The sequence below is a fragment of the Blattabacterium cuenoti genome (genome assembly GCF_014251255.1).
Classification (GTDB): domain Bacteria; phylum Bacteroidota; class Bacteroidia; order Flavobacteriales; family Blattabacteriaceae; genus Blattabacterium; species Blattabacterium cuenoti_W.
In genome coordinates, this window is the sequence record NZ_CP059182.1 from 57,672 (window position 1) to 115,342 (window position 57,671).

Genomic DNA, 57,671 nt, shown 5'->3' on the forward strand with positions numbered 1-57,671 from the left:
TTATATATCAATATTTATGAACCGTGATATAGAAAAAAATATAATTGTTTTTTCTAAAGAAGGAGGAATGGATATAGAAGAAGTGTATAAAAATCATCCCGATAAAATATACACAGAAGAAATAGATCCAGGGTTAGGAATACAGTTTTTTCAGATTAAACGAATTGGTTTTCTTTTCAATCTAAAAGGTTCATATTTGAATAATAAATTCAGAGATTTTGTAATTTCTCTTTACAAAGCTTATTTATATTATGATGCCTTACTTTTAGAAATTAATCCTTTAATTAAAACTTTGGATAATGAAATGATGGCCGTAGATACAAAAATTGTATTAGATAATAATGCTTTATTTCGTCATAAAAAATATTATGATGAAATGCGTCGTCAAAAAAAAGAAGATCCTATTGAAATAGAAGCTTTTGAAGCAAAACTTAATTTTTTAAAATTAAATGGGAATGTTGGGTGTATGGTTAATGGAGCGGGATTAGCTATGGCAACTATGGATATGATTAAATGTTGTGGAGGAAATCCAGCTAATTTCCTAGATATAGGTGGAGATGCAGATACAAATCGTGTAGAAAAAGCTTTTCGTATTATTTTAAATGATAAATCTGTCAAAGCAATATTAATTAATATTTTTGGAGGAATTGTTCGTTGTGATACAGTAGCAGAAGGAATTATTAATTCTTATCGTAAAAGAAACCATGAAATTGATATTAAAAAAATACCAATAGTTATTCGTTTACAAGGAACAAATGAAAATACGGCAAAAAAAATGCTTCAAACTAGTCAATTACCTATTTATTCTGCTGATTCTTTGGAAGAAGCAGCGAATAAAATAAAAGAAATTTTACTGTGAAAATGAAAGAGATGCTTTTTTATATTGTATTGACTAAAAAGTATAGACCACTAAAATGGAACGATGTTGTTGGACAAAAAGAAATAACAGTTTCTTTGAGAAGAGCAATTACAAAAAGTCGTTTATCTCAAATTTTGTTTTTTTTTGGTCCAAAAGGAGTTGGAAAAAATACATGTGCACGTCTTTTAGCTAAAGAATTAAACTCTTTTTCAGAATCAGAAGACCAATCCTTTAATTTATTTGAAATAAATGGTTTTTTGAAACATTCAATAGAAGATATTTATGAAATCGTCAGTCAGATTCGTTTTTATCCAAAAAAAGGAAAATATAAAATATTTATTATTAATAACACACAATTTTTTTCTCAAAAAATTTTCAACGTTTTTTTTAAATTTTTTGAGAAACTTCCTTCACATGTATTATTTATTTTCTGTGATACAAAAAAAAATAGAATACTAGATTCTTTTATTTCACGTTGTCAAGTTTATGAGTTTCAGTCTATTTCTTTAAAAGATATTTATTTATATTTGAAAATGATAGCTGAAAAAGAAGAAATAGAAATAGAAAAAGAAGCCTTATTTATTATTTCTCAATATGTCAATGGATCATTAAGTGATGCTATTGATATTTTTGATAAATTAATTTTTCATGAACATGAAGAAAAAAAAATAATATCTAAGGAATTTGTGATGGAAAAACTGGGAATTTTGGATCCTGATTATTATTTTCAAATCATTGATTCTCTCTTAGATGAAAAAACTTCTTACAAAGTATTAATTTTATTAGATCAAATTTTCAAAAAAAAGATTCATTATATCCATTTTATAAATGGATTTACCAAACATCTTAAAGATTTATTTTTATCTAAATATCCTGAAACAAGACTTCTTTTAAAATTAAGAAAAAAAACAACTATACAATCTTATATACAACAATCAGAAAAAATATCTTCCTTTTTTTTAAGAAGAGCTTTAATGATTTGTTGTAAAATGGAAAACGAATTAGAATTTAGTAAAAATCCAAGATTAATAATAGAAATATATTTAATACAGTTATCAAATTTTTTGAATAAAAATTTTTTTTGTGAGAAATTCAAAAATATTTTACAAGAAAATTGGGAAAATTTTCTGATAAAATTTTCTGATAAAATTAATCCCACTTATTTAAATCTTTTGACAAAAGAAATACAGTTTCACATATTGTCAAAAAATAAAATACTTCTAATAGCTCCTTCCAAATTAGGAACTACTCGTGAGTTTTTTTTCATACAAACATATTTTGTAAAATATTTTAGGAAAATATGGAAAAATCCATATTTAGAATTTAAAATCATGATCCAAGAATCAGAAAATTCTAAAAAAGAACAATACGATTTTCTATCAAAAAAAAATAAGTATGTAGAAAAATTGATTAAAAGATTAAATTTAAAAGTTTCATCTTCATAAAATTCTAAAATTCATAAAAAAAAGAAGAATCATAGGATGAGGATGAGTCTGTATGTATAAATGATTTTTTATTCATTTGTAGAAATAAAAGATATCATTTATCTTTTTTTATTAAGAAATATTTTTAATGATTTGAATTTATGATTCATTATTTTTCATATTTTTTTTTGAAAAAAAAACAAATATTTGTTCCTAACAATAGGAAAATAAATTTCTATTTTTCATCATCTTCAGATGAAGATATTGAAAATGATAGTTCCACTTCTTATGGATCCTCATCTGGAGAGAGGAGGAGTAGTAATAGTGGGGGGAGTAGTAGTGGTGATGGTGGTGGGAGAAGTACAGGATCTAGTAGTAGTAGCAGTTATTATGGAGGAGGAACTTCTTCAATAAGAAGTAAAACACCTGTTCTGGATAATTTTGGAAGAGATTTGAATGCTATAGCCATTGAAGGAAAATTAGATCCTGTAGTTGGGAGAGACAAAGAAGTTGAACGTGTTTCTCAAATTTTGAGTAGAAGAAAAAAGAATAATCCACTCCTTATAGGGGAACCTGGAGTTGGAAAATCCGCTATTGCAGAAGGATTAGCTTTACGCATTGTTCAAAAAAAAGTTTCTAGAGTTTTATATAATAAAAGAGTCGTCGTATTAGATTTAGCAAGTTTAGTAGCTGGAACTAAATATAGGGGACAATTTGAAGAAAGAATGAAAGCAATTATAAACGAATCAGAAAAAAATTCAGATTTAATTCTTTTCATAGATGAAATTCATACTATGATTGGAGCAGGAGGAACGACAGGTTCTTTAGATGCTTCTAATATATTTAAACCTGCTTTAGCTAAGGGAGATATTCAATGTATTGGAGCAACTACATTAAATGAATACAGACAATACATAGAAAAAGATGGAGCATTAGAACGTAGATTTCAAAAAATTATAGTTGAACCTTCTTCAGAAGAAGAAACTATTGATATTTTAAAAAAAATAAAAGGAAAATATGAAAGTCACCATAATGTCATTTATACAGAAAAAGCAATAAAAGCTTGTGTGAATCTTACTGGACGATATATTGTAGATCGTTATTTACCAGATAAAGCTATTGATGCATTAGATGAATCTGGATCTCGTGTCCATATTAAAAATATTAAAGTTCCACAAGAAATTATTCTTTTAGAGAAAGAATTGGAAAATATTCGTGAAGAAAAATCTAAAGTAGTTAAAAGTCAGAAATATGAAGAAGCAGCACAATTAAGAGATACAGAAAAAAAAATAGAAAAAAAATTGATAAAAGCTCAAAAAATATGGGAAGAATCTTCCAAAAAAAATAAAGAAATTGTTTCAGAAGAAAATGTAGAAGAAGTAGTCTCTATGATGAGCGGAATTCCTGTAAATAGAATTGCTCAATCAGAAATGAAAAAATTAAATAAAATGAGAAATATTCTGAAAAAAAGAATTATAGGACAAGATGAAGCAGTAGAAAAAATTGTAAAAGCAGTTCAAAGAAATAGGACAGGATTAAAAGATCCTAACAGGCCTATAGGATCTTTTATTTTTTTAGGACAAACAGGAGTAGGAAAAACTTATTTGGCAAAAATATTTTCGAAAGAATTATTTGATTCTTCAGAATCATTAATACGTATTGATATGAGTGAATATATGGAAAAGTTTTCTGTTTCTAGATTAATAGGAGCTCCTCCAGGTTATGTTGGATACGAAGAAGGAGGACAATTAACAGAAATTATACGCCGTCGTCCTTACAGTGTTATATTATTAGATGAAATTGAAAAAGCTCATCATGAAGTTTTTAATATTTTATTACAGATACTTGATTACGGAAGTGTCACAGATAGCCTTGGAAGAAAAATAAACTTTAAAAATACTGTCATCATTTGTACCTCAAATACAGGAACACAACAATTAAAAGAATTTGGAAAAGGAATTGGATTCGAGACTCAAGCAAGAAAATCGAATGACTATATAAAAAATATTTTAGAACATGCTTTAAAACGAACTTTTTCTCCAGAGTTTCTAAATAGAATAGATGATATTATTATTTTTAATTCTCTAAAAAAAGAAGATCTATCTAAAATAACTCATTTAGAATTAGAAAAAGTAAAAATTTACTTATCTAATTTAGGATATGAAGTTATTTTTCTTCCTGAAGTAAAAGATTTTATTAAAGAAAAAGGATTTGATAAAGAATATGGAGTTAGACCTTTAAAAAGAATCATAGAAAAATTTATAAAAAATACTATTTCAGAATGTATTATTAATGAAACTTTAAAAAAAGGAGATCAAATTACATTGAAAATGAATGAAAAAAAAGATGATATACAAGTTTTAATTCAAAAAAAATTATAATTTAATGTTCAATATTACTATTGAAAAAAAAGTAAAAATCATTATAGAAATTTTAAATTCTCTTTATCCTAATCCTGTCAGTTCATTATATTATGTCAATGAATTCACTTTGCTTATAGCTATTCTCCTTACTACGAGAAGTAAAGAGAATGAAGTTAACAAAATAACAAAACATTTGTTTAAAAAAATGAAAACACCTCAGGAAGTTATTCAACATTCTATTAATGATATTAAAAATTCAATAAGATATATTGGACTTTATAATAAAAAATCTAAAAATATTTATAATTTATCCATTTTTTTAATGAAAAAATACCATGGTATTATTCCAAAAAATCTTTCTATATTAGAATCTTTTCCAGGAGTAGGTCATAAAACGGCTTCTGTTTTTTTATCTTTTGTATCAAAAAAACGTGTTTTTCCTATAGATACTCATATTTATAGAATGATGATACGTTGGGGATTAACCAACGGAAAAAACATAAAACAAGCAGAAAAAGATGCTAAAAAAGTGTTCAAAAAAATGAATTGGAAAAAATTACATCTTCAAATTCTTTTTTACGGAAAAGAATATTCACCGTCTAAAAATTGGAATCTCAAAAAAGATATCATTTATCAAAAATTATTAAAATTAAAAATAAAAGATCATAAAATTTCAAAAAGGTAAATCATCAAAATCATCAGATGATAAAGATGGAGATATAGAAGATGTTTTTCTTGGATTTTCTTCTAAAGAATGTTGGGAAATTTCTTCTATTTTCCATCCTTGGATAGAATTAAAATATTTGGTGACTCCTTCTGGATTCGTCCATTCTCTTCCACGAATATTTATAAAAACTTTGATTTTATCTTCTGGTCTTACAGATCCTAATAGATCTACTTTATCTTGAATAAATTCAATTAATATATTTTGAGGATATGGTTCTTCAGTAGTAAGAACTATTTCTCTTTTTCTAAATCCACTTCCAAATTTTTGAGGATCAAATAATTTTTTAACTCTTCCTATTATTTCCATGTAATTTTATTTATTATTTTCTTGTATATGTGTCTTATGGTTAATGTCATTCTTTTTTCTATTAATAGATTCTCCAATCTTACTAGATATATTAAAAGATGTAATCATATTATTTAACATTTCACTAGCAGCTCCTGGAGAATTAGGTAACAAAATTAAATTAGTATTTGTTTTTTCACCCACAGATTGAAGAGTATCATAATGTTGAGTCACTACGATTAAAGCAGAAGCTTCTTGAGAATTTATTCCAACATTATTTAATACTTCTACAGATTCCAAAATTCCTCTAGCTATCTCTCTCCTTTGATCCGCTGTCCCTTTTCCCTGCAATTTTTTACTTTCCGCTTCAGCTTGAGCTTTAGCTACAATTTTAATTCTTTCCGCTTCAGCTTTATATTCTGCAGCGACTTTTTCTCTTTCTGCTGTATTAATACGATTCATAGCTTGTTTTACTTGTTCATCAGGATCAAGATCTGTTACTAATGCTTTAATAATAGAATATCCATAATCTAACATAGAACCTTCTAATTCTCTTTTTACAGCAAGAGCTATATCATCTTTTCTTTCAAAAACATCATCCAAACGCATTTTTGGAACTTCAGCTCTTACAACATCAAATATATAAGAAGTGATTTGAGAATTAGAATTATCTAATTTGTAAAAAGCTTCATAAACTTTATCTTGAATAACTTGAAATTGCACTGAAATTTTTACTTTTACAAAAACATTATCTTTAGTTTTTGTATCCACCAAAATATCTAATTGTTGAATTTTTAATGTAAGCTTTCCCACTATGTTATCTATGATAGGAATTTTAAAATGCAATCCAGCTTGACAAATACTATGAAATTTTCCTAGTCTTTCAACAATAGCAGCCGTTTGTTGATTTATTGTAAAAATAAAACTAGAAAAAAAAGATAGAACCAAAAGAACTAATAATCCATAAAATAAAAAACTAAAAATACTCATATTTATTAAATATTATCTTTGTATTTCTTCATTTTACATATCCAATTCTAAACGCGCTTCTTCACTCATAAACTCTCTATTCCAAGGAGGATCAAACGTTAAAACAATATCTACATTTGAAATTCCTTCTATGGATTGAACTCTTTCTTTTACTTCTATAGGTAAACTTTCAGCAACTGGACAATTTGGAGTTGTAAGTGTCATGATGATTTTTACCTCTTTTCCTCTAGAAATTTGTATATCATAAATCAATCCAAGTTCATAAATATCTACCGGTATCTCTGGATCAAATATACTTTTTAATACAGAAATAATACGGTCTTCTAAATCTAAAAATGACGAACAATCTTCATTCATAATTTTTCTTTGATAGGATTTATTCTCTTTAATTCTTTTCCAAATTTATCAAAAAAACGAATAGGATAACCTAATTTTTTTAGCCTAGGATAGACTTCATTCGCTTTTCCAATCACTAAAATTCTTCCATTTTTTACAGGAAAAATTTTTCTACTAGATTGAAAAATATTAGAAATAGTTACAGATTTTATACTATTCAAATAATTTTTGTAAAAATTATTTGTAAGATTATTTTTTAGTTCACTGATAAAAAGATCACTAATTCTATTTGGATCTTCCAAATCAAGAAGAAACTGACCGCTTATTTCTTTTTTTTTAATATTCAATTCCTCCAAAGAAACTTTATTTTTTGAAATTTTTAAAATTTCTTTCAAAATATCTTGAATCACTTTATCAGTAACTTCATTTCTTACTTGAGTATAGACAGAAAAAAATCCTACATATTTATCTGATTTTAAAATAGAATAAACTCCATATGTATAAGCATTTTTTTCTCTAAGATTTAGAAACAAACGGCTTTGAGGCCCTCCCCCTAAAATTCCGTTTGCTAAAATAGAAGAAAAATATATAGAATCACTTTTTTTTAAAAAAACAGGACCTCCAAAACAAATTGTAGATTGAGTAAGAGATGGAAGATCCACTATATCTATTTCTATTTTTTTAGATGGAACTCTAATTATCCTTAGATTTTTTCTTGATTTAAAAAAATTAATTTTCTTTTTTTTCCATTTATAAAGATAACGATTACACAATTTTTTTGTTTCTTGCAAAGAAACATCTCCTATAAAAGATAAATAGGAAATATTCGGAATATAATATTTATTATATAATCTTTTCAAATCATTAAGAGTAATATTTTTTATGGTATCATATGTTTCATATTCTCCATAAGGATGGTTTTTTCCAAAATATAAAACATTTCTGACTCTTTGTAAAAGAGCATCTGGATCTTTTTCTGAAAGATTCAGATCTATAATTCTTTGTTTAACTATTTTTTCTAATTCTTTAGAATTATCAAATTTACTATTGATTAGAATATCACTCATAATGTCGATAGATTTATCTAAATGCTCTTTCAAAGTAGAAAGAGAAATTCCTGAAAAAGAAGTGTACAAAGTTGTTCCAATATAGTCTATGGTTTCATCCAATTCTTCTTTAGAATAATTTTTTGTTCCAGAACGAAGCATTTGACCAAAAATTTTTCTGATTCCAGCTTTATCTTTTTCCAAAAAAGGAGGAAAATTCAATTCTAGTCCAACTCTAACTAAAGGAAGTTTATGGTTTTCTACCACTAAAACTTTTAACCCATTTTTCATTTGAAATGATTTAGGTTTTTCAATATTAATGAGAATCTTTCTTTTTAAAGATTTGGGTGGAATACTACGATCAATTGTTTGGGAAAACATAATAATACTACTATTACAAAAAAAAATCACAATCTGAATAAGAAGAATAATATTTTTTTTCAAAAGTTTAATTAGATGGAACATTATACAAACGGACTCTACAATTTTTATTGAAATACTTATTAGCAACTCTTTTAATATCTTCTACAGATATTTCACTATATTTTTCAATATCTGTATTGATTAAATCCGTATTTTTATAATATAAATAATAATGAGCTAAATTATCTGCTATTCCACTCATAGAATAATTTTTAAAAAGGAATTTTTTATAAAAATAATTTATCTGTTTTTCAAGTTCATACTGGGTAATTCCTTTTTCCTTTAAAATTTCAATTTCTTCATCTATAACTTTTGTTAATTGATCTAAAGAGATTCCAGGATTTATTACCCCATATATAGTAAAAGTTCCATAATCTTCCATAGAGTCTAAAAAAGATCCTGCATAAGAAGCCATTTGTTTTTGATTTACCACATTTTTCATAATACGAGAACTTTCTCCGGAAGATAAAACATGATCTATAATTTTTAATACATAAGAATCTTTCTCTATTATTTTTGGAACTCTATATGATAAAAAAATTCCTGGAACTTTAGTATTCTTATCTACATATTTAAAAAATATTTCTTGAGTTATAGGATCCTCTTCTATTTTTTTCATGTGAAAATTTATTTCTCCTTTGGGAATAGAATAAAAATATTTTTTAATTAGATTTCTTGCTTCATTCATCTCGAAATCTCCTGCTACGACCAAAGTAGCATTATTTGGAACGTAATAGGTTTTATAAAATTTCTTATAATCTTCTTCGTTTGCTCTATTTAAATCTTTTTCCAATCCAATAATTGGATATTTATAAGGATGTTTCTTAAACAATAAAGAAGGAATTATTTCTGAAATTGCTATTGCAAATGGTTGATTTTCAACTCTCATTTTTTTCTCCTCTTTTACAACTTCTCTTTGAATGTTAATACTTTCTTTATCTACTTTTGCATGGAACATTCTTTCAGATTCCAACCATAATGCTAAAGGAAGACGATCCGATGGTAAAATTTCATAATAACAAGTTTCATCATAATTTGTATAAGCATTGTTTTTTCCTCCATTAGAGGCTATATACTTAAAAAACTCTCCTCTTTTAACATTTTTAGATCCTTCAAACATAAGGTGTTCAAAAAAATGAGCAAATCCGGATTTTCCTGGAGATTCATTCTTTGTTCCTACATGATATAAAACAGAGACAGAAACCAAAGGATTAGTATTGTCTTGATGTAAAATAACATGTAATCCATTTGAAGAGAGTGTTTCTTCAAAAAATCTAACTTTAGATTCTGTTTTTTTAGCTTTCAAATTATTTGAATTAAACATTATTATTATTGCTATAATTGTTATTAAGAAATAAATTTTATTTCTATTCATGAATGAAAAATGAAATTTAAAAACAACAAAGTTAAAGATTAGAAAAAGAAAATAACGAATTTTTTTCTTTTATTTTTGTTGTCATAAAGACAAAATTATGAATTGATTTGTTAATATATGAGAAATTTTTTATTTATACTTCTATTTTTGTTTTCTTTTAAAATTGAAACAAAAAACATAGAAGGAAATGCTGAAAGAGGATTGGAATTGTTTAAAAAGAATTGTACAGCTTGTCATTCCATAGATTTAGAAAAAAAAATGATAGGGCCTCCTTTATCTGGAGTGATAGAAAAAAGAAGTAGAGAATGGTTACATAAATGGATTTTAGATAACAAATCTTTAAGACAAAGTGGAGATAAAGAAGCAATAGCTATTTATAAGGAATATGGAAATACAGAAATGAATTCATTTCCACAATTGTCAGAACAACAAATAGATGATATTCTATTTTTTATAAAAAATCCAATAAAAGAAAAGAAAGAAAACTCAGAAATACTAAAAGAGAACAATCATAATGATAATGAAAATATAAAAGAAGAATTTATACAATTTTTAATTAAAATTATTGTTTTTGGATTTAGCATTTTATCTATTATTCTTCTTTGGATTTTATACAGGATCAAAATATTAACCAAATTATTAAGTGAAAGTGACATCATTTTTCAACAAAAAAAGAAAAAGAATTTTTTGACAATCAGTTTCTTTTTTTTGTTTAACAAACTTTTGGAAAAAAAAAAGATCATCTTATGTTTTTTTCTTGTCTTTTTTTCCATATTGAGTGGATATGAAATTTGGAGTTTTTTAATGAAAATAGATGTAAATAAAGGATATAAACCAGAACAACCTATTTATTTTTCTCATAAAATTCATTCTGGAATCAATGGAATTGATTGTCAATATTGTCATTCTACTGCTAAATATAGCAAAGTTTCCGGAATTCCTTCAACAAACATTTGTATGAATTGCCATGTTACTATTAATGAATACAAAGGAGATTATATTGAAAAAGGAAAAAGCAGAGAGGAATATAATAAGGAAATACAAAAAATATATCATTTAGTAGGTTGGAATCCAGAAAAAAGAGAATACTCGGGAAAAACTCATCCCATTCAGTGGATTCGCATACACAATATGCCAGATTTTGTTCATTTTGATCATTCTCAACATATAATAACTGGAAAAAAAATGATCAAAAAATCAAAAAAAGTAGATTTAGTTTGTAATGCTTGTCATGGAGAAGTTCAAAATATGGATCAAGTAGAAATGTCTAATGATTTTACTATGGAATGGTGTATTTCCTGTCATAGAAAAACAGAAATAGATACTAACAATCAATACTATATTGAACATTTTCCAAATGTAATAAAAAAAGAAAAAAGAATAACTATAGATATGATTGGAGGAACAGAATGTGCAAAATGCCACTACTAACATAATGTGATTTTATTCTTAAAAGTCTATTGACTGAGTCGCAATCTCAGTTTTATTTTTATTTTAAAAATTTTATTATTCATGATGAAATCAAATAAAAAAGAAAATTCCGTTTGTTCGTGTTCGGATAATAATCATGTTGGAGAAATTCCAGTTAAAGTTCTTTTACAAAAGAAAACATCCAGACGTGATTTCCTAAAATGGATTGGATTTAGTACAGCTTCTGTAACTTTAGCTGCATGTAAAGGTCCAGTAATCAAATCTATTCCTTATGTAGTAAAACCAGATGTTGTTGTTCCAGGAATTCCTACCTATTATGCATCTACTATGATGGATTCTTTTGATATTGGAAGTGTTTTGGTGAAAACAAGAGAAGGACGTCCTATTAAAATAGAACCTAATTTGACATCAAAATATTTTAATACCACGTCGTCTAGAATCCAATCTTCTATTTTATCTCTTTATGATGAAGAAAAATTAAAAAACCCATTTATTAATGGAAAAAAATGTTCTTGGAATGAAATAGATAATTATGTCATTCAGCATTTAGAAAAAATATCCAAAGCAAAAAAAGATATTGTGATTCTTTCATCTTCTTTTCCAAGTTTTTCTACAAAAAAATTAATTCAATGTTTTTCAAAAAAGTATCCTACAACTAAATGGATTACCTATGATGCCATTTCATACTCTAAAGTTTTAGATGCTTCTGAAGAAATCCTTGGACATCGCGGATTTCCATTTTTTGATTTATCAAAAACAGAATTAATAGTGTCTTTTGATGCTGATTTTTTAGGAGATTGGTGTCCAGAAAATATGGGAAAAGCTTATGCAAAAAATAGAAATCCAGAAAAATCTATGATACAACATATTCAAATAGAGAGTAATATGTCATTATCAGGAGCAAATGCAGATATCCGTATTTCAAAAAAACCTTCTGATATAAAAAAAATGTTATTTGAGGTTTACCAGTATGTTTTTTTAGGAAGAGAATCCAAAGATCAAAATGTCAAAAATATAGCTTCTTTAATAAAAAAGAAAGGATCAAAAAGTGTCATTCTTGCAGATGGAGATAAAGAATCTTATATTCAATCTCTTTTGATTAATAAAAAAATTCACAGTAATGCTTTACAAGAAAAATTTTTTTTATCAAAAGAAAGTAATGATGAAAAATTAAAAACTTTTCTGGATAATAAAATAGAAAAAGAAAAAGTAGGAGCCCTATTCATTCATAATACAAATCCTATTTATAGTCTTCCATTTCCTTACAATAAAAAAATAAAAAAATTATTAAAAAGTATTCCCCTTACAATTTCCTTTTCTATGAAAAAAGATGAAACTAATGAAGTCATGAATGTTTTAGCACCTATACCTCATTGGCTTGAAAGTTGGGGGGATACTCATCCTGTGACAGGAATTTATACTCTAATTCAACCAACCATTCAATGTCTCTTCAATACAAGACAATTTCAAGAATCTTTAATAATTTGGGGAAAAATTAAAGAAAAAAATTATTACGATTTTTTAAAAAAAACTTGGGAAAAAGAAATCATTCCGAAATCAAATGTTTCATCGTTTAATGAAGCTTTGTTTCATGGAGTTGTAGAAAAAAAAGAAAATATAATATTTAGAAAAAAACATTCTAATAATAATGATTATGAAAAGAAATTACTCAATTATATCAATCATGAAAAAAAATTAGAATTAGAAAAATATTTTGAACTTAGATTATATACAAAAATAAGTATAGGAGATGGACATCAACATAATAATCCTTGGTTGCAAGAATTTCCAGATCCTATCACAAGAACGACCTGGGATAATTATTTAACTATCTCCTCTTACGATGCAAAAAAAATAGGATTAGAAAATTGGTATACAGGAAGTGGAGCTATGAATGGAAATTGTGTCGATTTAATTAAAAATAATAAAATACTGATTAAAGACCTTCCTATTTATATTCAACCTGGACAAGCTATAGGATCTGTAGGATTAGCTTTTGGTTATGGGAAAAAAAAATTCTCTAAAATATGCAATGGAAAAAATGCTTATGCAGTTTACGAAAATTTTGATTTAATACAAAAAAATATACAAATAAAAAAAGCAAATAAAATACATAAATTTGCTTGTGTCCAATTACAAAACACTGCAGTAGGAAGAAATTTAGCAAAAGAAACAGATTTAGAAACTTTTTTAAAAAAACCTATGGAATTTTGGAACGAACAAGAAAAAATTTCCACCCATAAAGGAATGTTATCCCCAAACCAAATTTCCATTTTTGAAAATAAAAATAAAGAAAATGAAAAAAAAGGACATCATTTTAACTTATCTATAGATTTAAATGCTTGTATTGGATGTGGAGCTTGTGTTATATCATGTCACTCGGAAAATAATGTTCCTGTAGTTGGAAAGGAAGAAATAAGAAAATCTAGAGATATGCATTGGATACGTGTTGATAGATATTATTCTGATAATAAAAAAAATCAAAAAGTATCTTTTCAACCAGTAATGTGTCAACATTGTGATTATGCTCCTTGCGAAACTGTATGTCCAGTAGGAGCAACAGTTCATGGAGAACAAGGTCAAAATATGATGGCCTATAATCGTTGTGTAGGAACACGTTATTGTGCAAATAATTGTCCTTATAAAGTAAGACGTTTTAATTGGTTTGACTATGTCAATAATCAAAAATTTGATTTTAACATGAATAATTCCCTAGGAAAAATGTCTATCAATCCAGATGTTGTTGTAAGAACCAGAGGTGTTATGGAAAAATGTTCTTTATGTATACAAAGAACACAATATACTATAAATATGGCAAAAAAAGAAAATAGAAAAATAAAAGATGAGGAATTTAAAACAGCTTGTAGCATTTCTTGTCCTACAGACGCAATTGTTTTTGGAGATGTTAATGATGAAAATAGTCAAATTTCAAAAAAAATAAAAGATTCAAGATCTTACAAATTACTGGAGTTTATAGGAATACGTCCAAATGTTTCCTATCAGTTAAAAATTAGAAATTTAAAATGAAAAAATTATGCAAAAATACTGTCTCTGTAAGAGATCCATTAATTATAGGAAAAAAAACATATCAAAACATCACAGATGATATTTTAAACCCTATAGAAAAAAAAGCTGGAAACTTATGGTGGATGGCTTTTTTCATCTCTATTTTAGCTTTTTTATGGGGATTAGGATGTATTATTTATACTTTAGGAACAGGAATAGGTGTATGGGGATTAAACAGAACCATTAATTGGGCTTGGGATATTACTAATTTTGTTTGGTGGGTTGGAATTGGTCATGCTGGAACTTTAATTTCCGCTGTTTTGTTGTTATTTAGACAAAAATGGCGTTTATCTATTAATAGATCTGCTGAAGCTATGACCATTTTTGCAGTTATCCAAGCTGGATTGTTCCCTATTATTCATATGGGAAGACCATGGAATGCCCATTGGGTATTACCTATTCCTAATCAATTTGGAAGTTTATGGCCAAATTTTAATTCTCCCCTTTTATGGGATGTATTTGCCATTAGTACTTATTTTTCTGTATCAACTGTTTTCTGGTTCATGGGATTAATTCCAGATTTTGCTATGATACGAGATAAAGTTACAGATCCCACTAAAAAAAAAATATACAGTATTCTTAGTTTTGGATGGGGGGGGACATCTAAAGATTGGCAAAGATTTGAAGAAATTTCTTTAATTCTAGCTGGATTATGCACTCCGTTAGTTTTTTCAGTACATACAATTGTTTCTTTTGATTTTTCAACCTCTGTCATTAAAGGTTGGCATAGTACTATATTTCCTCCTTATTTTGTAGCCGGAGCGATATTTTCAGGATTTGCAATGGTACAAACTCTATTAGGAGTAGCACGAAAAGTTCTTTCTTTAGAAAGTTATATTACTAGAAATCATATTGAATATATGAATATGATTATTTTGTTAACAGGAGGAATCGTTTTGTTGGCTTATCTTTCTGAATTTATTCTTTCATGGTATTCCAGTAATCCTTTTGAAGAGTATACTTATTTTTCTATAAAAGCAGCAACAGGTCCATTTTGGTGGGCTTTTTGGGCTTTAATTATTTGTAATGTTATTATTCCGCAATTTTTATGGATAAAATCTGTAAGAAGAAGTTTTTTTTGGTCTTATATTATAGCAATTATTATAAATATTGGAATGTGGTTTGAAAGGTTTGACATTATTGTATTGAATTTAAGTCGTGATTATATTCCTTCTTCTTGGACTGGATTTATTCCATCATTTGTAGATGTTGGAATATTTATAGGAACTATTGGTTTTTTTTTCGTTCTTTATTTATTATATATACGTGTATTTCCAGTGATTTCTCAATCAGAACTGAAAACAATATTGAAATCTTCTACTACTAACAAAGACTTCTTAAATAAGAAAAAATGAAAAAATGTGTATTTAATATTTATGCATTATATGATAATGATGATTTAATGATAAACAGCATTAAAACTCTTAAAAAAAATGGAATCTATATACATGAAGTCTATTCTCCATTTCCAATTCATCATTTAAACCATGTTCTTGAATTGAAAGAAACTCATCTATCTTTTTTATCTTTCATATATGGATTGTTAGGATTCCTTGTAGGAAGTGTCCTTACTTGGTATACTATGATTTGGGATTGGCCACAAAATATTGGAGGAAAACCTTCTTTTTCTTGGATTATCAATATTCCTTCTTTTGTTCCTGTTATATTTGAACTATCAATTTTTTTCTCTGCACATTTTATGTGTATTACTTATCTCATTCAATGTAGATTATTTCCAGGAGCTATTCCAAAAAATCCTGACCCAAGAACTACTAATAATATGTTTTTAATAGAAATTCATACAAAAGATAATACTGAAAATAAGAAATTAATGAGTTTTTTAAAAAAAAGTGGTGCAATGGAAATCAACATAAAAGAAATTAATAATAATTAGAACTATGAAAAAATATTTTTTTTATGTTGTGATATTTTTTATAAATATGATAAATAATTCTTGTTGGTTGGATAAGTCTAAACCCAATAGAGTGTACATGCCAGATATGTATTATTCTGAAGCTTATGAACCTTATTCAGATCCATATCCTGATTATAAAAAATCTCCTAAAAAAGTTAAAATCCCTTTTTTCTTAGGAGGAAGAGGATCTTCACTTTTCCCAGTGAAAGGAACTATTCCAAGAAATCCATATGGATTTCTTTCTTACGATATTCCTAATACAAATAAAGGATATGATGATTCTAAAAAAATTGTGACATCTCCTTTACAAAAGGAGAAAAAAACAAGTAGAATAATTACTACAGAAGATGGAAAAAATATTTATCAAATTAACTGTTCCATTTGTCACGGAAATAATGGAGATGGACAAGGTCTTTTGGTGAAAAAAGAAAAAATATTAGGAATTCCTAGTTATAAAGATAGAGATATAACTATTGGAAGTGTTTATTATGTTGTTACATATGGAAAAAATAATATGAGTTCTTATGCTTCTCAATTAAATGAAGTTGATAGATGGAAAGTCGCAGAATATGTCATGTATTTAAAAAATAATAAATAGTAAAGAAATGTATTATCTATTTTCTAAAAAATTGAAAAAAATAATTCTTATTTTCATGTTAACAGGGATCTTTCTTCTTTTTATTGCCCTCACAAAGGGATATTTTTTCAATATTCATAATAGAGAAGAAAATCAGCCTTGGCTAAGTTTATATATAGGTTTTTTTTATTTTACTACTATTTCTCTAGGGTCATTATTTTTCTTGTGTATACAAAATATATCAAAATCAGGATGGTCTATTGTAATTCATCCTGTAATGGAGGTCATCTCTTCTTTTCTTCCATATGGAGGATTAATGATTTTAATAATTTTATTATTAAATGCTATGGGAATGATTCATTTATTTCATTGGATGGATTTTTACAATAATCCTACTTCATTAAAGTATGATAAAATTATTGCTAATAAAAAATTATTTCTCAATATTCCTTTTTTTTTAATAAGAAGTATTATTTATGTAACAGGATGGAGTTTTTTTTATTTTAGGATAAAAAAAATATCTCACATATTAAATGTGACACGTTCTTTAATGTTTTACAAAAAATTAAACAGAATATCTGTTCTTTTTATTATTTTCTTTTCCATAACATCTATTATCATGGGATGGGATTGGATTATGTCCTTAAATCCTCATTGGTTTAGCACTTTATTTAGCTGGTATATTTTAAGTACTTATATAGTCACAGGAATTGGAATTCTTACAATAATATCTCTTTATCTCAAAAAAAAAGGATGTTTTTCATTTTTTAATGAAAATCATTTGCATGATTTAAGCAAATATCTTTTTTCTACTAGTTTATTGTGGACCTATTTTTGGTTTTCACAATTTTTACTATATTGGTACGGAAATATTCCAGAAGAAATTTCTTATTTTATAAAGAGAAAAGAAATATACCATTCTATTCATTTATGGATACTGATTCCAAATTTCTTAGTTCCTTTCTTTGGGTTGATGAGTAGTAAAAATAAAAAAAACCCAAAAGTAGTTTTTGCAGTAACTTGTATTTTGCTTATTGGACATTATATAGACATATACAATTTGATAGTACCTGATGTAAAAAAATTATTTGATTCAAAATTTGGATTATATGAAATTGGATCTTTATTATTAACAGGATCTCTTTTTAGTTATATTTTATTTTTAAATTTAAACAAAAAGGAATTAAATTTCATTGGAAATCCTTTTTTTAAAGAAAGTGAAAATTACAAATATCCTTATATGTGAAGATTAGAATCTTTTACAAAATTCATTATAGATTTATTGGATCCAAAAAGAGTTAAAATATCTCCTTTTTTCAAAATAGTATCTCCCGTAACTAATCCTATCACTTTTCTTGTAGAATTTTTCTTGGAAGACATAGGATTTTTCAAATCTCTTATGATAGTAATTAAAGAAACAGAATATTTTTGTGTTAAATTAAGGCTTTTCACAGATTTTCCACTAAAAGAGTATGGAGAAAAAACTTCTGCAATAGAATGTTTATTATCTACTCTAAAATAATCTAAAGCATAATTAAAAGAAATTTGTTTAGTTAATCGAAAAGCAGCATCTTGTTCTGGATGAACAACATTATTAATTCCCATTGCTTCTAATATTGTATCATGTATTTTGGATAATGATCGACTCACTATTCTAAGATGTTTATATTTTTTCAGTATAGCCGTTGTTACGATAGAAGATCCTTCATTTTCTCCAATAGCAACAATTCCTAAATCAGCTTGTTGTATCGGTAAAACTTTATATGCTGATTCATTATTTGCATCCATGCAGACTACATTAGCTATATGATCTTTTAATAAATCAACTTTTTCCATTTTATGATCTACACCGAAAACCTCATGTCCATTATCTGTCAAATTGAGAGCTAAAGATCTTCCAAAATTTCCTAGTCCAATGATTATAATTTTCATTTTATGAACTTAACTTTTTTGAGTAAAACAATATAATATTAATTATATAACTCTTATTTCTTCTCATTCTCAATTCTCAACTAATGAGGATATATCCTTTAGGATATCTATAATAATCATCATGAGCATTCATTCTATTTTTTTTTAATAATCCTAACATAATATTGAAAACTCCTATTCTTCCTAATAACATTAAGATGATTAAAACGAATTTACTTCCAATACATAAATGGGGAGTAATTCCTAAAGATAATCCTGCTGTTGAAAATGCAGAAAAAACTTCAAAAGAAATAGATAGAAGATCCAGTTTTGGATCTAAACAAAGAATAGTCAAAATTCCAATATATATCACAAAAATAGATAACATTATAATTGAAAAAGCGAGTTTAATAGACTCTGAAGAAATTTCTTTTCTTTGAATTTCTAATCTAGCTTTTCCTCTAGATAAAGAAATAATATTCATTAATGCCAATGCAAAAGTACTTGTTTTTATTCCACCACCTGTAGAAGCTGGAGAAGCTCCAATCCACATTAAAAAAATAGTAAATAAAATAGTGATTTTTGCTAATTTTTTCATATCTAATACTTGAAATCCTGCGGTTCTAGATGTTGCAGAAGAAAAAAATGAAACAACCCATTTTCCTACAAAAGTAGGATGTTCTGAAAGGGAACAATGGTATTCACTCATATAATAAAAAATAGTTCCTATTATAAGTAAAAAACATGTTGTGAATACAACAATTTTTGTATTTAAAGTGACAATATGTGCAGGATATCTAAAAAATTCATCTTTAAAAATTTTATAAAAAAATTTTTTAAATGTTAACCATATATATGTAAAAAAGTTAAATAAAATATCAAATCCTATTCCTCCCAATATTAATAAACATGCAAGAATAAACTGTAATAAATAATTAAACCTCACATATTCTGAATAAAGTCCCTGACTTAGGGTAGAAAAACCACTATTACAAAAAGCGGATACAGAATGGAAAATAGAAAAAAACAATGGATTTTCCAATTTCATTTTATCTCTATTAATGGAAAAATAAATTAATAAAGTTCCTATTATTTCTACGATTAGAGTAAACATAACCACTTTCACCGCTAGGCTAAGAACATTATTTGTAGTTTTTTTATTCAAAAAATTACTAATATAAATTCCTTCTCTAAAAGAAAATCCATCTCTAAAAAAATAACTAAAAAAAGAAGTAATAGTTAAAATTCCTAACCCTCCAAGTTCCACTAAAACAAGTAGAATGATTTTTCCTAAAAAAGTAAAATCCTTTGCTGTATCTAGTACTACTAATCCAGTGACACAAACAGCACTTGTAGAAGTAAACAAAGCATCTACAAATGATATTCCTTTTACTGTAGATGCTGGAAGCATTAGTAATACAGATCCCAAAAAAGACAAAAGAACAAAACTCGTAATAAAAATAAAAGCAGGATTATGTATTTTAACGTAAACAATAATCCGCATAAAATATGTCGTGCAGATTAAAATATATAAAATAAGACTGATGAATAAATAAATTTTTATGTCTTCAATTTTTTCATTTCTACAAAAAATTTGAAAAAAAGAAAAAATAAGAGAAATAATCAAAATAAAAAAAGATAAAAAAATCATGGATTTATATCCCTTATTGAGATTTTTTTTTAAAAAAAAAAGAATAAACAAATGTAAAAAACTTAATAAAGAAACTATGCTAATAAGTATTAATGAATTAAAAAAAGGATTTATATAAGTTTTCCATCCTAAAGATATTAGGATATATAAAAATATAACTGGAGTTATAATAAATGGTAATAAATTTTTATCATACATAATTTTCTTTTCTCTTTTTTAGACAACGAATTAATTCATTAATTTAATGAAGAATAAGAATATGAAAATTTGAAAATATAAAATGGAAAAAAGAATATCCGTCTTGTATCGAATTAAGGATTAAATAAATTCTATTAATTAATTAGAAATAAAAAGGTCTAAATGTTTCAATTTTATTGAATTCTTTATTGCAAAATTTAACATAAGAAAGAAAAGACATTTCTATTGCAGATGGGCTCATACGGAAAATAAAACGAAAATTTTCTGAAAAAATTTTTTTTTCTGAAAAATCAACATTTCCAAAAAAATATACTTTATTTTTTTTTGGAAAAGATTTGAAAAAATTATCCCCCAATTTTTTTATGGAAATAGGATATAACATCTTTTTTGAATGATTAAACAATGAAGTATAAACCAAATCTGATTTAGCATGTATCATGGGAATCAAAAATCCATTTTGAATATTAATTTTTTGAGAAAGAATCGTTAATGAATCTAATGACAATAATGGAATTCCTAAAGCACAACATAATCCTTTAGCTGCAGATATTCCGATCCTTAAAGAAGTATATGATCCTGGCCCTTTACTCACACAAATTGATTCTAAATGACTCAAATCAATTTTTGAAATTTGAATAGCATTCTGTATAAATGTATGCAGTTTTTCTGAATGAAGAAATTCATTAGAATTTTCTTCTATAGACATTAGACACACTCCGTTTTTTGCTATACTGACTGAACAATTTTTTGTAGAAGTTTCTAAATTAAGAATTAAGGACATTTTTTTCTTTAATTCTAATTTTTTATTTATATATTAAAAAAAAATAATGATAAATACAAAAAAAGTAATAAAATATATTGTTTCTTGGCTAAGAAAATACATAAAAAAATCTCAATTAAATGGATTTATCATTGGAGTTTCTGGAGGAATAGATTCTGCAGTAACATCCATGTTGGTTGCTATGACAAAACATCCTACTATTGTATTAGAAATGCCTCTTTTGGAAAAAGAAGAAAACTTTCTATCTAAAAAACATATTGATTTTTTAAAATCAAGATTTCCCAATGTTAATTCTTTAAAAAAAGATTTATCTTTTTTGTTCACTTCTTTTTGTCATACAGTTCATAACTGTAACAAAGAAATAAAAAAAAATCAAGAAGCTTTAGCTTTAGCTAATACAAAATCTAGAATTAGAATGATGACTTTGTATTACTATGCAAATATAAAAAACTATTTAGTTGTAGGAACTGGAAATAAAATAGAGGATTTTGGAGTTGGATTCTTTACAAAATATGGAGATGGAGGAGTGGATATTCATCCAATAGCTGATTTAACTAAAAGTGAAATACGTTCTCTAGCTAAAGAATTAAATGTTCTTGATTGTATTCAAAAAGCAAAACCTACAGATGGACTATGGGAAGATAAAAGATCGGATGAAGATCAATTAAAAGCTTCTTACGAAGAATTAGAATGGGCGATGAAAATATCAGAAAAATCAAAACAAATCAGTTTTTTAAAAGGAAGAGAACACGAAGTCATGAAGAGATACCTAATTTTACATAAAAAAAATAATCATAAAATGATTCCTATTCCTGTTTGTAAAATTCCTTTAAAAATAAAAAAAAATAAATTGATTTGATATTAAAAATATCACTAATCTAACTACAATAAGAAGCTAAGAATAGAAACTTTTTGTTGTCAAAAACATTACTTTCATTCAGATTTCCATTCATAGAGTAGAAATGATCTTATTTTTTCTGAATTAATTTCTTCATTTGATTCTAAAAAAAATAAAAATTGATAGAAAATCCTTTTCTTACCTTTGTTTATCATGAATTAAGTTAATTTATGAGATGGAAGAAAAAAATAATAAAAAAATTTATTCCGTGAATAAAAAAACTCCATTACGGAATAATGCTTGTTATATGAGCGAAGAAGAAAAAATAAATAAAATAGAAAAACATTTCTTTCATATTATGAATACTCTAGGATTAGATATGAATGATGATAGTTTAAAAAAAACACCAAGACGTGTAGCAAAAATGTTTATAAAAGAAATATTTAGCGGCCTTAATCCCAATACAACTCCAAAATCATCCACTTTTGAAAATAAATATAAGTATAATCAAATGTTAATAGAAAAAAATATTACAGTTTATTCGACTTGTGAACATCATTTTCTTCCTATTGTTGGAAAAGCTCATGTTGGTTATATTTCTAATGGAAAAGTTGTAGGTCTTTCAAAAATTAATAGAATTGTTAATTTTTATGCAAGGAGACCACAAGTTCAAGAACGTCTAACTATGCAAATTGTAAAATCTTTACAAGATATGCTAGAAACAAAAGATGTTGCTTGTGTCATAGACGCAAAACATTTATGTGTAAATTCACGTGGAATTAGAGATATAGAAAGTAGTACTATTACAACTGAATTCATAGGTTCTTTTAAAAATAATCCAGAAATTAGAAGAGAATTTTTTCATTATATTGGAATCCCTTAAGGGAAGAAGAAAATCATTTAAGGAATAATAATGAATATAGAAAAAAAGGATATACGAAATCACATCAAAATATATAATTCTTTAACAGGAAAAAAAGAATTATTTCAGCCTATTAATAAAGAATATGTTGGAATTTATGTTTGTGGCCCTACAGTTTATAACGATATTCATTTAGGAAACTGTCGTACTTTTATATCATTTGATTTAGTTTTTCGTTATTTGAAACATTTAGGATACAAAGTTCGTTATATTCGAAATATCACGGATGTAGGACATTTGGAAAATAATGAAGGAGAAGACAAAATTTCTAAAAAATCTCGTATTGAAGGACTTGAACCTATGGAAATTGTTCAAAAATATACAAGGTCTTTCCATTATATATTAAATATTTTCAATACTTTACCGCCTAGTATTGAACCAACAGCTACCGGTCATCTTATAGAACAGATAGACATGATTAAAGAATTAATCAAAAAAAATTTAGCATATGAAAAAAACGGTTCTGTTTATTTTGACATAAAAAAATATAATAAAAGATTTTCTTCTTACGGAAAATTGAGTCATAATAAAATAGATCAACTTTTGAATAAAAAATTCAACTCTATTGTTGTAGAAAAACGTTGTTTTCAAGATTTTTCTCTTTGGAAAAAAGCCAATACAAATCATATTATGAATTGGAATTCTCCATGGGGAAAAGGATTTCCAGGTTGGCATATAGAATGTACAACTATGAGTACTAAATATTTAGGAGAAACTTTTGATATTCATGGTGGAGGAATAGATTTAAAATTTCCACATCATGAATGTGAATTAGCTCAAGCTATAGGAATTTATAATAATAATCTTGCACACTATTGGATGCACACAAATATGATGACCTTTAATGGTCAGAAAATGAGTAAATCAACAGGAAATTTTTTAGGATTAAAAGATATAATTTATAAATCTTTTCATCCCACAATCATTAAATTTTTTATTTTACAATCTCATTATAGAAGTCTTTTAAATTTTTCTCATCAAGGACTTATAAATGCTGAAAAAGGATATGATCGTTTAATGAATGCAATTAAAAAATTAGAATCTTTTTCTAAAAAAAAGAGAATAAAAAATAATTATTCGTCAACTTTTAATATTATTCAATGGATAAAAAATTGTTATTATGCTATAAATGATGATTTTAATATTCCTTTATTGATTTCTCATTTATTCGAAGTATCCCACATTATTAATAATAATTCTTTTATAGAATGTTCAAGTTCAGATGTCAATCTGATAAAAAAATACATGAATTATTTTATATTTGATATTCTCGGTCTTCAAAAATTAGAAAAAAAAACTTCAGATAATTCTGATAAAAAATTAAAAATACTTATTGAAAGATTGATAAAATTTCGTATAGAGGAAAGAGAAAAAAGGAATTGGATCCTTTCGGATAGAATTAGAAAGGAATTATCTCACATAGGAATTTCATTGCATGATGATAAATTATTTTAATGTTTTATCTATATCCTCTATAAGATCTTCTACATTTTCTATTCCAAAAGATAAACGAATAAGTGAATCTTGAATTCCTGCATTTTTTCTAATCTCTAAAGGAGTGGACTTATGTGTCATAGTTGCTGGATGACAAATTAAACTTTTTGTTCCCCCCAAACTTTCTGCTAATTTGAACAATTTGGTAGATGTAACAACTTTTTTTGCAGATTCTATCGTGTCATCTTTCAAGCTAAAAGAAACTATTCCTCCAAAATACCGTTGCTGTTTCACTGCGATAGTATGATTTTTATGAGATGGTAATCCAGGATAATAAATTTTATCAATGCAGTTTTTCTTTTCTTTCTCTAAAAAAGAAGCAACTTCAAATGCATTTTCAGATTGTTTCTTCACACGTAAATACAAAGTTTGACACCCTCTTATAGTTAACCAAGAATCAAAAGGAGATAAAATTCCTCCAGTTGCATTTTGAATATATTTCAATTTTTCATACAAATCTGGATTTTTTACTGTAATTAATCCAGCTAATACATCCGAATGACCCGCAAGATATTTTGTAGCACTATGAATAACAATATCTGCACCTAAATTAAGAGGATTTTGAATGGCAGGAGAAGCAAAAGTATTATCCACTACAATTAAAATGTTTGGATTGATTTCTTTTGTAGAAAAGCTAATTTTTTTAATATCAGATATTTTTAAAGTGGGATTCGTCGGTGTTTCTAACCAAACAAGTTTTGTTCTCTTAGAAAGAGAAGAAATCACATTTTCGTAAAAAGTCGTATCCACAAATTTGGAATAAATGTTCAATTTTTTATACAAATTTAATAAACGAAAAGTTCCCCCATAAATATCATCGACAGCTACTATTTCATCTCCATATTTTAATAATTTTAAAATTGCATCTACAGATGCTAATCCAGAAGAAAAAGCAAGACTTGCATAACCAGATTCTAAATCCGTAATTAAGTGTTCCAATATTTTTCTTGTCGGATTATTTGTTCTTGTGTAATCAAAACCTTTATGAATTCCAGGAGCATCTTGAACATAAGTAGAAGTTTGATATATTGGTGTAGAAATAGCTCCTGTGAGAGGATCTGATAATATTTTCTGAATAAGTTTTGTTTCTTCCTTCATTATTAAGAAAAATTTCGCAAATAATATGCAAATGTACTCTTTCAATTCAAAAGATGGAAATTCATTAAAGATTGATATTAAAAAAAAATATAAATTTACTTTTTGTTTTTTTTTCCAATGTGGAAATGAATTTTAATAAACTAAAATTTATAATTCTTGTTTCTTTCATGATCGTTTCCGGTTTACCGGTTTTTTCTACTCCTCCTTCTTCTTCTGTATTAGTAAAAGAAAAAGAGAAAAAAAAAACTATTGATGTTTCTAAAATAATTGTTGAACATGTTAGTGATTCTCATGAATGGCATATTGTTGGAAACAATAAAAAAGGAATTGTATTTTATTTTCCTGTTTTTCTGTGGAATCATGGATGGGAGATTTTCTCTTCTTCTCAATTTTCATTTGGAAATGTAGTAAAAGGAAAATTTGGATACTATAAAATGTTTAAAGAAAAAATATACAAAACTGATTCCAAAGGAATTTTATATCTAGATGCGAGAGGTATTCCTAAAAACTATAAACCTTTTGATTTTTCTATTACAAAAAATGTGATGTCTATATGCATATCATTTTTTGTTTTGTGTTTTATTTTTATAAAAATGAGACATAGTTATAAAAATCATCAAGTGAAATGGAACATCGGAATTTTTTTAGAATTCTTAATTTTATTCATTCGTAATGAAATAGTGATTCCAAATATTGGAGAAAAAAAATATAGACCTTATTTTCCTTTTTTATTAACCACTTTTTTTTTCATATTGATAAACAATTTAATAGGTCTTATTCCTAGTTTTCCAAATGTGACCGGAAATATAAGTATTACATTTGTTTTATCGCTAATAATTTTTATTATCACTAATATTAATTCCAATAAAAGTTATTGGAAACATACTTTTTGGATGCCAAATGTTCCTTTTCTAATAAAACTTATACTTATTCCAATAGAATTGATTGGAATTTTTATTCGTCCACTAACTTTATGTATTCGTTTATTTGCTAATATTACTGCTGGTCACATTATTATTTTAAGTTTTATTTGTCTTATTTTTATTTTTAAAAATTTATTTATTGCTAGTTTTTCCATAACTTTCGGTTTCTTTATTTCTTTATTGGAAATTATGGTAGCTTTTTTGCAATCCTTTATTTTTACAGCTTTATCTTCTTTGCTTATAGGAATGACTGTAAAAAATTATGAAAATAAAACTCACTCAAAATAATCAATTATGGATAATCTAAATATAGATTTAACTTATTCTGGAATAGCTGCTTTAGGAGCAGGTATTGCAGTAATAGGTGCAGGATTAGGAATTGGAAAAATTGGAAGTTCTGCAATGGATGCGATTTCCAGACAACCTGAAGCTTCAGGAAAAATACAAAATGCAATGATTATTGCTGCAGCTCTTATTGAGGGAGCAGCTCTTTTCGGTATAGTAACAGCTTTATTAGCTGTATTTAAATAATAATTTAAATGGATTTACTAACTCCTTCTATTGGCTTAATTGTTTGGCAGACGATTATATTTTTGATATTAATATTATTTCTTTCCAAATACGCTTGGAAACCAATAATAAAATTTATTGATCAAAGAGAAGAAAAAATTAGAATTTCTATAGAAAAAGCTGATCAAGCTCAAAAAGAATTAAAAAATATAAAAAATAAAAAAAAGAAAATTTTGAAAGAAATTCGGATCGAAAGAGATCTTATTTTGAAAGAAGCTCTTAAAATAAAAGAAGAGATGAAACAAAAAGCTAGAGAAGAAGGATTTTTTGAAAAAAAAAAGATTATTAAAGAAACAAAAAAAATGTTACAGATAGAAAGAGAAATTGCAATACAAGAATTAAAGAATCAAATAGGTGACATTTCCATAAAAGTAGCTGAGAAAATATTAAAAAAAGAATTTGACAAAAATCAAAAAGTAAATCTTACACAAGAAAGATTCATAAAAGAATTCATAAGTGATTTATAATTTTTTTTAGAATTAGAAAAAAAACTTATTAATATGTTTTTAAAAAAGAAAATCACAAAACATTATGCCAGAGTTTTTTTTGAATATTCTGTGAAAAATAAAAAACAAGATTTCATTTTTTATAAAATTAAAAAAATATCTTTTTTGTTATATCATCATGTTGATTTTCAAAAATTTTTGAATAATCCATTCATAAGTAAGAAAAAGAAAATACTAATTTTAGAAAAAATTTTTCATTCCTTTGATTTTTTTCTTTTTCATTTTATAAAACTTATAGTCATACAAAAAAGAGAATCCTTTTTGGGAGATATTTTCTTAGAATATCAGAAAATATATAAAGAAAATAAAGGATATTTAAGATGTATTCTCACTTCTTCTTCTCCTTTAAACACGGATTTTCAAAAGATGATCGTTCAAAAAATCATTTCTTCAAATGAAGAATTTGATAATAAAAATAAATATCATATAATTAATAAAATTGACCCATCTGTTATTGGAGGTTTTTTGTTACGTGTAGGATATAAAGAATGGGATTTTAGTGTGAAAAAACAATTATTTGATATTCAAAAAATGTTTAAAAATTAATTTGACATGTCAGATTTAAAATATTCTGAAATATCATCAATTCTTGAAAAACAATTATCTGATTTTCAATATAACTTAAAACTATCTGAGTCAGGAATTGTTGTTAAAATAGGAGACGGAATAGTTCAATCTTTTGGATTGAATTCTGTTTTTTCTGGAGAAATGGTAGAATTCCATTCTGGAATAAAAGGAATCGTTTTGAATCTTGAAGAAGATCATGTAAGCATTGTGTTACTTAATTCATTTAATAGTAGTAAAGAAATTAAAGAAGGAGATATTGTCAAACGTACAGGAAAGATATTATCTATAAAAGTAGGAGAAGGAATGTTAGGACGTGTAGTAGATTTATTAGGAAATCCTATTGATGGAAAAGGACCTATAGAAGGAGAATTATTTGAAATGCCATTAGAAAGAAAAGCTCCAGGTGTTATTTATAGAGAACCTGTAAAAGAACCACTTCAAACCGGTATTAAATTCATAGATTCTATGATTCCTATTGGAAAAGGACAAAGAGAATTGATTATTGGAGATAGACAAACTGGAAAAACAACTATAGCAATTGATACTATTATTAATCAAAAAGAATTTTATAAAACGGAAAAACAAGTTTATTGTATTTATGTAGCTATTAGTCAAAAAGGATCTTCAATAGCTAGAATCGCACAAATTTTAGAAGAAAAAGGTGCTATGCCTTATACAATTATAGTCGCAGCAAATGCTTCTGAACCTGCATCTATACAGGTATTTTCTCCTTTTTCTGGAACAGCTATTGGAGAATATTTTCGTGATACTGGACGTTCTTCTTTAGTAATTTATGATGATCTTTCTAAACAAGCTGTTTCTTATAGAGAAATCTCTTTGTTATTACGTCGTCCTCCAGGAAGAGAAGCATATCCTGGAGATGTTTTCTATTTGCATTCTCGTTTGTTAGAACGTGCATCTCAAATCATAAACGATCAAAATATAGCTGAAAAAATGAATGATATTCCAGAATCAATTAAAAGTCATGTCAAAGGTGGAGGTTCTTTAACAGCAATTCCTATTATTGAAACTCAATCTGGAGATGTTTCTTCTTATATTCCTACTAATGTGATTTCCATAACAGATGGACAAATTTTTTTAGAAAAAGATCTATTCCATTCTGGAATCCGTCCAGCTATTAATGAAAGTATTTCTGTCTCTCGTGTGGGGGGAGCTGCTCAAATAAAATCCATGAGAAAAGTATCTGGAACTTTAAAATTGGATCAAGCTCAATTTAGAGAATTGGAATCTTTTTCAAAATTTGGATCTGAATTAGATCCAGATACCATAAAAATTATACAAAAAGGAAGAAGAAATATGGAAATATTAAAACAAAAACCTCATGATCCATATAAAATATCCGATCAAATTGCTATTATTTATGCTGGGACAAAAAATCTTTTAAATAAGATTCCTATTAAAAAAATAAAAGATTTTGAAAAAGAATATCTTTTTTATTTAAATGAAAAACACAAAAAATTGTTGAATTCTTTGAAAGATGGAATTTTTAACGATGAATTAGCTAATATTTTAGAAAATACCGCTTCAGAACTAATAGAAAAATATTATTCATCTTAATTTAATTATTAAATCATTTTTTTATGTTATGTCTAATCCAAAGGAGATAAAAAAACGAATTTTATCCATAAATTCTGTTTTGAAAACAACAGAATCTATGAAAATGATTTCTGTTGTAAAATTAAAAAAATCTAAAGAATCTCTTCTGTATGTTCAAAAATATTCAGAACATATAGAAAAACTATTTCAATATTTTTTGTTAACAGAAAAAGATAATTTAAAAAAGAATAAATATTTTTTTTCAACAGAGAAAAAAGAAAAAAAACGATTATTTTTAATTATTACTTCTAATAGAGGTTTATGTGGAGCATTTAATTCCTTAATTTTTGATAAAATTAATCAAATCATTCAGGAAAATTTACATGATCAATGTTTTTTTTTCTCTATAGGAAAAAAGGGATTGGATTTTTTGTTCAAAAAATATAAATGGAAAATATATGATGAAAATCAAATTTTTTTCAAAAATTTTACTTACAAATATAAAGAAATATGTTTTTTTACAAAAAAATTGATTGAAGATTTTTTTTCTAAAAAAATTACCTCAATATTTTTGATATATAATCATTTAAAGAATTCTCTCTTTCAAAAAGTCATTGTAGAAAAATTTCTTCCGATTTCTTTTTCCGTTTCTAATTCTTATGAAAAATCATTGAATGATTTTAATCCTATTTTAGAACCATCTAAAAAAATTATTTTGGATTATATTTTTCAAAAATATCTTAACATAAAACTGTTCAAAAGATTATTAGAATCATTGACTTCAGAACATACTGCACGTATGATTTCTATGCATAAAGCAACAGAAAATGCATTTGATATAAGAAAGAATCTTCTATTAAATTACAATAAAGAAAGACAAACAACAATTACTAAAGAAATACTTGAAATTATTAGTGGATTAGAAGCTTTAAAAAAATAACAAACATAATAAAAAAAGAAGAAAAAAAATAATTATGAAAATTATGCTTACAGGAATTCAAAGTACAGGAACTCCTCATTTAGGAAATATTTTGGGAGTTATAATTCCTTCAATAAATATAGCTAATAATAATTCCAAATTTTCTTCTTTCATATTTGTAGCCGATTTACATTCTTTAACACAAATAAAAAATGTGAAAGAAATAAAGGAAAATACCTACAAAATTGTTGCAGCATGGTTATCTTTTGGTTTGAATACTGAAAATAGTCTATTATATAGACAATCTGATGTTTCAGAAGTTACAGAATTGGCTTGGTATTTTAATTGTTTTTTTCCTTATAAAAGATTGACATTATCTCATTCCTTTAAGAAGGGAATTAAAAATCACATCAAAATGAATGTTGGTTTATTTACTTATCCTATTTTAATGGCAGCTGATATTTTACTTTATAATGCAGAAACAGTTCCTGTAGGAAAAGATCAGCTACAACATATTGAAATAGCACGTCGTATCGCTTCTTGTTTCAATAAAAAAATAGGAAAAAAACTATTTATTTTACCTAATCCATTTTTACAAACAGAAATTGTATCTTCTATTCCTGGAATAGATGGTCAAAAAATGAGTAAATCAAAAAAAAATTGTATTAATATTTTTTCTTCAGATAAAATTTTAAAAAAACAAATAATGAGCATTCATACAGATAATAAGTCTTTGAAAGAGAAAAAAGATCCGGATAAAGATTTTATAATGTCTTTATATAGGCTTGTAGCATCTATAGATGAAGTTGATGAAATGAGGAAAAAATATATAAAAGGAGGATATGGATATTTTGAAGCAAAAATAGCATTATATGAGTGTATCATAAAAAAATTTTCAAAAGAGAGAGAAAAATTTTCTTTTTTTATAAAAAATAAACCTTTCTTAGATAGAATTCTTTTTTTAGGCGCTAAAAAAGCAAAAAACATAGCTTTTGAAAGATTAAATGATATCAGAAAAGCTTTGAATTTTAACCTTTCGTAATTTTCATATTCCATCTGTTTTCAGATATCCTATGTCATAATGACACAATTATAGAACATGGCAAATATTTTGCTTTTATTTCATCAGATCATCATAAGACATATCTAAGATAAAATTGTGTCGTTAATATTTTTTATATTATGGATGTAAATAAAAATAAGAAAAACGCTGAAAAACAAGTAAAAAATCAATCTTCTTCTAAAGATAAGATTTCTGAATCGAACTCTGATTCTTCTTGTAAAAAGAAAGAAATTCATGATTCTTTAAAAAAGGAAATAGAATATCTTCAAGAAGAATTAAGAAAAGAAAAAGATAAATTTATACGTATTTTTGCAGAATTTGAAAATTCTAAAAAACGTATTCAAAAAGAAAGATTCGATCTGTTTAGAACCGTTCATCAAGAAATTATTATAGATTTAATTCCAATTTTAGATGACTTTGAACGAGGTGTTAAAGAATTGAAAAAATCCAAAGATGAACTTCTCATAAAAGGAGTATCTCTTATACAAGAAAAACTAATAAAAATTTTAAAAGAAAAAGGATTAAAAAAAATAAAAATAAAAAAAGGAGACGATTTTAATACAGATTTTCATGAGGCCATAACACAAATTCCATCTGTTACAGAAAATCTAAAAGGAAAGATTATAGAAATTATAGAATCTGGATATATCTTTAAAGAAAAAGTTATACGACATGCAAAAGTCATTACCGGTAAATAATAATTTATAACTTTTATATTTCATGGGGAAAAAAGATTATTACGAAGTATTAGGTGTTTCTAGAAATGCTTCTTCAGAAGAAATTAAAAAAGCTTATAGAAAACTAGCAATTAAATATCATCCTGATAAAAATTTGGATAACAAAAAAAAAGCTGAAGAAAAATTTAAAGAAGCCGCTGAAGCTTATGAAATTTTAAGTAATCCAGAAAAAAGACAACGTTATGATAAATTTGGACATTCAGGAGTAAGAGGAAGTGGATCTGGATCAGGAATGAATATGGAAGATATTTTCGCAAATTTTGGAGATATTTTTGCGGATGCTTTTGGGGAAGGTTTTTCTAGTTTCGGATTTGGAAAATCGACAAGACATAGAACTATTAAAGGAAGTGACCTTAGAATAAGAGTAAAACTAACATTAGAAGAAATTGCTAATGGAATAGAAAAAAAGGTGAAAGTCAAAAGAATGAAAGTTGCTAATGGAGTCAAGTTTAAAACTTGTACTTCTTGCCGTGGAACGGGACAAATCACACGTGTTACCAATACAATTTTAGGAAGAATGCAAACAACCTCTCAATGTCACATATGTTCTGGAACAGGAAAAAATATTGAAAATATTCCTTATGGAGCGAATAAACATGGATTAATTAAAGAAGAAGAATTAGTGAATATTCAAATCCCTGCAGGATTAACAGAAGGAATTCAATTGAAAGTTTCTGGAAAAGGAAATGAAGCTCCATTTGATGGAATTCCTGGAGATTTGATTGTTTTAATTGAAGAAATTCCTCATCCAATATTAAAAAGAGAAGGGAGTAATCTTCATTATGATTTATATATTTCTTTTCCAGATGCTATATTAGGAGCTTCAAAAGAAGTTCCAACTATCAATGGAAAAGCCCGTATTAAAATTGATCCAGGAACACAATCAGGAAAAACTCTTAGATTGAAAAATAAAGGACTACCTAATATTGAAGGATATGGATATGGAAGTCTTCTAATTCATGTTAATGTTTGGACTCCAAAAAAAATTAATGAAGAGCAAAGAAAATTTTTCGAAAAAATGAGGAAAAATGAAAATTTTCTACCTCATCCTGGAAATTCTGAGAAATCTTTTTTTGATCGCGTACGAGAAATGTTTTCTTAACTTAAAACAAAGAAAATAAAACTCTTTTTAAAAAAAAATTTGATTAGATTCAAATATAAGTAGATAGAAAATTTATTCATTTTCATATTCATGATATTATGAAAAGAGTAGTAGTAGGACTTTCGGGAGGAGTTGATTCCAGTGTAGCTGCTTTACTTCTAAAAAAAAAAGGTTATGAGGTGATTGGTTTATTTATGCATAATTGGGATTTAGAAGATTCTCTTTTTGAGAAGACTCAATGTTCTTTATGGAAAGATAGTGTTGATGCCATGTTAGTTGCTCAAGAATTGGATATACCTTTTCAGGTAGTAGAAATGAAAAGAGAATACAAAGAATCTATTCTGGATTATATGTTTCACGAATATAAATCTGGTAAAACTCCTAATCCAGATATTTTATGTAATAAAGAAATTAAATTCAATGTTTTTTTAAACAAAGCTATTGATTTAGATGCAGACTTTATTGCTACAGGTCATTATGTAATGAAACAAACAATAATAGAAAATGATCAAATTATTTATCGTCTTTTGATTGGAAAAGATTCCAATAAAGATCAATCATATTTTTTATGTAGACTAACACAATATCAATTAAAAAAATCTCTATTTCCATTAGGTACACTGACAAAGAATCAAGTACGAAAAATTGCTGAAAGAAACAAATTATGCAATGCCCATAAAAAAGATTCTCAAGGATTATGTTTTGTAGGAAAAATTCACTTCGTAAAATTTCTTCAAAAAAAAATTCCCCCAAAAAAAGGAGAAATCATAAATATAGATTCAAATTCTATGATATATCATAGTGAAAAAAAGAAATCCTTTTTGTCAAAGGAAGAAGAATTATTTTCTTTATCCAGAAAAAAAGGATATAAAAAATCGGATGGAAAATTAATTGGATATCATAAAGGAGCCCAATATTTTACAATAGGACAGCGTAAAGGAATTTCTTTAGGTGGATATCAAGAAGCTCTTTTTGTTATTGAAACTGATATAGATAAAAATATTGTTTATACAGGAATGGGAAAAAGTCATCCTGGGCTATATAGAAAATCTTTATTCATTCAGGAAAAAGACATTCATTGGATAAGAGAAGATATTTCTATTTTTGATGGAGAAAAAATGAATGTCTTTTGTAGAATACGTTACAGACAACCACTACAAAATGCAAAATTATATAAAATAAAAAATGGAATGTTAATAGAATTTGAAACTATGCAATGTGCCATCACAGAAGGACAATTTGCCGTATGGTATATAGGGAAAGAATTAATCGGATCTGGAATTATATCATAATTTTTTTATGATAAAATTCTTTATTGAAAAGATTTATATCTTGCAAAATTGGCAATATATTCATATAAAAATTATCCAGATAAAACACTTTTATAGAATATATTTTTTTTATACTTTTGCATAAATTATAATTTATATAATTTAATATTTGTAAAAATCTTTTCTTTGAATTTTTAATCTTTGAAAGATTCTTGTAAAATGGTATTTATTTTATAATCCCTACTTGATAATTCAGTAGGGCTTTTTGATTTATAAAACATATCATGAAAAGGAAAATTAATAATTTTAGTAGAAAAATCACAAAAAATTCTAATTTGCCAGCAGCACATGCTATGCTATATGCTACAGGGATGAAAGAATCAGATTTTTGTAAAGCCCAAATAGGAATAGTAAGTAATTGGTATGATGGAAATCCTTGTAATATGCATTTGGATATGCTTGGAAAAAAAATAAAATCGTCAATTATCAATCAAAAAGATCTAATAGGATTTCAATTTACCACTATTGGTGTTAGTGATGGGATTACTATGGGAACACCAGGAATGAGATTTTCACTTCCTTCTAGAGAGTTAATAGCTGATAGTATAGAAACCGTGGTAGAAGCACATCATTATGATGGAGTTATAGCAATCCCTGGATGTGATAAAAATATTCCAGGAGTAATGATCTCCTTAATCAGGTTGAATAGACCTTCTATTATTGTATATGGAGGAAGTATTTCTTCAGGATTTTATAATAAAAAAAAATTAGATATTGTTTCTTCTTTTGAAGCTTTAGGAAAAAAAAATACTTGTCAAATATCAGAAGAAGAATACAAAAATATTGTAAAAAAATCTTGTCCTGGACCAGGAGCTTGTGGAGGAATGTATACAGCAAATACAATGGCTTCTGCTTTAGAAGCTATGGGAATGATGTTGCCTTATTCTTCTTCTTCCCCTTCAATGAGTAAAAATAAAAAAATAGAGTGTCAAAAAGTATCCATATTTATAAAAAATCTTTTAGAAAAGAAAATAAAACCTAAAGATATTGTAACAAAAACTTCCATAGAAAATGGAGTTAAATTAGCAATGTGTTTAGGAGGATCTACTAATCTTATTTTGCATATTTTAGCTATTGCTAAATCTGCAAATGTCAACTTTACTTTAAAAGATTTTCAAAAAATTAGTAATCAGGTTCCTATCATTGGAAATTTAAAGCCAAGTGGAGTTTTTTTAATGGAAGATATTCATAATAACATTGGAGGAATTCCTGTAATTATAAAATACTTATTAAATGAAGGAATATTATATGGAGATTGTTTAACAGTTACAGGAGAAACTCTCTGTAAGAATATGAAAAATATTCCCAATATAAATTTCAATCAAAAAATTATTTACCCTTTAAATAACCCCATAAAGAAAAACAGCCATATAAGAATTCTATATGGAAATATTTCTCCAGAAGGATCTGTTGCCAAAATTACTGGAAAAGAAGGAACTTTTTTTCGTGGAAAAGCAAATGTTTTTAATTCAGAAAAAGATGCTAATCAAGCTATTTTGAATCAAAAAATTCAAAAAGGAGAGGTTATTGTAATTAGATATGTAGGTCCTACAGGAGGTCCAGGAATGCCTGAGATGTTAAAACCAACATCTTATATTATGGGGGCCGGATTAGGAAAAAATGTAGCTCTTATTACAGATGGAAGATTTTCAGGAGGATCACACGGTTTTGTTGTAGGACATATTACTCCAGAAGCACAATCCGGAGGATTAATAGCTTTTATTAAAAATGGTGATATCATTAAAATAGATGCGGAAAATAATACACTTACACTTGAAGTAGAAGAAGAAGAAATACAAAGAAGAAAAAAAGAATGGATTCCTCCTCTTATAAAAGTAAAAAGAGGATATCTATATAAATATATAAAAACAGTATCTACAGCTTCTGAAGGTTGTGTCACAGATCAATTTTAATGAAAATGGAAAAAAAATTATTTTCTGGTTCAGAAATAGTAATAAAAACACTCTTATATGAAAATGTAGAATATATTTTTGGTTATCCAGGAGGAGCGATTATGCCTATATATGATTCTTTACACGATTATTTAAATTTAGTTTCTCATATCTTAATGCGTCATGAACAAGGATCTATTCATGCTGCACAAGGATATGCCAGAGCTACAGGAAAAATAGGTGTATGTTTTACGACTTCAGGACCTGGAGCTACCAATTTAATTACTGGATTAGCAGATGCATTGATAGATAGTACACCTATAGTGTGTATTACTGGACAAGTCTCCTCTCATCTTTTAGGAACTGATGCTTTTCAAGAAACAAATATTATAGATATTTCTATTCCCGTAACGAAATGGAATACTCAAGTTTTAAAAGCTAAAGATATTTGTGAATCGATTCAAAAAGGATTCTTTATAGCCAAAGAAGGAAGACCAGGACCTGTATTAATAGATATTACCAAAGATGCTCAATTTCAAAAAACTGAATTTCATTTCATTCGTTGTGAATATGTAAAGAATTTTCATCCATATCCTTGCATAAAAGAAAAAAAAATTAGAGAAGCAGCTCATTTAATTAATATGGCTAAAAAACCTTTAATCCTTGTAGGACAAGGGGTCATTTTAGCTCATGCAGAAGAAGAATTTAAAATATTTGTAGAAAAAACAGGAATTCCAGTAGCCAGTACACTTTTAGGATTAGGCGCATTAGAAAGTAATCATTATTTATATGTAGGCATGTTAGGAATGCATGGAAATTATGCTCCTAATATTTTAACAAATCAATGTGATCTACTCATTGCTATAGGAATGCGTTTTGATGATCGTGTTACTGGAGATGTTAAAAAATATGCTAAACAAGCTAAAATTATTCACTTGGAAATAGATCCTTCTGAAGTTAACAAAAATATATTATGCAATATACCAATTTTAGGAAATTGCAAAATTTCTCTAAAAAAATTAATTCCCTATGTGAATAAATCTATTCATGAAAAATGGATTCAAAAATTTTTTCATTTAAAAGAAAAAGAAGAAACTACTGTCATTAAAAAATATCTTAATCCTGTAAAAAATGGAATAACCATGGGAGAAGTAATTAAATGGATAAATTTATATAAACAGGAAAAAGCTATTCTTGTAACAGATGTAGGACAACATCAAATGGTTGCTTCAAGATATTTTGATTTTACTTATAAAAAAAGTCATATAACATCTGGAGGATTAGGAACTATGGGTTTTGCTTTACCTGCTTCTATTGGAGCAAAATTAGGAGCAAAAGAAAGACAAGTCATTTGTATTGTAGGGGATGGAGGAATTCAAATGACAATCCAAGAAATGGGAACGATTTTACAGAATAATATTTCTATCAAAATTATATTATTAAATAATAATTTTTTGGGAATGGTTCGTCAATGGCAACAACTCTTTTTTGATAAACGTTATTCTTGTACAGAGTTAGTAAATCCAAATTTTGTAAAGTTAGCTAATGCTTACAACATTGGAGCAGAAAGAGTAAATAAAAGAGAAGAATTAGGAACAGCTGTAAAAAAAGCACTGAATCAAGAAAAAGCTTTTTTATTAGAAGTAATTATAGAAAAAGAAGATAATGTTTTTCCTATGATTCCTGCAGGTTCTGCTGTAGATGAAATACGTTTAACATAAAATGATTTATTAAAAATCAATATCATATATCATAAAAAAAATACTACATATATTATGAATCATCAATTCAGAATAATAATTTTAGGAGAAAATCAAACAAGATTGTTAAGTAGAATACTTATTCTATTAAATCGTAAAAATTTAAAAATGACACATATTAACGTGTCTAATCATCATAATATTAATAATGCTCAATCTATTCTAGATTTGGAATGCAATGAAGAACAATTAATAAAGGTCACAAAATCTATTGAGAAACTAATAGGAATAATTCATGTATGCTTTTTTAAAAAAAAAGAAAAAAAGACCAATACCAGAGAAAATTCATGGAAAAAAATAGATTTTCCGTTAGCCACATCTTAATTTAAGAAAAAGAAAAAATAAATTGAAATACTTAATTCATAATAATTATGAAAATTAAACTTGGAACTGTAGAAGAAAATATTATTACAAGAGATGAATTTCCTTTATGGAAAGCTAGAAAAATATTAAATAAGGAAACTATATCTGTATTAGGATATGGAGTTCAAGGCCCTGGTCAATCTTTAAATCTAAAAGATAATGGATTTCAAGTTATTATAGGTCAGAGACCGAATTCTTTATCTTGGAAAAAAGCTTTAGAAGATGGCTGGATAGAAGGAGAAAATCTGTTTTCATTGGAAGAAGCTTCTAAAAGAGGAACTATTATTATGTATCTTTTATCAGATGCAGGGCAAATATCTTTTTGGCCTATACTCAAGAAAAACCTTACTGAAGGAAAATCTTTATATTTTTCACATGGGTTTGGATTAACATTTTGTGATAAAACAAAAATTTTTCCTCCAAAAAATATAGATATTTTTTTGGTAGCTCCTAAAGGATCAGGAACTAGTTTAAGAAGACTTTTCAAACTAGGAAAAGGAATCAATTCTAGTTATGCTATTTATCAGGATTTTAGTGGGAAAAGTTTAGAAAAAACTCTTTCTATAGGAATAGGAATTGGATCTGGATATTTATTTGAAACTAGTTTTAAGAATGAAGTTTATTCTGATTTAGTGGGAGAAAGAGGAACTTTAATGGGAGCAATACAAGGAATTTTTGCTGCACAATATCATGTTTTAAGAGAAAAAGGTCATTCTCCTTCAGAATCTTTTAACGAAACTGTAGAAGAATTAACACAAAGTCTTATGCCATTAGTAGCTGAAAAAGGAATGGATTGGATGTATTCTAATTGTTCTACAACAGCTCAAAGGGGGGCTTTAGATTGGTGGAAAAAATTTAGAGATGTAACATTACCTGTTTTTAGACAATTATATAATGAAGTTTCTTCAGGAAGTGAAGCAAAAAGAATCATAGATTCAAATAGTCATACTGATTACAGAATGAAATTAGAAAAAGAACTACAAGTTCTTCAAAAAAGTGAATTGTGGGAAGTAGGAAAAATTATTCGTAATCTAAGACCAAAAGAAAAAAAGTGTTCTTCTACTACTAAGAAGAAAACCAATTAGATTTTTTTGTTGCAAAAATTTTATAAAAAATTATTATTTTATTAGATTGAAAAATAAATTCAATAAATATTTTCCTTCTTGCGAAGAAGTCTCGAAAGCGAAAAGGATATTAAAGGATATTGTTTATGAAACTCCATTACAAAAAAATTTAATCTTGTCTGAAAAATATCAAGCTAACATTTTTTTGAAAAGAGAAGATTTGCAAATCGTACGTTCATATAAAATTAGAGGAGCATATAATAAAATAAAAAGTTTATCTCATAAAGAACTGAAAAAAGGAATTGTTTGTGCAAGTGCAGGAAATCATGCACAAGGAGTTGCTTATTCTTGTAATATATTAAAATTACCAGGAGAAATTTATATGCCTAGTACCACTCCTAAACAAAAAGTAGAAAGAGTGAAAATGTTTGGAAAAGAATATGTTGAAATTATTCTGATGGGAGATACTTTTGATGCGGTAAGTCATGAAGCCATGAAAGATTGCAAAAAAAATAAAAAAATTTTTATTCATCCTTTTGATGATATCAAAATTATTGAAGGACAAGCGACCATTGGATTAGAAATATTAAAACAATCTACTTCAAAAAATATAGATTATATTTTTATTCCTATTGGAGGTGGAGGGTTAGCATCAGGAGTAGGAAGTCATTTTAAACAATTTAGCCCAAAAACTAAAATTATAGGAGTTGAACCTCAAGGGGCTCCCTCTATGAGTTATTCTTTAAAAAAAGGGAAAGTTATGGAATTAAAAAAAATAGATAGATTTATTGATGGAGCTTCAGTAAAAAAAGTAGGAGAATTAAATTTTAATATATGTAATCAAGTGTTATATGAAATTCAAACCGTACCGGAAGGAAAAGTTTGCACCACTATTTTAGATTTATATAATTTAGAAGCTATTGTAGCAGAACCAGCTGGAGCTCTTTCAATAGCTGTATTAGATTTTTATTCTAAAAAAATAAAAGGGAAGACAATTGTTTGTATATTAAGTGGAGGAAATAATGATATAACAAGGACAGAAGAAATAAGAGAAAGATCTCTTTTATATGAAGAAAAAAAACATTACTTTATTGTAAAATTTCCACAAAGAGCTGGAGCTTTAAAAGAATTTGTTAATAATATTTTGGGGCCAAAAGATGATATTGCTTATTTTGAATATTCAAAAAAAACTTCTAAAGAAGAAGGACCTGCTATCATAGGAATAGAATTAGCAGATAAAAATGAGTTTTCTGTATTATTAGGGAGAATGAAAAAATATAAAGTTCATTTTCAATATTTAAACAAAAATCCAGATTTATTTCGTATTCTAATTTAAATTTAAAGTATTGCTTAGGATGATAGAAAGAGAAGTATAAGTAGGAGGAGGAATCTGATAAAGAAAGTTGTACTTGTACCCACGACTGGATTTGAACCAGCACATCCTAATAAACGGATACCACCCCCTCAAAGTGGCGTGTCTACCAATTTCACCACGTGGGCTTTTTTTTCATATTTACATTTTTTGAATTTAAATAATTTTTATGTTAAAAAAAAAATACGCGAGAGTTAGATAGATTAAATTTATATTTAAATTAATAAAGAATTATATAATAATATAAAAATATTAATATGAATTATGAATATAGCAATAATAGGATATGGAAAAATGGGGAAATCTATAGAAAAAATAGCTAAATTAAGAAATCATAAAATTTCACTTATTTCTGACGAAACTCCTTCTTTCATTTCATTGAAAAAATCAAATGTTGCAATAGAATTTAGTCAACCTGATACTGCATTTAATAATATAAAAATTTGTTTAGAAAACCAAATACCTGTCGTATGTGGAACTACAGGATGGTTAGAAAAATTTGATATTGTTAAAAAAATATGTAAGGAAAATAATGGTTCTTTTTTATATTCTTCTAATTTTAGTATAGGAATGAATATTTTTTTCAAAATCAATTATCAACTTTCAAAATTGTTATCTCCATATTCTGATAATTATGAAGTAAAAATAGAAGAAACTCATCATAAAGAAAAAATAGATAACCCAAGTGGAACGGCTTTGTCTTTAGCAAAAGATATTATCAAAAATAAAATGAAAAAAACATGGATTTTGTATCCAAAAGAAGAAGAAAAAAATAAAATATTGATTGTTTCAAAAAGATTTGATAATGTTACAGGAACGCATATGATTACATACCAATCTAAAATAGAAAATATAACAATTAAACACATAGCTCATAGTAGAGAAGGATTTGCTATTGGAGCTGTCATTGCTGCAGAATGGATAAAAAATAAAAAAGGAATTTTTTCTATGAAAGAAGTATTAGGAATATCATAAAATTTGTTTTATGTTATGTTGTGTCACTATCTTGTTTATAGTTTACTTTTTTTGTTATTTGAACATATTATACATGTTTTAGGGACATGGAGGCTTTTCAAAAAATTAGGAATTCCATATTGGAAATTAGCGATTCCTATATATAATATTGTTCTTATTTTAAAAATTTTTAATAGATCTATTTGTTGGATATTTCTTTTGTTTATTCCATTAACAAGTATTATTCTTTTTGTGCTTTTATGGATGGATTTACTTCGTTCTTTTGGAAAAGAGAAATATATTTTTTTATTATTATTATCTTTGGGAGTATATCTATACTATGTTAATTATTCCAAAAACATTGAATTATTCAAAATAAGTAAATTGAAAAAAGAAAAAAATACAGGAATTTTATTTCCTATAGTTTTTTCTTTTCTTATACATACTTATATAGTTCAACCTTTTGTCATTCCTACTTCTTCAATGGAAAGAACTTTGTTAGTTGGGGATTTTATATTGGTAAGTAAAATTCATTATGGATTACGAATGCCTATCACTCCTATATCTATTCCATTTACTCATAATACTATTTTTGGAGAAAATATAAAATCTTATATTTCTTTTTTTCAATGGCCTTATTTTAGGTTTTATCCTATGAAATCTTCTGTAAAAAGAAATGATCTTGTTGTTTTTAATTTTCCTAAAGATTTAAATCATAAAATAATAGATAAGAAAGACAATTATGTTAAACGTTGTATCGGTTTACCAGGAGATATTATTTCTATAAAACATGGAATATTATTTGTGAACCATAAACAAGAAGAATCTTATTATTCTAAAAAAAATGTTTTAGAAAAGCAACAAATATATTTTATAAAAACAAAAAATACACCATTAAATATAGAATTTCTTAAAGAAAAGATGGATATTAAAAATGTTGAAATTATAGGGGTAAAAAATGAAGAATACTTCTATCAAATTCTGTTAACAGAAAAACAAGTTTCTCAACTAAAAAATATATTTGATAATATAGTTCTTATTCAAAAATATATTTTACCAGATCATTTTCGAGAAGATTTTATCTTTCCAAATAATTATCATTTTGGTTGGAATAGAGATTTTTTTGGTCCCTTATATATTCCCAAAAAAGGAGATATTTTAAAATTAGATTCAAAAAATATTCATATCTATTATGACATTATCGTCTCAGAAAAAAATGAGAGAAAAAAAAGTAATTTAAAATTACTTCTTAAAAAAAAGAATTTTTCTTACACTTATAAAGTAAAAAAGAATTATTATTTTATGATGGGAGATAACAGACATAATTCTTTTGATTCTCGTTATTGGGGTTTTGTTCCAGAAGATCATATAGTAGGAAAACCTATATTTATATGGATGAGTATTGATTGGAATCAAAAAAATCCTTTAAATATTTTTAATTGGAAATTACGATGGAATCGTATTATGACAACTATAGATGGAAAAAATTCTTATTTATTCTATTTTTTTGTATTTATAACTATATATGTATTTTATTTACTTTCCCATTCTTTTTTTTCTCTCTATAAAAGAAAAAAAACTTCCTATAAAATAACCAGATAATATTCCTCCGATATGAGCAAAATGCGCAACTCCAGGTGCTAAATTAAAAATTGCAGAAATAAAACTTCCAAAAATAAATATTAAAAGAGCTTTTCTTACAGCAATTGGTAAAGGAAATGGTAAAATAAAAATTTTATGTTCTGGAAAAAATCTAGCAAATGCTCCTACTATTCCACTGACAGCTCCAGAGGATCCCATCATAGGAGAATACATAGATGTATAAAGATTTATTTTCTGATCATCGTCCAAATAATAAAATATTTTTTTTGCTTGAGTAAAATCAAGTGAATGAACAAGATAATACATAACGCTCGTATTAAAAATGAGTTGAAATAATGCGGCAAATACTCCTGATAGAAAATATATTATCATAAATTTTTTGATTCCCAATAAAGTTTCTATTTGTCCTCCAAACATGAATAAAGCTAACATATTAAAAATAATATGTAAAAAGAAACGTTTGGAATGAACAAACATGTGAGTAATAATTTGATAAAATTCGAATCTGTCATCTAAAGGATGATACAAAGAAAAAATGCTTTCTATTTTATATTGTGAAAAAACAAAGATAGCTGTATATACAAGAATATTAATACTAATTAAATGTTTTACAGCATCTGAAAAATTGGATATATAATAAAAATTCACTTACAAAGTTGTTTTTTTAAAAAAGTTGTTTTTTAAAACAAAAAAAACAGGAAATCCTGAATATGTATAATTTGGATTTTTACAAAAAAATAAATCTCGTATTAAACATTCCATGTTACCTGAATTTAATTTTTTCCCGTATCTTACGGCAGCAGATTTAGATATAGATTTAATAAGTGTTTTTTTATTTTTTTCTCCTCTAACAAAATTGTAGGTTAAAATGTTTTTAAAAATATCAATTAACATATTCTGATGGATTTTTTCAGGAAGAGAATATAAATATACTGATTTATTACAAAAATATAAATGAAATCCTATTTCTATTAAGTCATATTGAACATTAATTAATGAAATTAATTCATTTCTTAGAAGTTTTATTTCAATTGGAAAGAGAAACTGTTGACTAATCAATTTTTTTTCTAAATTTTCTAAAAAAAATTCAAATAAAATATTTTGATGAGCTCTATGTTGATCGACTAATATGAAATAATCATTGTTTAATGGAAACATAATATATTTTCTATTTATTTGAAAAGTTTTTATATTTTTTTCAGTTAGTACATAACTAGATAATTCATTTGTAAAATGAACATCTTTTTTAAAAAGAAAAAAATCCGATTCTTTCATATTATGAAACCAATTTTCTAATTGAATTATTTTTTCTTTTTCTGAAAGATCTTCAAAACAAGAATTATAATGATTTAAAAAAGAATTATTTTTATTTAAATTACAGGATAATAATAAATTTGAATCATATAGTTCATCTTTTTTTATTTTATGTTGACTACTACTGCATAAAATGTTTTTTATTTCCTGTTGAATAATATTCAAAATCATATTTTCTTCTTCAAACTTTACTTCTTTTTTTGATGGATGTATATTCCAATTAACTAAACAAGGATCTATATGAATGAAAATAAAATAAGAAATTGTCTTTAAATTTTTTATGATTCCATCATAAGAATGAATAATATTTTTATGCAATAGTGTATTTGTTATGCAACGTTGATTCACAAATAAGAATTGATCTCCTTTTTTTTCTGAAAAATCTGGAATACTAATAAATCCCTCTATCAAAACTCTATTTTCTTTGATTAAAATAGGAATGAATCTTTTCTCATTATTAAAAATTTCTTTTATTCTTTCTTTTAAAGAAGCTTTTTTAAAATAAAAAATAATTTTATCATTGTGATAAAATCTATAGAGAATATTTCTATGTGCTAGAACTATTTTATAAAATTCATTGAGAATATGTTGAAATTCTATTCTAGAAGATTTTAAAAAACGTCTTCTTGCTGGAAATTTGTAAAAAATATTTTTGACTGAAATTCTTGTTCCCTGAAGCATATTTATAGAAGTTTGTTTTTTTATTTTTTCATCTTCTACAAAAAGATGAATTCCAACAACATTTTCTTTATTCTTTGTTTGTATTTCTAACTGAGAAATAAAAGCGATAGAAGCTAAAGCTTCTCCTCTAAATCCTTTTGTTTTGATTTTAAAAAGATCATCATTTGTTTTTATTTTTGAAGTAGAATATCTTTGAAAACTCATTTTAGCGTCATGAAAACTCATTCCTTCTCCATCATCTATTAATTGTATTAACGTTTTTCCTGAATCTTTTATAAAAATATCAATGATTTTAGCTTTTGCATCTATTGCATTTTCTAAAAGTTCTTTTAATACAGAAGAAGGACGTTCTATAACTTCTCCAGCAGCAATTTGATTAACAACATTTTTAGGTAAATATTGAATAATATTCTTCATTTATTGGATAAATTTTTTTTAAAGATGGCCATATCTATAGCTGTTTTTGCACATTCTATTCCTTTATTTCCATTTTTTCCTCCTGATCTATCAAAAGATTGTTGTTTATTCTTATCGTTAAGAACACAAAATATAACTGGAATGTCAAATTGTATATTTATATCTTTTATTCCTTGTGAAACTGCTTGACAAAGATACTTAAAATGAGGAGTTTCTCCTTCTATTATAGATCCTATTACAATAATGGAATCAAAATCATAACAATGAGCTATTTTTTTAGCAGAATAAATAAGTTCATAACTTCCAGGAACTTTCCAAAGTTTTATTTTTTCTTTTAATATTCCTGATTGAATTAAAGTTTCATAAGCTCCTTTATATAAGTTTTTAGTAATATCATGATTCCACTGTGAAACAATAATTGCAAATTTTAAATCTTTATTTTTTATTTTTTCATACTTATATTGGTATATAGGATTTTTTTTCATATAGAAAATTTTATAATTTATTTTCAATGAACATAAGGTATTTGGACACGGTCTCCTTGTACAAAAAAAAAGGATATTTTTTTTCTATTTTTTTTAGAAGGAATTGAGAATATTTATATTTTTTCATGGAAAAAGCAATTAAAGCTGCTTTGTAATAATAAAGAGGAGTAGTGATTTCATTTTCTCTTATTATGGCTGCTTGAACATAATTTTTTAAAGCTTCGTTTTTGTTCCTAATTTGTGAAAAAGCATCGCCTATTATTCCGTATTTTATAGCATATAAAATTTCATCTTTAGACGAAAAATTTTTCATCATATTTATAGATTCTTTATAATTTCCTAATTTATAATAACAAATTCCTGCATAAAATTTAGAAATATTTCCTGCTTTAGTAAAAGGATATTCTTTCACAATTCCATAAAATCCTAAATAATTGATTTTAGTTTTTTTATCATTTAAAGCTTTGCTTATAAATCCTTGTGAAAGGGATTGTTGAGCATAAGTTAATTCCTTTAATGCTTTTTCTTCTTCCAAAGGATATAAAAAAAACTTTTTGTAAAAAAAGTATATTCCGACTAAGAGAATGAAACTATAAAAAAAAATTCTAATTTTTTTTCTATCAATTCTATAAAAAGTTAGAAACATAATGATTCACAGTTGAATTTTTTTTTGAACAAAAAAAAACAAATGAATTTAGTTTTTTTTTCTTAAAACTTCTATACTTTTTATTCTTTTATTATCTATACTTTTTATAATAAAAGAATAATTTAAAAAATTTATTCTTTGTTTTTGTTTTGGAAATTCTTTATTAATTTCTATTAGAAAACCTCCTAAAGTATCTGCATCTCCTTTTTCTTTTTCAAAAATTCCTTCTTCTTCTATTCCCATAATTCTATAAAAATTGATTAGAGAAGTTTTTCCATCAAATAAATAATTATTTTGATTTAACTTAGAATAAGACATATTCTCTTCATCAAATTCATCAACAATATCTCCTACAATTTCCTCAATAACATCTTCAAGAGTCACTATTCCGCAAGTTCCTCCATATTCATCTACTACAATAGCAAGATGTATCTTTTTTTTTTTAAAATCATTTAAAAGATCATCTATTTTTTTATTTTCCGGAACAAAAAAGGGAGAATGAATTAATTTTGTCCATTCAAATTTTTTTTCATGAATAAATGGAAGAAGATCCTTAGCAAAAAGAACTCCTTCTATATCATCAATATTCTCTTTATAAACAGGAATACGAGAATATCCTTGATGACGAACTAATTCTAATACATTAGAAAAAAATGTTTTTTTATTTAAAGCAAACACATCTATTCTTGGAGTCATAATTTGATGTGTTTCTGTATTTCCAAAATCAACAATTCTTTGTAAAAATTGACATTCTTGAATATTTTTTTTATTTGAAGATGCGATCTTTAATGCTTTTGAAAGTTGATCAACAGAAATCATATTCTTTTTTTTACTTATTTTTTTATCTATAAATCTAGAAATTAGAATCATAGTTTGACTAATAGGGTTCAATAAATTACTTAAAAAAAGTAATGGTTTAGACATAAAAAGAGCAAAACGAAAATTGTTTTTACTAGCATATATTTTTGGAATTATTTCTCCAAACAGAAGTAAAAAAAAAGTAAGAACCCCTACTTCTAAAAGAAAGTTAATGGGAATAGAAATTTTATTTATGAAAATATATCTATCTTGAAAAAAAATCGTAATTAAATAAGAACTTAGCAAAACAATTCCAATATTTGAAAAATTATTGGAAATTAATATAGTAGCTAAAAGTTTTTTTTTGTTTTTAAGAATCCTTGAAATTCTATTTCCTATAGAAGGATTTTTTTTACTTTCTTTATCAAGAGTTTTTTTTTCTAAACAAAAAAAAGCCGTTTCTGATCCAGAAATTAGTGCAGAGAAGAATAACAATATTATTATTAATACAAAATAAATAATTATTTGAATATATAAAAAAGTATTTTCTAATTCTAAAAAAATATTCGTCGAAGATTCTTTTTCCAATTCCAAGAGATTAAATTTTTATTTTTTCTAAAAAAATTATCTAAAAAAAATAGATTCTTATCTACCCAATCAAAGATAAAAAAAAAACTAAATCATTTTTTCATGTTTTAAAAACAAGAGAATAGGACTAGGAAAAGGATATTCACAAATTTTTCCATATGGAATAAAAATAAATTTTTCTAAGAATATATTCTTAGAAAAATTTTGTGTTATTTCACAATTTAAAAATTGAATTGATAAGATCTGATGAGTTAGTTTATGTCTTATTTGATAAATAACATTATTATAAATGAGTTGAAATTTTTTCCAAACGTTTTCTCTGATTTCATTCTCCGTTAGTTTTTTCTTAGATTCTATTAAAGGGAAATCATAAAGACCTTTCCATATGTCTTTTGACAACCTCTTATTAAGACAAAGTTTTTTATGATAGTTACATATAAAAATGTAATAGAAAAATCTCCCTAGAATAGGTTTTTTTTTTCTATTGTTTTTAACAGGAAATTTATATACAGTTCCATTTTTAAATGAAAAACAGGAACGTTTTACTGGACATAAAAAGCATTTCGCTTTTTTTGGTGTACATAAAATAGAACCTAAATCCATAATGGCTTGATTAAAAAGACCTGGAAAATTATGATCTATCATTTTTGAAATATAAATTCGAAATTTATTGTTTGAAACAGATAATGTAATGTCATGATAAATTCCTATATATCTAGAAAAAACTCTATAAGCGTTTCCATCAATAGCAGGGATAACTTCATTAAAACATATAGATGCTATAGCCGCACCAGTATATGGACCAATTCCTTTATATTGGATTAAATCTTTGTATTTCTTCGGAAAAAAATCAATTGGCTTATTTTTTAATTTTTTCGCAAAAAAATGAAGATGAATAGCTCTTGTATAATATCCTAACCCTTCCCACTCTTTTAATACATCTTTTTCTTCAGCTTGAGCAAGTTTTTTTAAATTTGGAAATTTTTTTATAAAGTTTAAATAACATTTAATAGTTTTTAATGAAACTTTTGTTTGTTGTAACATAAATTCTGAAACTAATATATAATATGGGTTTTTAGTTTCTCTCCAAGGAAGTTTTCTTCCATTTTTTTTATACCAATTGATTATTTTTTCAGAAAAATACATATCTATTAAAATTTAAAGCAATTTTATAAAAAATTGGTATATTTAGAAAACCTAATTTTGTTATTCGATATATAATGATTAAACATGACAAAAGCAGATATAATAACAGAAATCATATCAGAAACTGGATCTGAGAGAATTGACACGCAAAAGGTGATAGAAACATTTATGAAAAAAATAAAACAAAGTCTGAAATCAGGAGAAAATGTTTACTTAAGAGGATTTGGATCATTTATTATTAAACATCGAGCGAAAAAACTTGGAAGACATATATCAAAGGATATGTCTATTGTAATTCCTGCGCATAATATCCCAGCATTTAAACCTGCGAAATCATTTACTGAGTTAGTCAAAAAAAATGTTCCTATTAAAAAATAATTAACTCATACGTAGTGTTGTGTTTTAGTGGAGTGTCTCTTTTGTAAGATCGATCAACAACGATTGTTAAAAATTATGCCAAACGGAAAAAAAAGAAAAAGACGTAAAATTGCTACCCATAAAAGAAAAAAAAGAAATAGAAAAAATAGGCATAAAAAAAAATGAATAAAAATTTTAATTTAATCTATTGTAATTTCTAAAACTTTTTTTTTTCCTTGTTTTTATAATATTAAAATATGAGTAAAAAATTGATTCTAAATGCTAAAGAAGAACAAAAACTAAAAATAGTTTTTTTTAAAAGAGGGAAAGTTGCTCTAATTTCAGATAGAGAAGTTTTAAAAATAAAAATAATGAGTTCTCTATGGGAGGAGAGTTCTCTGTAGAGTCTAATTTTAGATGAATTAAATGCTACTATTATAATAGTTATATAGTAGGTAGTAGATAATAGATATTGGTCATTAAAAAAAACTCAATAACCTCTTTTCATAAAAGAAAAAACTCAAAAGAAAAAAAAAAATTTTCTTTTGTCAAGAAATTCATTCCTTATTTTCTTTAAAGGAAAGATTCCTAAAAAGGGACAGAATTTCAAGTTCTGAATATAAAAAAACTCAAATAAATTGTATATTCCTCATTTTAAATTTTTCATATTTATAAAAAAAAAATATGAATGTGGGCGTGGTGAAATTGGTAGACACGTCAGACTTAGAATCTGATGCCTATTCGGCATAAGGGTTCGAATCCCTTCGCCCGCACAAACACAAAAAAAATTTCAGTGAATATTTCTTTTTTTATATCCTATATAAATTTGTCTAGGTCTTCCTATAGGTTCTCTATTTAATCTCATTTCTTTCCAATGAGCCATCCATCCAGGCAATCTTCCCAAAGCAAACATAACTGTAAACATGTCTTTTGGAATTCCCATAGCTTGATAAATAATTCCAGAATAAAAATCTATATTTGGATAAAGTTTTTTTTCCATAAAATATGGTTCTTTCAGAACTATTTCTTCAAGTTCTTTTGCTAATTCCAAAATAGGATCAGAAATTCCTAATTTCTGAATAACATTTTCAGCTACTTTTTTTACTATTTTAGCTCTAGGATCAAAATTTTTATAAATTCTATGTCCAAAACCCATTAATCGAAATGGATCTTTTTTATCTTTTGCTTTTTCTATCCATTTTTTTATATTTCCACCACTATTTAAAATGTTTTCTAACATTTCAATTACAGCTTGATTTGCTCCACCATGTAATCTTCCCCAAAGAGCACTAATTCCTGCAGAGACAGATGAAAGAAGGTTAGCATGAACAGAACTTAACAAACGCACTGTTGTTGTAGAACAATTTTGTTCATGGTCTGCATGTAAGATTAAAAGCTTCTCCAAAGCATCTGGAATAACTGGGTTTATTTGATAAGATTTTTTAGGAACAGAAAAAAACATTTTTAAAAGATTATAAGTATAATTATAATCTAGGTTATTGTTATTATTTGTTGTTTTTTCTACATCTACATAATGAATAGGAAGGCCTACCTTTTTTCTGTAAGTTAAAGCTGCTAATATAGGAAGTTTAGCTAGAAGATGAAAATATATATCTTTTTCTTCTTGAATAGTAGAAGAATCTGTAAATGCAGTAAGAATACATGTTAAAGAAGATAAAATTCCCATAGGATGATAAAATGCAGGAATTTTATCAAATATTTTATAAATTTCTTTACTAATTGAATTAAATTCTTCTATTCTTTTAGAGAAGGATTTTAGTTGTCCCGTATTAGGGAGCTCTCCATTTAAAAGAAGGTAACTTGTTTCTATAAACGAACATTTATTAATAATTTGTTCTATAGGATATCCTCTGTATAAAAGCTCTCCTTTTTCTCCGTCTATAAAACTAATAGAGCTTTTAGTAATCCCTGTATTTTTAAATCCTGGATCAAAGGTAATGAACCCTGTATTTTCTCTAAGTTGAGAAATATTAATAGCTTTTTCATAACAATAAGTACCATATACTACTGGTAATTTATAATTACATCCATTAATATCAAAATTAACAATATTGCTGAAGCACATAATAAATAAATTTTTAATTTTGAATCATTAAGAATAATAATAACTAAAACTAATAAAGAAATATAAATATATTGAATAAAAATCATTGAATAATAATACTCATCCCTAATATGAATCAGAAAATCATTTCATCAAATGAAAGAAGAGTATGATATCCTTTTTTTGAAAAGTATTTTTTCATACCTTCTCTATAACTTACTAAAACAAAATCCCCTCCCCAAGTTCCTAAACTTTTTACGACTCCTAAATAATCTGGAAAATATATTTCTTTTACAGTAGGAATATTCAGTGTTTTTGCTATAATCATTTCATGTTGAATTAATAAATCTTCAAATTCTTTCAAAGTTTTACAAAAAGGAATTTTTTGAGTAATGAAGGAAATAGAATTTATTTTTTTTCTGGAAATATTTTTTTTTTTGATAGAAAAAATCTTATTCCATCGCAAGTATTTTGTTTTTTATTAAGATGTAGAAAAAAAAGTTTTTCTTTGAATGTGGGATTAAAATCTATAGGAATAATATGAGGTTTTTTGTTTTTTTTTAATTTGTAAAAAATTGGTTTTTTGTAAAATCCACAAGCAATATCATATCCACTTCCCATTAAGAAATTTTTTTCTAGTAATACATAAGGGTTGACTTTTGCCCATTTTGAAATATTACTTATCAAAGTAGAACTACTTCCTAGCCCCCAATTTATTGGAAATTCTAATTTTGTTTTTACAAATATTTTATTTTCCGAATTTTTCAGAAATTTCTTTTGAAGTTTTCTATATTCTAATAATAAATTTCTTAATTTTAAAGCTGTTTTTTTTTCTGTCTCATAACAAATTTCTAAAGAAGGAAGAATAAAAACACATTCAAACCAAGGTTTATTGATTTCATTTAAACTTTTCCATCGTAACACAGATCCTTTATCTCCGTAATAAATAGAAAGTGATTGTCCTTTCACTGTAGGAAAAGCTAATCCATAAGCTCCATATAAAATTAAATATTCTCCTGTTAACAAAAGTTTTCCATGGCTATAAAAAAATTTTTTGTATTGAAATTTAGGAATCATCCTATAAAAAATTATAATATTGAATTAATTATTTTTTTGTTTATCTTTTGTAAAAGATGGCCAGGTCCTACATCTATAAATGAAATAGCCCCATGATTTTTCATATTTTCTATGGACTGTTTCCATTTCACTGGAGAAGTCAATTGTTGGATAAGGTTTTTTTTGATATTACTGGATTTTTTAACTGGTTGAGCATTTACATTTTGATAGATAGGACATTTGGAATCTTTAAATGAAATGGTTTCTATAAACTTAGAGAACTTTTTTCTAGCGGGTTCCATGATAGGAGAATGAAAAGCTCCATGAACAGGGAGCATCAAAATTTTTCCTCCTATTTTTTTAAAAAAAGAACAAACTCTTTTTAAAGAATCGTATTCTCCAGAAATAACTAATTGTCCTGGATAATTGTAATTAGCAGGAACTATAATTCCATTATCTCTCTTACAAATTTTTTCTATAACATTATCTTCTAATCCAAAAATAGCCGCCATTCCTCCATGTACAGATTCACATATTTCTTGCATTGCTAATGCTCTTTGAGATACTAATCTCAATCCTTCTTCAAAAGAAAAAACATCAATAGAGGTTAAAGCAGATAATTCTCCTAGAGAATGTCCAGCTACCATATCTGGATTAAAATTATTTAATATTTTTGTTTTTATTACTGAATAAATATAAATTGCCAATTGTGTGTACTTAGTTTTTTTTAGAATTTCCATAGTTCCGTTGAACATAATACATGTCATTTGAAATCCTAAAATATCATCTGATAAATGAAATAATTTTCTAGCTAAACTAGAAGTATTGTATAAATCTTTTCCCATTCCTATAAATTGGGATCCCTGACCAGGAAATATATAAGCTTTCATATGTAGAGATATTTGAGAAACAAAATTACTACATGTCATGAAAATAACCGATACTCATACACATTTATATATGAATCAATTTGATGTAGATAGAGATCTTGTAATAAAAAGAGCAATAGATAGTGGAATAAATAGATTTTATCTTCCTTCTATCAATACTTCTACAATTCCAAAAATATTAAAGTTAGAAGAAAAATATCCTAATATATGTTTTTCTATGATAGGATTGCATCCTAGTGAAGTAGATTCAGAAAATTTAGAATATGAATTGAAAAATATTGAAAAATGGTTAAATAATCATCGTTCATTTCTTTTTGTGGGAGAAATAGGAATAGATTTGCATTTAGGAAATAAATATCTTCATGAACAAAAATACGTTTTTCAAACTCAAGTGCAATGGGCAAAAAAGAAAAAAAAACCTATATCTATTCATTGTAGAAAAGCTTTTGATCAAGTTTTTGAAATCTTATCAAAAGAAAAAGATTCCAATTTAAAGGGAATCTTTCATTGTTTTTCTGGAACATTAGAACAAGCAAAACAAATTATTGATTTTGGAATCAAACTAGGAATTGGAGGAATGATTACTTTTAAAAATAATTATATGAATCAATTTTTACATAAAATAAGTTTAGATAATATAGTATTAGAAACAGATTCTCCATATTTATCTCCTTATCCTTTTAGGGGAAAAAGAAATGAACCTGTTTATCTTAAAATAATTTTGAATAAATTATCTCAAATTTATTCTATTTCAGAAGAAAAAATCGCTCAAATTATTAATTTGAATGTAGAAAATCTCATGTTTTCTTTCTCATGATTTTTTTTACACCATTTTTTCTGGTCTTACTAATTTATCAAATTCTTCAATGGTTAAATATCCCAATCTAACAGCTTCTTCTTTCAATGTCGTATTGTTTTTATATGCATATTTTGCAATTTTTGCTGATTTTTCATATCCAATATGAGGGTTAAGGGCCGTAACGAGCATTAAAGATTTATCTAATAATTCTTTAATTCTCTTATAATTTGGCATAATTCCTTTTACACAAAAATTAGAAAAAGAAATACAAGCATCTGACAAAAGATGTGCAGATTGTAAAAAATTATATGCCATCAATGGTTTATAAACATTTAGTTCATAATTTCCTGAAGATCCAGCTATTGAAATTGAAACGTCATGTCCTATAACTTGTGTACAAACCATAATAAGCGCTTCACACTGTGTCGGATTTATTTTTCCAGGCATAATGGAAGATCCAGGTTCATTTTCAGGAAGAAAAATTTCTCCAATTCCAGAACGTGGTCCAGAAGCTAAAAAACGAATATCATTTGATATTTTAATTAAAGAAACAGCGATCTGTTTTAGTGAATTATGAGATTCAACAATAGCATCATGAGATGCTAAAGCTTCGAATTTATTATTCGCAATTTTAAATGGAATCCCAGTATATTGACAAATGTACTCTATAACTTTAGAATCGTATCCTTTAGGAGAATTTAGTCCAGTTCCTACAGCAGTAGCTCCAATAGCTAATTGGGAAAGATGTTCTAAAGTTTTTTTTATAGAATTTAATCCATGATCTATTTGAGAAACATATCCTGAAAATTCTTGTCCCAAAGTTATAGGAACAGCATCCATAAGATGAGTTCTTCCTATTTTAACCACATTTTTAAAAGAATTGGATTTTTTTTCTAAAGAATTACGTAGTTCTCTTATAGAAGGAATGGTTTTTTCTATGAGTTTTTTATAACATGCTATATGCATTGCCGTAGAATAAGTGTCGTTAGATGATTGAGATTTGTTGACATCATCATTTGGATGGATTGAAGATCTTCCTTTTCCAAGAATTCCTCCCATTAAAACATGAGATCTATTGGAAATAACTTCATTGACATTCATATTAGAATGCGTTCCAGATCCTGTTTGCCATATTACTAAAGGAAATTGATCATTTAATTTTCCTTCTATAATTTCATCGCACACTAAAGTAATTAAATCTCTTTTTTTTTTGGATAAAATTCCAAATTCAAAATTTGCGTGTGCTGCCGCTTTTTTTAAAATAGAAAAAGCATGAATAATTTCTATGGGCATAGAACCCTCTAATCCTATTTTAAAATTGTTTCTTGATCTTTCTGTTTGAGCTCCCCAATATTTATCAATAGGGATTTGGACGCTTCCTAAAGTGTCTTTTTCTGTCCTAAAAGTCATTTTCCTATTTTTTTTTACGAAATTAATAAATTAAAATAATTTAAATTTTTAGTTTTTATAATGATAATTAAATTTATAGGTTTTTTATTTTTCATTTTCATAATGATATCTGGTTTTTGGTGTATTTTTTTTTTATTTTTTTTTAGTATTTATTGGATCATTAGCATATTCACTAGTTTCATAAAAAAAATATGGATAAAAAAAAACAAAAAATAAATTCTAAAAAAATTAGAATCTATAAAAAAATATTGAAAAGCAAATATTTTTGGATTAGTTTATTCTTTTTTATATGGATATCTTTTTTTGATACAAATTCTTTAGTATTACATTGGGAATTAAATAGAAGTATAAAAGAAATGATATTAGATAGAGATTTTTTAGAAAAAAGAATTTTTTTGGAAAAAAATTTTTTGAAAAAATTAAATACAGATAACAAATGTTTGGAAAAATTAGCGAGAGAAAAATTTTACATGAAAAAAGATAATGAAGATTTATTCGTCATAAAAAACAAAAAATGATATCATCGTCCCATATAAATCAACAATATGCTTAAATCTGAAGGTGTAATTCCGCTAATTCTAGATGCTTGAGAGAGTGACTCTGGTCTATGATAATTGAGCTTCTCTTTAGCTTCTGTAGAAATGGATCTGATCTTTTCGTAATCAAAATTATTTGGAATACGAATATTTTCAAGTTTTAATAATTTTTTTGCATTTTCTTTTTCTCTTTCAATATATCCTCTATATTTAATACGAATAGAAACTTGCTCTAATATTTCTTTAGAAAAATCATTTTTTTCTATCTCCTTTTTTAAAAAAGGAATCAACGTAATGTCTTGTATGTTTATTTCAGAACGAGATAAAATTGTTTCTATTTTTTTTTTATGATGAATAATTGGAGACTTTTTATCAATTAAAATGGGATTGATAATGTCTGGTTTCAAATAATTTTTTTTAAAGAAAGAAATACATTTTTCTATTTTGTATTTTTTTTGCTCTATTTTTTTCATATTTTTTTCTGAAATTAA

The 57,671-nt window shown here is 25.8% G+C and carries 55 protein-coding genes and 2 tRNA genes (2 of these 57 cut by a window edge); 35 read left to right on the plus strand and 22 right to left on the minus strand.

Translation table 11 applies throughout. The features are described from left to right. The 4 genes from sucC to H0H77_RS00260 all read left to right on the plus strand — a co-directional run. Nucleotides 1-859, plus strand: the 3' portion of a protein-coding gene (gene sucC, locus H0H77_RS00245; RefSeq protein ID WP_185851614.1) for an ADP-forming succinate--CoA ligase subunit beta. It extends 347 nt beyond the left edge of the window; only the last 859 of its 1,206 coding nucleotides appear in the window; its start codon lies off the left edge, out of view; it ends in the stop codon at nucleotides 857-859. A 2-nt stretch (nucleotides 860-861) separates the two neighbouring features. Beyond that, complete coding sequence (locus H0H77_RS00250; protein ID WP_185851615.1) at nucleotides 862-2,304, plus strand: AAA family ATPase; 1,443 nt, start codon at nucleotides 862-864, stop codon at nucleotides 2,302-2,304. A gap of 140 nt (nucleotides 2,305-2,444) precedes the next feature. Then, on the plus strand, nucleotides 2,445-4,664 hold the full coding sequence (locus H0H77_RS00255; RefSeq protein WP_185851616.1) for an ATP-dependent Clp protease ATP-binding subunit: 2,220 nt from the start codon (nucleotides 2,445-2,447) through the stop codon (nucleotides 4,662-4,664). Nucleotides 4,665-4,668: 4 nt separating this feature from the next. Further along, complete coding sequence (locus H0H77_RS00260; protein ID WP_185851617.1) at nucleotides 4,669-5,331, plus strand: endonuclease III domain-containing protein; 663 nt, start codon at nucleotides 4,669-4,671, stop codon at nucleotides 5,329-5,331. Here the strand turns inward: H0H77_RS00260 and H0H77_RS00265 are convergent. From H0H77_RS00265 to H0H77_RS00285, 5 genes are read right to left on the minus strand one after another with little or no spacing between them, the layout of a single operon-like run. Continuing rightward, a complete protein-coding gene (locus tag H0H77_RS00265) occupies nucleotides 5,320-5,679 on the minus strand; it encodes a DUF3127 domain-containing protein (RefSeq protein WP_185851618.1) in 360 nt (119 codons plus the stop codon). The two genes, H0H77_RS00260 and H0H77_RS00265, sit on opposite strands and share 12 nt — an antisense overlap. Before the next feature lie 6 nt (nucleotides 5,680-5,685). Then, a complete protein-coding gene (locus H0H77_RS00270) occupies nucleotides 5,686-6,648 on the minus strand; it encodes an SPFH domain-containing protein (RefSeq protein ID WP_185851619.1) in 963 nt (320 codons plus the stop codon). 33 nt (nucleotides 6,649-6,681) lie between these two features. Further along, a complete protein-coding gene (locus tag H0H77_RS00275; protein WP_185851620.1) occupies nucleotides 6,682-7,005 on the minus strand; it encodes an iron-sulfur cluster assembly protein in 324 nt (107 codons plus the stop codon). Beyond that, nucleotides 7,002-8,495 (minus strand): M16 family metallopeptidase, encoded by a 1,494-nt coding sequence (locus tag H0H77_RS00280; protein ID WP_394366557.1) that lies wholly within the window; start codon nucleotides 8,493-8,495, stop codon nucleotides 7,002-7,004. Before H0H77_RS00280 ends, H0H77_RS00275 begins: the two co-directional genes overlap by 4 nt. Beyond that, the gene (locus H0H77_RS00285) at nucleotides 8,479-9,777 is read right to left on the minus strand and encodes a M16 family metallopeptidase (protein WP_185851833.1); all 1,299 of its coding nucleotides are present in this window, start codon (nucleotides 9,775-9,777) and stop codon (nucleotides 8,479-8,481) included. Before H0H77_RS00285 ends, H0H77_RS00280 begins: the two co-directional genes overlap by 17 nt. 168 nt (nucleotides 9,778-9,945) lie before the next feature. Between H0H77_RS00285 and H0H77_RS00290 the strand changes: the two genes are divergently transcribed. The 6 genes from H0H77_RS00290 to H0H77_RS00315 all read left to right on the plus strand — a co-directional run bounded on the left by H0H77_RS00290 (nucleotide 9,946) and on the right by H0H77_RS00315 (nucleotide 18,063). Beyond that, on the plus strand, nucleotides 9,946-11,259 hold the full coding sequence (locus tag H0H77_RS00290) for a c-type cytochrome (protein WP_185851622.1): 1,314 nt from the start codon (nucleotides 9,946-9,948) through the stop codon (nucleotides 11,257-11,259). A gap of 81 nt (nucleotides 11,260-11,340) precedes the next feature. Next, on the plus strand, nucleotides 11,341-14,286 hold the full coding sequence (locus H0H77_RS00295; RefSeq protein WP_185851623.1) for a 4Fe-4S dicluster domain-containing protein: 2,946 nt from the start codon (nucleotides 11,341-11,343) through the stop codon (nucleotides 14,284-14,286). Next, on the plus strand, nucleotides 14,283-15,680 hold the full coding sequence (nrfD, locus tag H0H77_RS00300; RefSeq protein ID WP_185851624.1) for an NrfD/PsrC family molybdoenzyme membrane anchor subunit: 1,398 nt from the start codon (nucleotides 14,283-14,285) through the stop codon (nucleotides 15,678-15,680). The genes H0H77_RS00295 and nrfD overlap by 4 nt, the downstream gene beginning before the upstream one ends. Continuing rightward, nucleotides 15,677-16,219: a DUF3341 domain-containing protein gene (locus H0H77_RS00305; protein WP_185851625.1), complete on the plus strand. Its 543-nt coding sequence runs from the start codon at nucleotides 15,677-15,679 to the stop codon at nucleotides 16,217-16,219. The genes nrfD and H0H77_RS00305 overlap by 4 nt, the downstream gene beginning before the upstream one ends. A 4-nt stretch (nucleotides 16,220-16,223) precedes the next feature. Then, nucleotides 16,224-16,838, plus strand: coding sequence for a c-type cytochrome (locus H0H77_RS00310; protein WP_185851626.1), 615 nt, complete (start codon nucleotides 16,224-16,226; stop codon nucleotides 16,836-16,838). A 7-nt stretch (nucleotides 16,839-16,845) separates the two neighbouring features. Next, nucleotides 16,846-18,063 carry a hypothetical protein gene (locus H0H77_RS00315; RefSeq protein WP_185851627.1) on the plus strand — a complete coding sequence of 406 codons (1,218 nt, stop codon included), beginning with the start codon at nucleotides 16,846-16,848 and terminating at the stop codon, nucleotides 18,061-18,063. Here H0H77_RS00315 and H0H77_RS00320 read toward each other — a convergent pair. The 3 genes from H0H77_RS00320 to tsaB form a co-directional block, all read right to left on the minus strand. Further along, complete coding sequence (locus H0H77_RS00320) at nucleotides 18,054-18,749, minus strand: potassium channel family protein (protein WP_185851628.1); 696 nt, start codon at nucleotides 18,747-18,749, stop codon at nucleotides 18,054-18,056. The genes H0H77_RS00315 and H0H77_RS00320 overlap by 10 nt on opposite strands. A gap of 76 nt (nucleotides 18,750-18,825) precedes the next feature. Further along, nucleotides 18,826-20,577 carry a TrkH family potassium uptake protein gene (locus H0H77_RS00325; protein ID WP_185851629.1) on the minus strand — a complete coding sequence of 584 codons (1,752 nt, stop codon included), beginning with the start codon at nucleotides 20,575-20,577 and terminating at the stop codon, nucleotides 18,826-18,828. 142 nt (nucleotides 20,578-20,719) lie between these two features. After that, nucleotides 20,720-21,358 (minus strand): tRNA (adenosine(37)-N6)-threonylcarbamoyltransferase complex dimerization subunit type 1 TsaB, encoded by a 639-nt coding sequence (gene tsaB / locus H0H77_RS00330; RefSeq protein ID WP_185851630.1) that lies wholly within the window; start codon nucleotides 21,356-21,358, stop codon nucleotides 20,720-20,722. 46 nt (nucleotides 21,359-21,404) lie between these two features. Here tsaB and nadE point away from each other — a divergent pair, with 46 nt between their 5' ends. From nadE to cysS, 3 genes are all read left to right on the plus strand, one after another. Further along, nucleotides 21,405-22,217: an NAD(+) synthase gene (gene nadE, locus H0H77_RS00335; RefSeq protein ID WP_185851631.1), complete on the plus strand. Its 813-nt coding sequence runs from the start codon at nucleotides 21,405-21,407 to the stop codon at nucleotides 22,215-22,217. A gap of 214 nt (nucleotides 22,218-22,431) precedes the next feature. Further along, nucleotides 22,432-23,079, plus strand: coding sequence for a GTP cyclohydrolase I FolE (gene folE, locus H0H77_RS00340; RefSeq protein WP_185851632.1), 648 nt, complete (start codon nucleotides 22,432-22,434; stop codon nucleotides 23,077-23,079). Between the two features lie 30 nt (nucleotides 23,080-23,109). Continuing rightward, on the plus strand, nucleotides 23,110-24,573 hold the full coding sequence (gene cysS, locus H0H77_RS00345) for a cysteine--tRNA ligase (protein ID WP_185851633.1): 1,464 nt from the start codon (nucleotides 23,110-23,112) through the stop codon (nucleotides 24,571-24,573). Here cysS and H0H77_RS00350 read toward each other — a convergent pair. Further along, nucleotides 24,565-25,710 (minus strand): trans-sulfuration enzyme family protein, encoded by a 1,146-nt coding sequence (locus tag H0H77_RS00350; RefSeq protein WP_185851634.1) that lies wholly within the window; start codon nucleotides 25,708-25,710, stop codon nucleotides 24,565-24,567. The two genes, cysS and H0H77_RS00350, sit on opposite strands and share 9 nt — an antisense overlap. A 167-nt stretch (nucleotides 25,711-25,877) precedes the next feature. Here H0H77_RS00350 and atpB point away from each other — a divergent pair, with 167 nt between their 5' ends. The 15 genes from atpB to ilvA all read left to right on the plus strand — a co-directional run bounded on the left by atpB (nucleotide 25,878) and on the right by ilvA (nucleotide 41,400). Next, complete coding sequence (gene atpB / locus H0H77_RS00355) at nucleotides 25,878-26,921, plus strand: F0F1 ATP synthase subunit A (RefSeq protein WP_185851635.1); 1,044 nt, start codon at nucleotides 25,878-25,880, stop codon at nucleotides 26,919-26,921. 6 nt (nucleotides 26,922-26,927) lie between these two features. After that, the gene (atpE, locus tag H0H77_RS00360) at nucleotides 26,928-27,164 is read left to right on the plus strand and encodes an ATP synthase F0 subunit C (RefSeq protein ID WP_185851636.1); all 237 of its coding nucleotides are present in this window, start codon (nucleotides 26,928-26,930) and stop codon (nucleotides 27,162-27,164) included. A gap of 8 nt (nucleotides 27,165-27,172) precedes the next feature. Further along, nucleotides 27,173-27,670: a F0F1 ATP synthase subunit B gene (gene atpF / locus H0H77_RS00365; RefSeq protein ID WP_185851637.1), complete on the plus strand. Its 498-nt coding sequence runs from the start codon at nucleotides 27,173-27,175 to the stop codon at nucleotides 27,668-27,670. Between the two features lie 33 nt (nucleotides 27,671-27,703). Beyond that, nucleotides 27,704-28,255, plus strand: coding sequence for an ATP synthase F1 subunit delta (gene atpH / locus H0H77_RS00370; protein WP_185851638.1), 552 nt, complete (start codon nucleotides 27,704-27,706; stop codon nucleotides 28,253-28,255). Between the two features lie 6 nt (nucleotides 28,256-28,261). Then, a complete protein-coding gene (gene atpA / locus H0H77_RS00375; protein WP_185851639.1) occupies nucleotides 28,262-29,854 on the plus strand; it encodes a F0F1 ATP synthase subunit alpha in 1,593 nt (530 codons plus the stop codon). A gap of 28 nt (nucleotides 29,855-29,882) precedes the next feature. Beyond that, complete coding sequence (gene atpG, locus H0H77_RS00380; protein ID WP_185851640.1) at nucleotides 29,883-30,773, plus strand: ATP synthase F1 subunit gamma; 891 nt, start codon at nucleotides 29,883-29,885, stop codon at nucleotides 30,771-30,773. 34 nt (nucleotides 30,774-30,807) lie between these two features. After that, complete coding sequence (trpS, locus tag H0H77_RS00385; protein ID WP_185851641.1) at nucleotides 30,808-31,794, plus strand: tryptophan--tRNA ligase; 987 nt, start codon at nucleotides 30,808-30,810, stop codon at nucleotides 31,792-31,794. Nucleotides 31,795-31,934: 140 nt separating this feature from the next. Then, complete coding sequence (locus H0H77_RS00390; RefSeq protein ID WP_185851642.1) at nucleotides 31,935-32,513, plus strand: nucleotide exchange factor GrpE; 579 nt, start codon at nucleotides 31,935-31,937, stop codon at nucleotides 32,511-32,513. A gap of 22 nt (nucleotides 32,514-32,535) precedes the next feature. Next, entirely contained in the window at nucleotides 32,536-33,654 is a 1,119-nt protein-coding gene (gene dnaJ, locus H0H77_RS00395) for a molecular chaperone DnaJ (protein ID WP_185851643.1), read from the plus strand. Nucleotides 33,655-33,752: 98 nt separating this feature from the next. Then, nucleotides 33,753-34,946: a tRNA 2-thiouridine(34) synthase MnmA gene (gene mnmA / locus H0H77_RS00400; RefSeq protein WP_185851644.1), complete on the plus strand. Its 1,194-nt coding sequence runs from the start codon at nucleotides 33,753-33,755 to the stop codon at nucleotides 34,944-34,946. 263 nt (nucleotides 34,947-35,209) lie between these two features. After that, nucleotides 35,210-36,898 (plus strand): dihydroxy-acid dehydratase, encoded by a 1,689-nt coding sequence (gene ilvD / locus H0H77_RS00405; protein ID WP_185851645.1) that lies wholly within the window; start codon nucleotides 35,210-35,212, stop codon nucleotides 36,896-36,898. A 5-nt stretch (nucleotides 36,899-36,903) separates the two neighbouring features. Further along, nucleotides 36,904-38,598 (plus strand): biosynthetic-type acetolactate synthase large subunit, encoded by a 1,695-nt coding sequence (gene ilvB / locus H0H77_RS00410; RefSeq protein WP_185851646.1) that lies wholly within the window; start codon nucleotides 36,904-36,906, stop codon nucleotides 38,596-38,598. A gap of 54 nt (nucleotides 38,599-38,652) precedes the next feature. Further along, entirely contained in the window at nucleotides 38,653-38,961 is a 309-nt protein-coding gene (locus tag H0H77_RS00415) for an acetolactate synthase (RefSeq protein WP_185851647.1), read from the plus strand. 47 nt (nucleotides 38,962-39,008) lie between these two features. Next, entirely contained in the window at nucleotides 39,009-40,085 is a 1,077-nt protein-coding gene (gene ilvC, locus H0H77_RS00420; RefSeq protein ID WP_185851648.1) for a ketol-acid reductoisomerase, read from the plus strand. A 46-nt stretch (nucleotides 40,086-40,131) separates the two neighbouring features. Beyond that, nucleotides 40,132-41,400 (plus strand): threonine ammonia-lyase, encoded by a 1,269-nt coding sequence (ilvA, locus tag H0H77_RS00425; RefSeq protein ID WP_185851649.1) that lies wholly within the window; start codon nucleotides 40,132-40,134, stop codon nucleotides 41,398-41,400. A 76-nt stretch (nucleotides 41,401-41,476) separates the two neighbouring features. Here the strand turns inward: ilvA and H0H77_RS00430 are convergent. Beyond that, nucleotides 41,477-41,564, minus strand: a tRNA-Leu gene (locus tag H0H77_RS00430). A 136-nt stretch (nucleotides 41,565-41,700) separates the two neighbouring features. Here H0H77_RS00430 and dapB point away from each other — a divergent pair. After that, nucleotides 41,701-42,411 carry a 4-hydroxy-tetrahydrodipicolinate reductase gene (gene dapB / locus H0H77_RS00435; RefSeq protein WP_185851650.1) on the plus strand — a complete coding sequence of 237 codons (711 nt, stop codon included), beginning with the start codon at nucleotides 41,701-41,703 and terminating at the stop codon, nucleotides 42,409-42,411. Between the two features lie 15 nt (nucleotides 42,412-42,426). Next, nucleotides 42,427-43,992 carry a signal peptidase I gene (gene lepB, locus H0H77_RS00440; RefSeq protein ID WP_238783802.1) on the plus strand — a complete coding sequence of 522 codons (1,566 nt, stop codon included), beginning with the start codon at nucleotides 42,427-42,429 and terminating at the stop codon, nucleotides 43,990-43,992. Here lepB and H0H77_RS00445 read toward each other — a convergent pair. From H0H77_RS00445 to H0H77_RS00470, 6 genes are all read right to left on the minus strand, one after another. Beyond that, nucleotides 43,927-44,640, minus strand: coding sequence for a rhomboid family intramembrane serine protease (locus H0H77_RS00445; RefSeq protein WP_185851651.1), 714 nt, complete (start codon nucleotides 44,638-44,640; stop codon nucleotides 43,927-43,929). The two genes, lepB and H0H77_RS00445, sit on opposite strands and share 66 nt — an antisense overlap. After that, nucleotides 44,641-46,404, minus strand: a complete 1,764-nt coding sequence (mutL, locus tag H0H77_RS00450; RefSeq protein WP_185851652.1) for a DNA mismatch repair endonuclease MutL — start codon at nucleotides 46,402-46,404, stop codon at nucleotides 44,641-44,643. Next, the gene (gene ribH, locus H0H77_RS00455; protein ID WP_185851653.1) at nucleotides 46,401-46,889 is read right to left on the minus strand and encodes a 6,7-dimethyl-8-ribityllumazine synthase; all 489 of its coding nucleotides are present in this window, start codon (nucleotides 46,887-46,889) and stop codon (nucleotides 46,401-46,403) included. Before ribH ends, mutL begins: the two co-directional genes overlap by 4 nt. Nucleotides 46,890-46,899: 10 nt before the next feature. Beyond that, nucleotides 46,900-47,424, minus strand: coding sequence for a tetratricopeptide repeat protein (locus tag H0H77_RS00460; protein ID WP_238783803.1), 525 nt, complete (start codon nucleotides 47,422-47,424; stop codon nucleotides 46,900-46,902). Between the two features lie 159 nt (nucleotides 47,425-47,583). Beyond that, nucleotides 47,584-48,921 carry a gliding motility-associated protein GldE gene (gene gldE / locus H0H77_RS00465; RefSeq protein WP_185851655.1) on the minus strand — a complete coding sequence of 446 codons (1,338 nt, stop codon included), beginning with the start codon at nucleotides 48,919-48,921 and terminating at the stop codon, nucleotides 47,584-47,586. Between the two features lie 87 nt (nucleotides 48,922-49,008). After that, a complete protein-coding gene (locus H0H77_RS00470; protein WP_185851656.1) occupies nucleotides 49,009-50,067 on the minus strand; it encodes an A/G-specific adenine glycosylase in 1,059 nt (352 codons plus the stop codon). An 84-nt stretch (nucleotides 50,068-50,151) separates the two neighbouring features. On the opposite strand from H0H77_RS00470, the gene H0H77_RS00475 reads away from it, so the two are divergent. The 3 genes from H0H77_RS00475 (at nucleotide 50,152) to H0H77_RS00485 (ending at nucleotide 51,197) form a co-directional block, all read left to right on the plus strand. Continuing rightward, complete coding sequence (locus H0H77_RS00475; RefSeq protein ID WP_185851657.1) at nucleotides 50,152-50,445, plus strand: HU family DNA-binding protein; 294 nt, start codon at nucleotides 50,152-50,154, stop codon at nucleotides 50,443-50,445. 236 nt (nucleotides 50,446-50,681) lie between these two features. Further along, nucleotides 50,682-50,828 carry a hypothetical protein gene (locus H0H77_RS00480; RefSeq protein WP_185851658.1) on the plus strand — a complete coding sequence of 49 codons (147 nt, stop codon included), beginning with the start codon at nucleotides 50,682-50,684 and terminating at the stop codon, nucleotides 50,826-50,828. 286 nt (nucleotides 50,829-51,114) lie between these two features. Next, nucleotides 51,115-51,197, plus strand: a tRNA-Leu gene (locus H0H77_RS00485). 17 nt (nucleotides 51,198-51,214) lie between these two features. On the opposite strand, the gene H0H77_RS00490 is transcribed toward H0H77_RS00485, so the two are convergent. The 4 genes from H0H77_RS00490 to fabD form a co-directional block, all read right to left on the minus strand. Next, entirely contained in the window at nucleotides 51,215-52,510 is a 1,296-nt protein-coding gene (locus H0H77_RS00490; RefSeq protein ID WP_185851659.1) for a citrate synthase, read from the minus strand. A 115-nt stretch (nucleotides 52,511-52,625) separates the two neighbouring features. Further along, nucleotides 52,626-52,853 carry a hypothetical protein gene (locus H0H77_RS03070; RefSeq protein WP_238783804.1) on the minus strand — a complete coding sequence of 76 codons (228 nt, stop codon included), beginning with the start codon at nucleotides 52,851-52,853 and terminating at the stop codon, nucleotides 52,626-52,628. Between the two features lie 44 nt (nucleotides 52,854-52,897). After that, the gene (locus H0H77_RS00495) at nucleotides 52,898-53,566 is read right to left on the minus strand and encodes a GYDIA family GHMP kinase (RefSeq protein ID WP_238783805.1); all 669 of its coding nucleotides are present in this window, start codon (nucleotides 53,564-53,566) and stop codon (nucleotides 52,898-52,900) included. 11 nt (nucleotides 53,567-53,577) lie between these two features. Further along, the gene (gene fabD / locus H0H77_RS00500) at nucleotides 53,578-54,435 is read right to left on the minus strand and encodes an ACP S-malonyltransferase (RefSeq protein ID WP_185851660.1); all 858 of its coding nucleotides are present in this window, start codon (nucleotides 54,433-54,435) and stop codon (nucleotides 53,578-53,580) included. A 37-nt stretch (nucleotides 54,436-54,472) separates the two neighbouring features. On the opposite strand from fabD, the gene H0H77_RS00505 reads away from it, so the two are divergent. Beyond that, complete coding sequence (locus tag H0H77_RS00505; protein WP_185851661.1) at nucleotides 54,473-55,252, plus strand: TatD family hydrolase; 780 nt, start codon at nucleotides 54,473-54,475, stop codon at nucleotides 55,250-55,252. A gap of 6 nt (nucleotides 55,253-55,258) precedes the next feature. Here the strand turns inward: H0H77_RS00505 and fumC are convergent, their stop codons facing one another. After that, nucleotides 55,259-56,644, minus strand: coding sequence for a class II fumarate hydratase (gene fumC / locus H0H77_RS00510; RefSeq protein ID WP_185851662.1), 1,386 nt, complete (start codon nucleotides 56,642-56,644; stop codon nucleotides 55,259-55,261). Nucleotides 56,645-56,835: 191 nt separating this feature from the next. Here fumC and H0H77_RS00515 point away from each other — a divergent pair, with 191 nt between their 5' ends. Beyond that, complete coding sequence (locus H0H77_RS00515) at nucleotides 56,836-57,162, plus strand: FtsB family cell division protein (RefSeq protein ID WP_185851663.1); 327 nt, start codon at nucleotides 56,836-56,838, stop codon at nucleotides 57,160-57,162. 2 nt (nucleotides 57,163-57,164) lie between these two features. Here the strand turns inward: H0H77_RS00515 and mnmG are convergent, their stop codons facing one another. Next, nucleotides 57,165-57,671, minus strand: partial view of a tRNA uridine-5-carboxymethylaminomethyl(34) synthesis enzyme MnmG gene (mnmG, locus tag H0H77_RS00520; RefSeq protein ID WP_185851664.1) — the 3' portion only. 1,368 nt of this gene lie beyond the right edge of the window; the window shows 507 of its 1,875 coding nt (coding positions 1,369-1,875); its start codon lies off the right edge, out of view; it ends in the stop codon at nucleotides 57,165-57,167.

Excerpts from the sequence above, each read along its gene's own strand:
- fabD (WP_185851660.1), bottom strand. The coding sequence starts at position 54,435 with ATGAAAGCTTATATATTTCCTGGTCAGGGATCCCAATTTATAGGAATG.
- H0H77_RS00490 (WP_185851659.1), bottom strand. The coding sequence starts at position 52,510 with ATGTGCTTCAGCAATATTGTTAATTTTGATATTAATGGATGTAATTAT.
- ribH (WP_185851653.1), bottom strand. The coding sequence starts at position 46,889 with ATGAAAAAAAATCCTATATACCAATATAAGTATGAAAAAATAAAAAAT.
- atpF (WP_185851637.1), top strand. The coding sequence starts at position 27,173 with ATGGATTTACTAACTCCTTCTATTGGCTTAATTGTTTGGCAGACGATT.
- H0H77_RS00250 (WP_185851615.1), top strand. The coding sequence starts at position 862 with ATGAAAGAGATGCTTTTTTATATTGTATTGACTAAAAAGTATAGACCA.
- H0H77_RS00315 (WP_185851627.1), top strand. The coding sequence starts at position 16,846 with ATGTATTATCTATTTTCTAAAAAATTGAAAAAAATAATTCTTATTTTC.
- trpS (WP_185851641.1), top strand. The coding sequence starts at position 30,808 with ATGAAAATTATGCTTACAGGAATTCAAAGTACAGGAACTCCTCATTTA.
- atpH (WP_185851638.1), top strand. The coding sequence starts at position 27,704 with ATGTTTTTAAAAAAGAAAATCACAAAACATTATGCCAGAGTTTTTTTT.
- H0H77_RS00265 (WP_185851618.1), bottom strand. The coding sequence starts at position 5,679 with ATGGAAATAATAGGAAGAGTTAAAAAATTATTTGATCCTCAAAAATTT.
- H0H77_RS00515 (WP_185851663.1), top strand. The coding sequence starts at position 56,836 with ATGGATAAAAAAAAACAAAAAATAAATTCTAAAAAAATTAGAATCTAT.
- H0H77_RS00260 (WP_185851617.1), top strand. The coding sequence starts at position 4,669 with ATGTTCAATATTACTATTGAAAAAAAAGTAAAAATCATTATAGAAATT.
- ilvC (WP_185851648.1), top strand. The coding sequence starts at position 39,009 with ATGAAAATTAAACTTGGAACTGTAGAAGAAAATATTATTACAAGAGAT.
- nadE (WP_185851631.1), top strand. The coding sequence starts at position 21,405 with ATGATAAATACAAAAAAAGTAATAAAATATATTGTTTCTTGGCTAAGA.
- H0H77_RS00475 (WP_185851657.1), top strand. The coding sequence starts at position 50,152 with ATGACAAAAGCAGATATAATAACAGAAATCATATCAGAAACTGGATCT.
- dnaJ (WP_185851643.1), top strand. The coding sequence starts at position 32,536 with ATGGGGAAAAAAGATTATTACGAAGTATTAGGTGTTTCTAGAAATGCT.
- mnmA (WP_185851644.1), top strand. The coding sequence starts at position 33,753 with ATGAAAAGAGTAGTAGTAGGACTTTCGGGAGGAGTTGATTCCAGTGTA.
- dapB (WP_185851650.1), top strand. The coding sequence starts at position 41,701 with ATGAATATAGCAATAATAGGATATGGAAAAATGGGGAAATCTATAGAA.
- H0H77_RS00280 (WP_394366557.1), bottom strand. The coding sequence starts at position 8,495 with ATGTTCCATCTAATTAAACTTTTGAAAAAAAATATTATTCTTCTTATT.
- H0H77_RS00470 (WP_185851656.1), bottom strand. The coding sequence starts at position 50,067 with ATGTATTTTTCTGAAAAAATAATCAATTGGTATAAAAAAAATGGAAGA.
- H0H77_RS00390 (WP_185851642.1), top strand. The coding sequence starts at position 31,935 with ATGGATGTAAATAAAAATAAGAAAAACGCTGAAAAACAAGTAAAAAAT.
- H0H77_RS00350 (WP_185851634.1), bottom strand. The coding sequence starts at position 25,710 with ATGAAGGAAGAAACAAAACTTATTCAGAAAATATTATCAGATCCTCTC.
- ilvD (WP_185851645.1), top strand. The coding sequence starts at position 35,210 with ATGAAAAGGAAAATTAATAATTTTAGTAGAAAAATCACAAAAAATTCT.
- nrfD (WP_185851624.1), top strand. The coding sequence starts at position 14,283 with ATGAAAAAATTATGCAAAAATACTGTCTCTGTAAGAGATCCATTAATT.
- H0H77_RS00275 (WP_185851620.1), bottom strand. The coding sequence starts at position 7,005 with ATGAATGAAGATTGTTCGTCATTTTTAGATTTAGAAGACCGTATTATT.
- H0H77_RS00320 (WP_185851628.1), bottom strand. The coding sequence starts at position 18,749 with ATGAAAATTATAATCATTGGACTAGGAAATTTTGGAAGATCTTTAGCT.
- atpG (WP_185851640.1), top strand. The coding sequence starts at position 29,883 with ATGTCTAATCCAAAGGAGATAAAAAAACGAATTTTATCCATAAATTCT.
- tsaB (WP_185851630.1), bottom strand. The coding sequence starts at position 21,358 with ATGTCCTTAATTCTTAATTTAGAAACTTCTACAAAAAATTGTTCAGTC.
- H0H77_RS00310 (WP_185851626.1), top strand. The coding sequence starts at position 16,224 with ATGAAAAAATATTTTTTTTATGTTGTGATATTTTTTATAAATATGATA.
- H0H77_RS00415 (WP_185851647.1), top strand. The coding sequence starts at position 38,653 with ATGAATCATCAATTCAGAATAATAATTTTAGGAGAAAATCAAACAAGA.
- atpA (WP_185851639.1), top strand. The coding sequence starts at position 28,262 with ATGTCAGATTTAAAATATTCTGAAATATCATCAATTCTTGAAAAACAA.
- H0H77_RS00285 (WP_185851833.1), bottom strand. The coding sequence starts at position 9,777 with ATGTTTAATTCAAATAATTTGAAAGCTAAAAAAACAGAATCTAAAGTT.
- H0H77_RS00255 (WP_185851616.1), top strand. The coding sequence starts at position 2,445 with ATGATTCATTATTTTTCATATTTTTTTTTGAAAAAAAAACAAATATTT.
- fumC (WP_185851662.1), bottom strand. The coding sequence starts at position 56,644 with ATGACTTTTAGGACAGAAAAAGACACTTTAGGAAGCGTCCAAATCCCT.
- folE (WP_185851632.1), top strand. The coding sequence starts at position 22,432 with ATGGAAGAAAAAAATAATAAAAAAATTTATTCCGTGAATAAAAAAACT.
- lepB (WP_238783802.1), top strand. The coding sequence starts at position 42,427 with ATGTTGTGTCACTATCTTGTTTATAGTTTACTTTTTTTGTTATTTGAA.
- mutL (WP_185851652.1), bottom strand. The coding sequence starts at position 46,404 with ATGAAGAATATTATTCAATATTTACCTAAAAATGTTGTTAATCAAATT.
- H0H77_RS00305 (WP_185851625.1), top strand. The coding sequence starts at position 15,677 with ATGAAAAAATGTGTATTTAATATTTATGCATTATATGATAATGATGAT.
- atpE (WP_185851636.1), top strand. The coding sequence starts at position 26,928 with ATGGATAATCTAAATATAGATTTAACTTATTCTGGAATAGCTGCTTTA.
- cysS (WP_185851633.1), top strand. The coding sequence starts at position 23,110 with ATGAATATAGAAAAAAAGGATATACGAAATCACATCAAAATATATAAT.
- H0H77_RS00290 (WP_185851622.1), top strand. The coding sequence starts at position 9,946 with ATGAGAAATTTTTTATTTATACTTCTATTTTTGTTTTCTTTTAAAATT.
- H0H77_RS00325 (WP_185851629.1), bottom strand. The coding sequence starts at position 20,577 with ATGTATGATAAAAATTTATTACCATTTATTATAACTCCAGTTATATTT.
- atpB (WP_185851635.1), top strand. The coding sequence starts at position 25,878 with ATGATCGTTTCCGGTTTACCGGTTTTTTCTACTCCTCCTTCTTCTTCT.
- H0H77_RS00505 (WP_185851661.1), top strand. The coding sequence starts at position 54,473 with ATGAAAATAACCGATACTCATACACATTTATATATGAATCAATTTGAT.
- H0H77_RS00270 (WP_185851619.1), bottom strand. The coding sequence starts at position 6,648 with ATGAGTATTTTTAGTTTTTTATTTTATGGATTATTAGTTCTTTTGGTT.
- H0H77_RS00495 (WP_238783805.1), bottom strand. The coding sequence starts at position 53,566 with ATGATTCCTAAATTTCAATACAAAAAATTTTTTTATAGCCATGGAAAA.
- ilvB (WP_185851646.1), top strand. The coding sequence starts at position 36,904 with ATGGAAAAAAAATTATTTTCTGGTTCAGAAATAGTAATAAAAACACTC.
- H0H77_RS00480 (WP_185851658.1), top strand. The coding sequence starts at position 50,682 with ATGAGTAAAAAATTGATTCTAAATGCTAAAGAAGAACAAAAACTAAAA.
- H0H77_RS00295 (WP_185851623.1), top strand. The coding sequence starts at position 11,341 with ATGATGAAATCAAATAAAAAAGAAAATTCCGTTTGTTCGTGTTCGGAT.